Below are 57,671 nucleotides of genomic sequence, written 5' to 3'. Positions count from 1 at the left end.
AGGTCCTCGACCACTGCAAGCGTGGCTAGACCAGCTACACAGCTCAGTGGATTGCCATTCAGAGTGCCACTGATAAAGGCGGACCGACCATCGTCCGCGCGCCCAGCGATCGCGAGTTCCAGGATCTCGGCCCGCCCGGCCACGGCGGCAAGCGGCAAGCCACCACCCAAAATTTTGCCTAAAGCGCAGAGATCCGGCGTCACGCCGAAGTATTCCTGGGCGCCACCAAGCGCGAGCCGAAATCCGGTCACCACCTCATCGAACACGAGTAGGGCACCTATGCTATCGGCCAGCATACGCAAGCCCTCGAGAAACCCTGGTGCTGACATGAACGCCCGCTGCACCGGTTCGACAAGGATAGCGGCAATCTCGTCGGCCACGGGTTGAGCGATCTGTCGCGTCCGCTCGATGTCATTGTAAGGCGCGATGAGGACTGAATCACTAAGTTCGAGCGGAATGCCGGCGGACTCCGGGACAGCGCGCTGATCGTTTTGACTTGGGTCGGCGCACAGGGACTGTAGCGCGTAGTCGCTCTGTCCGTGAAAGGCGCCGTCGAATTTCAATATCTTGGTTCGTCGTGTAAAGGCCCTTGCGAGGCGAAGTGCATAAAAGTTCGCCTCGGTCCCATCGCTGCAAAATCTCACTGACTCTGCGCAGGGCACCAGCCGACAAATTGTGGCCGCAAGCTCCCGGGCAGGTTCGTTGACGAGATAGTAGTGTGTGCCCTTGGCCGCCTGCTCGGCGATGGCTGAAACGACCCTTGGATGGGCATGTCCCAATACCATCGGTCCCGCTCCCATCAGGTAATCGGCAAAGCGCCGTCCATCTGTCGACCAGAACCACGGGCCCTCGCCGCGCGCAACCGTAAGTGCGACTTCGTCTGGCAGACTGTATCTACCGAGGGCGTTTCCAGCGAGATAGCTGCCGTTCATCGCCGTGTGCATCTCGTTTTCCTCCCCGCTCACCACGTTATGACTTTTGCAGCACGTGCGCGTAGCAGACTGCACCTGTACCGACCATATGAGCCAAGCCCGTCTTGGCACCCTTATGCTGACGGGCGCCAGCCTCGCCGCGCAGCTGCGCTGTGATCTCGGCGATTTGGCCGATCCCAGTGGGCCCGAGCGGATGTCCCATGGCAATCAGTCCGCCGGAGGGACTGACAGCCATCTGTCCGCCAATGTCGAAGGCACCTGCCTTGAGCAAATGGATGGCTTGTCCCGGTTCGCAGGCTCCCATCGCCTCGATGTACTGCAGCTCTTCGACCGTGAAGGCATCATGAACCTCGAGCACATCCACGTGTTGCGGTTTCAGACCGGCTTGTTGCAGCGCATCGGCGATGGTGTGCTGCGTAATCGCTGCGTCCGCGGCTGAATGGAGCCCGGCGCGCTCGCTTGAGGCCGCCGATGCCGTGACACGGACCGCGCGAGCCGCGTTGATGCCCAAACGCTTGATGGCATCCTCGGAAGCGACGATCACGGCCGCGGCGCCTTCGCCGACGGGGCAGCATTGCAGGCTGGTCAGGGTACCCGATACTGGCTTGCCAGCCAGAATTTCGCCGAGCGTACGGACCTGCTGACGATGGGCGTTGGGATTGAGCGAGCCGTTACGATGGTTTTTGACCGCGACCAGGGCAATATCTTCCGGCTTCACGCCATGCGTATGGGCGTATTCGTCAGTCAGCAACGCAAAATGAGTGAAGGGAACGATCGCGCCTTCGGCCAAATTATCGAGGCCTGTTTTGGTATAGGCACGCTGCACGACGGCTGGCTTGTCAACGCCGACCGCGAGGCACACGTCGGCAATGCCAGCGGCCACCTCGATGCAAGCATGCCGGAACGCGGCCGAGCCTGAAGCGGAAGCGTTTTCAATGTGCACGAGCGGCCGACCGTTGGCACCGAGATGCTTCAGCATCACCCGGCCCGCCGCCATGCCGAGTCGACCGGTGCCGATATAGGACGACTCGACGTCTGGCCACGCGATCGCAGCATCCGCCAGAGACTGCCGGATTGCCTGTAGCCCCAACGCCACGTAGGCTGTTTCGCTTAATGGCTGGTATCGGTGCCAACCAATTCCCACGACATAAATGGTACGCAAGTCCTTCAGGAATTTGGCCATGTCGTTCGGTTCCGCTGATAATCATGAGGCCGGCGTGAAACGAAGGTCGAGAGTTATCCGCACCCCGCTTCCGACGGACACCAGCTTACTCACCATTCTTTGCCCGGGCGCCAGGATCCTCTCATCCTGGTTTAGCAGGAGTGTGCGGATCGTCGGTCCATCGTCGAGCTTGATCGAACCGATTGTGAAAGGTGCTTCGTGGGCTTTAGCGTCGGGATTGAGTGCCGGCGCCGGCGGGGCGTGAATGTGGACCTTCGCCGATGCAATCAAGGTCCCGCAACCGCTGAGAGCCATCGGCTGCAAGGCAGCGCCGCTTTCTCCGCAGACCTCACATCCATAAGTCTGCAGCGGGAAAAAGACGTAGCCGCAGTGGAGACACTTGCCACCTTTGAGCGACGGATAATTTGGTGCAGCGCTCGTGCCTTCGATGGCGTACAGAGTCGGTTTGAGGATTCTAGACATGCTTTTCGACTTACTCAGGACCGGTGACACACACATGCTTTGGCGAATCGTTCGGTGCGCGAATTCGCGAAGGAATCCGGCGGCGCGCTCGCGGCCAATTGGTGAGCGCAGCGCGCTTGCGATTGCGCGGCGTTGTAGTTGCGAGTTCCGAACACTGGTTGTCATCATCTGACGTTGGGCTTTCGCACACTCCACTGCGCGCACGACTCAGCATCGGACGGGCCGTCATTTCAGCTTTAGCCGTTCACCTGCCGCGCGGCCCCCTTCCAGTAGGGCTCGCGAAGTGCTTTCTTGTCGACCTTTCCCAAGTTGGTTAGCGGTAGAACCTTCACCAGATCAACCGTCTTCGGGGCCTTCATTGAGCCCTTGAGCTCTTTGGTGAAGGCGATGAGTTCTTCGGAAGAAGCATTCTTGTCCGGACGGAGGACGACAAATGCTTTGACCGCTTCGCCCCACTTTTCATCCGGAACACCGATAACAGCTGCTGATGCGACCGCCGGATGGAGCGTCAGGGCGTTCTCGATTTCCTTTGGATAAACGTTGAATCCTCCCGAGATAATCATGTCCTTCTTGCGATCGACGATGAAGAAGTATCCTCGCTCATCCTGGTAGGCCAAGTCGCCCGTGTGAAGCCATCCCCCGCGCAATGCCTCCTCTGTCAAATCGGGCTTCTTCCAGTACCCCGACATAACCAGCGGCCCCCGCACGCAAATTTCGCCGATTTGCCCACGAGGGACCACTTTGCAGTCATCGTCCAGCAGCCTGACAGAGATGCCCGGATACGGCGTACCGGCCGACTCCAGTCGATTATCTTCCCCCGATAGATGGTCTTCGCGGCTAAGGATGAGCACGGTCGCTGGGGCCTCAGTCTGACCGTAGGACTGAATAAATACCGGGCCGAAGATCCGAAGCGCCTCACGCAACCTGGTTGGCGAGGTCGGAGCCGCACCGTAAAGGATTCGACGCATGCTCGTCAGATTGGCACCCGATATGCTCGGGTGGTCCAACAAGGCATACAACATAGTGGGCACCACCATCATGCTTGTGACGCCCTCGTGCTCGATGGCGCGAATAACGTCACCTGCATCGAATTTCTTCTGCAAAATGGTGCAGCCGCCCTTCAGGAAGACAGGCAACATAATTGTGCCGCCCCCGTGGGACATGGGCGAAGCACAGAGGTACTTGATTTGCTCCTCCCATGGCTGCGTCGCCATGTAGTGCATGGCAGCGCAGGCAAGCGAACGGCTGGATGTCATCACGCCCTTTGGCAGACCGGTTGTACCGCCTGTGTAGGCCAGGCGGATCACATCTTCTGGATTTACATCCGTCATCAGCGGGACCCTGGGTTCGATAGCACCAGCCCAGAAGGAGCCGATTTCGCCATTCCCGGCCTGGTGGGACTTCACCTCGAGCTTGCTGCCGATGGCCTTATTGATCTCGATGCCAATGCTGAGGTGTTCGTCATCCACAATAAGAATGGCGGCTTCCGAATCCTCAACGGCATAGATTTGGTCATTGATGCTCGATGAGCCCTGCAGCGTGACCGACCGGTAGCCCTGGATGTAGCAGGCGGCCCAAATTGCAAATAGCTCCGTGGCATTGCTTGCAATCTGCGCAACTGCATCGCCCTTCCGGACACCGAGCACTTCCAGCCTCGCCACGGCGCTCCCGATCATCACTTCCAGTTCGCCAAACGTAACGGCCCGGCCTGCGTCCTTGAAAGCAACACGGTGCCTGAACTGCCCGAGCGCGACGATGATCAGTTCACCGATTGTGGACCCCTGATAAAGCAGCGTGTCAACCATACTACGCCCATTCCCTCGAAATTTCGCATCAGCCCATCTTCCGACGAGCAAAGACTGCTGGAATAGATCCACGTCCTGCGTTTCTTTTGCAAATTTGGGGACGTCGTCAGCAGAGCTCCGGTATTTTATATCTTATCAAATCCGGTTTAGCAATGTTCTGTCGCTCCCCGCTCATGGCAAAGGCTGCGAGCCTACGAAATCCACGAGTGGCAGCGTGATGCTACGCCCCGGAATAGGTCAGAAGCTTGCGTCGAGGTGAGGTCCTTGGCTGCAACGACAATTCAGACAGCCCGTCTGCGCGACTGATGCAACTCGGATTCGGCCTCTTCGACGACATCCTGCCAAGACTTCAAGGTTTCGTCGCGATGCGCCATCGCCGCCTTCTGAAGTCTGGACGCCGACCGTGCTCTTACGGCATCAAGCATCGTTTCATGCTCTTTTGTCGCAAGCGGCTTGCGCTCGGGCCGCAATTCGAAAATAGTTTTCGGCCAGCGCTTGAAGAAGCGGGCCACAATGTCGCTGACCTCGCTCTTCAGGAACTCGTTCTTGCACGGCGCGTAGAGAAGTCGGTGGAATTCACGATTTAGTTCGCTGTACTTGGTGCCGACCTTGGTTTTCTTCATCTGGTCGATGAGGTCGCGGAGCTGAGAGATGGTGCTCTCAGTATGATACGGAACCGCCTCGGTCATAGCGAGGATTTCCAGATAGGTCCCGGTTGCAATGATGTCGAAAAGCTCTTTGATTGAGACCTCTGCGACGGTGGCGCCGCAATGGCTCTTGAAGACCACGAGCCCATCGCGCCGGAGCATGAACAGCGCTTCACGAATTGGCATTTCGCTGATCTTATAGAAGGAGGCTAGTTCCACCAGACGCAGCCGCCGACCCGGAGCGAGCTTCCCTTCCAGGATGTCTTTCTTGATAAGCTCGTAGGCATAATCCGCCTTGGTAGACGGCATCTTCACGTTCATCGTAAGTATCCTGCAATTTGGCGACTCTTGATCTGATATAATATTGCATCGGTTTCATCGGTCAACGATTGGCACTTGGCCAATCTGCCCCTTGATGATCTCTTGATTGTTCGCCCCAATGCTCGACGTCACTTTACTAGGCGCTAGACGCGATAAAGCGGCCCACCAGCCGGCGGCACCTACGCCAATTCAGAACCTAAGTCACACTCAAAGTATCCAACCGCAGCCCTCGAACAATTCGGCTTCTCGAACGGCGGGGCTGTTCGGGCGGAGGGCGACGCGCCTTATGCAAGCAGGTTGACAACAGGCCGGTAAGTCATCAAACATAATTTGATAAAATATAAAATTCCCGGAATGAGCGAATGACCGACCAACCGATCCTTTTGGTTGCTCCTTGGCGCATTGGCGTTGACGTGGGCGGCACTTTCACCGACATGGTCTTGTGTGACTCAGCCGGTGCTCTGCATATTTTCAAGACACCCTCGATAACTGCAGATCCAAGCGAAGGTGTACTAAATGTGCTGCGGCTGGCAGCAGGCGAACTCCGCCTGGCGCTCCCCGCCTTGCTGCGGGATTGCGCGCTTTTCGTGCATGGCTCAACCGTCGCCACCAATACAATCCTGGAAAAGAAGGGGGCCCGGGTCGGGATGCTGACCAGCCAGGGCTTCCGAGACTCCTTGGAGATCCGCCGCGGCATCCGCGAGAACCAATGGGATCACCGCTCCCCCTTCCCGCAAGTCTTGGTGCCGCGCTACCTGCGGCAGCCCGTCCGGGGACGCATCGACGCCGACGGTACGGAGCTCGCCCCTCTCGCGGTCGAGGACGTGGCCAGCGCCGCCGCACTTTTCGTCAAAGAAGGTGTCGATTCGGTCGCGGTGTGTCTGTTCAACAGCTTTCTGAATAGCAAACACGAGTATGACGCTCAAGCGGCGCTTGCAAAGTACTGGCCTGGGGATTGGATCTCGCTATCCAGCGAGATCATGCCGACGATGGGCGAGTACGAGCGCGGCTCGACGGCCGTGATGAACGCATATGTCGCGCCCAAGGTCACACGCTACCTCAATGCGCTCGACAAGCAACTGCGAGAACTTGGTTTACCCGGCTCGTTGCTCATGCTGCAGAGCAACGGCGGAGCCGTATCAGTCGCTGAAGTTTCCAATCGTCCCGTGATGCTGGTTTTGTCCGGACCTGCGGCAGCCGTTGGGGCTCTCAGGGGATGTGCTACCCCGGAAAGCTCGGCCAATTTCATCTCGATGGAGATCGGGGGCACGAGCTGTGATGTCATGGTGATGGCGAACGGCGATGTGCCAGTGAGCGACCAGCTGGTCATCGATGGCTATCATCTTACGACTCCCTCGGTCGAGATTCATACTGTCGGGGCGGGCGGCGGTACGATCGCATGGGTGGATCCTGCAGGGCTGTTGAATGTCGGCCCCCAGGGGGCAGGAGCGCAGCCTGGACCAGCATCATATGGACTGGGTGGCGAGCATCCTACGGTCACGGATGCGCAGTTGGTCCTCGGAAGATTGCGAGCAGGTCCGCTCGCCGGCGGCGCAGTAAGGCTCGACCTCGACTTGGCCGGACGCGCGATCGAGACCAAACTTGCTCGTCCGCTCGGCCTTTCGATAGATGCCGCGGCTGCCGGGATCATTCGTCTTCTGGAGCAAAACCTGCTGCATGCGGTCGAACGTCTTAGCATCGAGCGCGGACACAACCCGGCAAATTTCACGCTGGTAGCAGCCGGAGGGGCCGGCCCTATGCATGGCAGTGCCGTCGCGCGCGCCCTGGGATGCAAGCGGGCGCTATTGCCACGCGCTGCTGGCGCCTTCTGCGCGATGGGCACATTGAAGTCAGATGTGCGCCAGGATTACCTACAAGTCTTTGTCGCGGACCTCGACAAGACCGATCGCGGGGCACTCGAGGCGGGATTTACCCACCTCGAAACCAAAGCGTTCAACGGACTGGCCCGCCAAGGCTTTGCCAAGAATGGCATAGTCCAGCGCGAGATCGATCTACGCTATGAGGGGCAGCAGTGGCCTGTTCGTGTCGCATTGAAAGCTAACGTTTTCGATGCATTTACTGCGCGACAAGCCTTTGAAGCGGAGCATCAACGCCTGTTTGGTCACATTCAACCTGGCGGCCGTCTCGAGATCACGGCACTGCGCGTCGTCGGGCGCGGTGGCTTCGAAGTGTCACCAACACCGGTCCGGATGCCACACCAAGAGCCTCCTATTCCCCGACAACGACGTCCAGTCTGGATCGACTCGACTCACGGCTGGCAGGATATTCCTGTCTACGACGGAGTGGATCTGCAACCGGGTTCGAGGCTGAGCGGGCCCCTCTTGATCGAAGAGCGAACAACTACGGCGTTTATCGGTCCCGGCGACGTGGTCGAGGTAGACACAGCCGACGACTTCCTGGTGCATATCGGAGGTGTCGCATGACCCCTGCTTTGGATCCGATTACGCTCGCCCTGGTGCAGAACCGGCTTGACCATATCTCGCACCAGATGGGATGGGTGATGACGCGCACCGCCCGCTCACCGATCTTCAGCCAGAGCCACGACTTCTCCTGCTTCTTAGCCGACGCGCGTGGCACGTTGATCAGCCAGGCGGACGGCATTCCCATCCATACGGGCGGCGGCGGTTTTGCCGTTCGCGCGGTTCTGCGTGACTTCAAGGACGCGATCGCGCCGGAAGACGTGTTCCTGTTGAATGATCCGTACACCGCGGGCGGCAACCATCTGCCCGACTGGGTCATTGCCCGGCCAGTCTTCGTGAAGGGCAAGCTCGTAGCTTTTACGTGCAATCGCGCTCATCAGGTGGACATCGGCGGCGGTGCGGCCGGTTCTTACAACTCGGCTGCCACCGAGATTTTCCATGAGGGCATCCGGCTGCCGGTACTGAAGCTGATCGAAGCCGGCCAGACACGCGATGACCTTTGGCGTCTTCTGTTGCTAAATACACGCCTGCCCGAGGCGGTCGATGGCGATCTGCGCGCCATGATCGGTTCGACCCGCATCGGCGCGGAGCGGCTTGCACTGCTAGTCGAGGAGGTGGGACCTGATCATGCGGACGAATTCTTCGAAGGCGTGTTGGCGCACGCGGACCGGCGCTTCCGGGCCAGTTGTTCCCGCCTTGCCAAGGGCGTCTGGCGGGCGGACGAATCCGTTGACAACGATTGCTTTCAGTCAATCGACGGCCGAATCACTGTGACGCTGACGGTCAGTGAATCAGGCCTGATCGTCGATTTTGAAGGAACGTCCCCTCAGGTGCGAGGGTTCAAGAATAGTTCGGTCGCCAATAGCACGTCGGCAGTATTCATGGCGCTGGCTTCGTTCTTCGAACCGGATCTGCCCAAGAACGAGGGCGCTTTTCGCAGCGTCGAAATCAGGTTGCCCGAAGGCACGCTTGTGAACGCGCGGCCACCCGCGCCCATGACGATGAACACGAATTTCGTGGGGCATGAGATCGTGCAAGTGGTCTGGAAAGCGTTGGGACAGGCATTGCCCGAGCGCGCTTCGGCCGGTTGGTCAAAGGGATTGCGTTCCATCACAGCGGGTCTGCGCCCAGACGGCGACCGCTACGTCATGTATCAGTGGCCAGCCGCGCCCGCGGCCGGCGCCATTGAGGGGCGCGATGGTTTCCACCTCATCGGCGGCCTCATCACATTGGGGGGGCTCGCATTGCCTAACCTCGAGACGTATGAGCATCTCTATCCGGTACGCTTCCGTCGCCACGAATTGCGCTGCGACAGTGCAGGCCCAGGCCGCTTCCGCGGCGGAGCGGGATGCGACTACGAGGTCGAGATCCTGACGCCGGCTGACTATGCCTTCTGCAGCGAAGGTGTAGGCGCGCCGTCTGGCTTCGGTGCTACGGGAGGTAAAGCTGGCGCGGGTGGGGAAATTGAGATTTCGCTCGCCGACGGCACAACCATCCGCCCACCCCGATACGGCGTCGAACGACATGGCCCCGCGCGCTATCACGCCGTCTCGCCGGGTGGCGGCGGATTCGGCGATCCGAAAACCCGCGACCCATGGAGCGTCTTGCACGACGTGCGGGACGGGATTGTGAGCGCAGCGGCGGCCGAAATGGAGTACGGAGTTGTCATTGCGCAGGATGGTCGCACCATCGACGAAGCACGCACGCGGAAACTCCGTCGAGCGTTCCCCTAATTATCACTCTGCTCCGCAGCACAGTTGTGCTGGCTCCCACTTCGTGGAAGCAATTTCACCAATTCAATTATTGGTTCGTCTCGTACGAAACTGACGCGCTACTGACACGATTGAAATTCAGCGGTCATTTGACATACCTAATCGCGTCCTCTTAAATGCGGCGTTCAGGCAAGCATTTGTCTCCAGCCAGCGTAACAAGTTGGGTTTCGGCTTCTACTTCGGCTAGATCGAAGCGATCTTCCATAGCCGGCGCCGAGCAGATCGGCCCGCCCGTGCAAACCACCGCAGTCTGCCAGTCATCACGATCATTCTACTCTTCCAGTTTCCGACTCTCGGCAACGTCTCGCCTTATCGCACGCACGTCGATCGCCGGTCGCGTGCGGTGATAACGTAACCGGGGCTCGCAAGACGGGACGGCTCGCAGCTGGATTCCTGACATTGCGCGAGCAGCTTCCAACGCGCTTGGAGCCATTCCCGCTCCATGGCTTCGCGGCATTTGATCAGGGGGGACGCTCATCTGCCATTTCGAGAAACTAGATTATTCAGTGCTGATCCGTCTGTACCGTTAGCTATGAAACGGAACGCAAGGCCTGAGTTAGCGGACGGGCAAATGACGCTCTGTTCAGAAACATTGGTGAGACCGAGCCAGCGCTTTCCGAGCGACCCCGGCGAACGAAGTATCACAAATTAAAAACTGGATCTGAATCTTAAAAGGCCCCCGGCGGGCATGCCGGAGGCCTTCTTGGAGGTTAGAGCCGTTCTATTTTCTCCTTCGCTAGTTGGACCAGGAAACTCACCAGCTTCGCTGAGCGCGGAGCAGCAGCGTGAGGCTGTTCTGGTCCTTTAGCTCATACGTGGCACCTGGCTTAGCGATACCCGACTGCACCGGTAGGGTCACCGTGCTTCCGCCCGCATACTTCTGATCGAGCATTTGATACGCGAGGTCGGCCGAGAACGTCAGGTTCCGTACCGGGCTCCAGCGCGTTATCGCACCGACAACCCCATAGTTGAAATCAGGGTTACAGCCTGCAACACCGCTTGACAGGGCGAGCGTCGCGACGAACGCACCGCAGATGTAGCCCTTGGCCGTGTTGTTGTACCGCACAGAACCCAAGCCACCGTAGATTGCGGTGTTCCAACGCGGATCCCAGTTGTGGGTGTAGGCGCCGTTGAAGCCGTAGCTCGTGGTCAACTGCTGGCCAGAGCCGGCCACGAACACGGAGTCAGATAGACCAGCAAGGCCGACACTCTGGTAAGCAGCCGGCGACGCCGACCCACCGTACATCGCATAAGTGTATGACGTGTACTGCTGGAAGTTGTAGCCAGTTGCGCCAGTTGTGTAGACGCCCTGGAGGTTGATCGTGTCGCCCGGACCAGTAGGGACGTTCTTGATCGACAAAGCCAGCTGACCAGCCCAGCCCCACTTGTCGCCCGGATGGCCGGTCGTTTCATCGACGCCGTAGTAGGAAGCGTGGTTATCATGCGCGGCTACCGATGCCTGGAAGAGCCCCCAAGCTTGGTCAACACGAAGCATCGCTATGAGATCTGGGCTTCGTGAACCGCCGATATCGTTCGCACCGTACGTGCCGGTTACGAGACCTGCGGCGGTCGCTCCGCTCACATTCCAGATGTTAGTTGTGTTACGGATGACTTGATCTTCGGCCGAGAAGGTAGCGGTGATGCCTTGACCGAAGTCAGCGGTATATGCGAACTGGTTCACAGCTTCCCACCCGCCGCCACCTGGCAGACCATCGAAGTTATTTCCCGGATAGTTCGTCCAGGGAGAGGAGAACTGCGACTGGGCTCGACCAAGCGTAAAGCCAGCGAATTGGATGAAAGCGTAGTAGACAGTGAGAGCGCCGCCGGCGATCTGAGAGCCGGGCGATGTTGTATAGGCTGTCGCGCCATTCACAGTACTCGTGCCGGCACCGGTATATCCGCCCGCCGTCCAGGTGAAGGCCAAGTCAGCGAACGTACGAACCACACCGTACTCGGTAGCCGTGCGCGTATCGATAGTGAAGTCGGCGCGAGATCTGCTGGTATAGTAGTTGCTGAGCCGATTGTGTGCGGCGCCCACGCCGCTGACCGTGCCGCTGTAGATCGAGTTGCTGCCCAACACCGTTTCCGCACGGATGTAGCCACCCAGCTTGATGCAGGTATCGGTGCCAGGGATGTAGTAGAAGCCCGCTCCGTACAGCGAGCAGATTTTGACGTATTCTATCGCCTTGGCCTTCACGGGCAGATCGGCTGCCTGCGCTCCGCTTGCCGCGATCAGCCCCGCCGCCGAACCGAGCAAAATGCTCTTCACCATCTTCATAAAAAGTCCTCCGAATTGTTTCACCTCAAAAGCGGCTGCTCCATTAATGAGACCTGCCACCTTCCGCCCCCAATCATTCTCGACCTGCAGGGCCTTCTTCGAACGCCACCTGATAGATCGAACCAGTGAACGTCGCGGTGCGGATCATTCCGCCGCTCGCGTGATGATGGTGACAGATTGCGTTCGCGACAGGCACGCAAACTTTGTACGGAATGAACCGATGCGCGCGCAACGCTCCGCAAGCGTGCTCTAATCGTGTCATAACGGTTCGATTGGTACTATTCTTGATGCAGGGAGTACGCTTCGTACGGAAGCCTCAGCGATTCTATGCACACGCCAATGAAGCCAGCATCGCTCAAGTCAAAGAGCGCACGGATGCATGCGGCCGCGTCGACGCAACGCAAGCATGTGAAATCACACGCGACCAACGCGATGGACTAGAACCTGAGAATTAAGTCGAGGCGCGCAGCCCGATTTCGCTAGATTGCCGGCTCTTTTGCAGCAACTGTGGATTCAGGTGACCGTATGCGCCCGAAACGAGCTTGTAGTAGCTGCATGTCATTTGCACGAGGCAGTTGCGCTCGTCGATCTGCATGACGCCGCGCGTCTTGCGAATCACATCCTGCTCTTCGAACCGGATCAGCGGTCTCGGCTACGCCAGCACGCGGCAATCCCAAAACAGACGAGAGATAATCGTACGTAACCGGAAGCACCAGAGCGTCGATGGCATCACTCGCCAAGCAGAGCCGGGACGCGAGTCGTTTTTCACGACCATGACAAACGCAGCACAAGCTTGACTGAGAGCAGTGCAATGTGAGCTCCTGAACATACCTCGAAAGATGTTCTCGGACATCGGGGCGCTTGTTGACGATTCGACGCAAAGTCCTCGACCCGGATCCTGTGCGCGCTGCCCGGAATGAGCAAAACAGACTGGTAGGTCGGCAGATGAGCTTTGAATGACAGCGAAGCGCCGACCGCGCCCCGATATCCGATAACGGCGGTCTGCAAAATGCTCCCGCCCGCGACGATCCTTAAGGTGTGGCTCATTGAAGTAGACGTGATCAAGAAACCTTTTCGATTCATGAAGAGCCATGCGCTCTTTCAGACCGACCGGTTCTGGCAACTCGCCTATGGCTGCAAGGTCTTGGAGAGAAAGACCCGCCAGTACTCCGTTTTTGACAAAGAACCGCGTATTAGGACGCACGATATTGGGCCGATTGTTCATCGGCGGCCTCCCGTGCTTGCACCTGGTTGGCGCCTGGGGTACGCGTCGCGAAATCTTATTTCAGGGCACCTCCAGATGGGCCTGCGTTGTCTCCGTCTGAGCCTCGAATAGCGACGCGATATTAGCCGATTGCACGAAATACTTGGCTGACGGCACACCGCCCATATTCACTCCCTGGCTGACTCGATTAGATATCTGCACGCGTACTTGGCAGCTAGTCAGTATTGGACGCGAGCTTGGCTCGCTCGAGCTTGCAAGTGTCCCTTGAATCGCTGCGCCAGACATTCGCTTGACACCCTCGAAGAACTGTTCGAGCGTCGCATGCCGCGGCTCACGGCAAACCGAGCACGTGAACCCCGCGGCCGTCGTAACAACACTCCGAGATCGAAGAATGGAGCTCGACTACAGGATAGTCTCCACGATATGTCGAACGGGCTTAGCCGACGCCGGTGCCATCAACTCTGCTTGTGCCCTCGCAAACGGAACGAGCTCGATTTATACTTGCGCGCGGTACTCTTCACCATTGGCCATAATGGCCCAAGCGATCCATGCAGTTTGTGAGCAAGGGCTACCGTCACGACATTGAAGGGACGCCTGCCGAGCAGCTCTCTTATCCAAGTATTGAGGACCTGATGGACACGGACGCGATGAACGGCGCCTCGGGCGCCATGTATACCTACGGATGCAGCCATCGCCGCGCTTGCTGATGCCACCCAAACGCTCTTTTCGCCCGGTCGAATGCTGCTTTGGTACTAGTCCAAGCCAGGCAGCGAAATGCCTTCGACGCGAACTGGTGTGGATGGTCGACAGACGCCGCTAGTGGTTCATCACAGTGATTTTGACTCTTTGGCGGCGACCGGATAGGGGGACCGAGTTTGGCTCGTGCTTTTTCGGTTGTGAACATTCATTTGATGCGGTCTCGCGTTTTATTTCGCTGCCGTTGCCATGCTGCGATCTGTTTTCTGAGCCTTTTAAGGTCGTCGACGCGGCGGCCGAGACACTGGCGCTGCAGCACGCTGATCTCGCACTCGACCATGTTGAGCCAGCTGGCGTGTTTGGGGTGTAATGGGGTTCGAGGCGGCGCAAGATGCGGCGAGCCTCGGCGGGCGCAAATACTTGATACAGCGCGCCGGCGGTGTGGATCGACAGATTGTCCTGCGCGACTCGGATACAGGCGGCGTCGGGATAATGGACTTCGACGAGTTCGCGCATGCAGTGGGCATAGTCCGCGGCGGCGCGGCGCTCAGTGACCTTGATGTTGCGCCAGCCGCGATGCGGGTCGAAGGTGACGAAGAGATTGAGGGTGCCGTTGCGGCGGTACTCGCAATCATAGCGCTCGCGCTGTCCCGGTTGCGCCGGGACAGGCTGACGTACCTCGCCGATGAGCTGGACGGGAATCTCGTCGAAGCAGACCAGGGGCCGATCGGGATCCGGCGCCTCGGCATTGAGATCGATCACGTCCTCCATGCGGGCGACGTATTCGCCGTCGACATGGGGAATGCACCACATGTCGCTGCGCCACGGCTTGAGGTCGTTCTCGGCCAGCCGGCGACGCACGGTTTCGCCCGGCAGGCGGTCGTGATCGGTGAGCTTGACCATCGTGTCAGCCAAAAGCGTCAGCGTCCAGCGTTTGCAGCCGACGGGCGGCTTGGCACATGCCGAAAGTCCTGGCTATTCTCCGGATCGGATCGCGCTGGACGGCGCGCTGCTTCGATGTACAGCCTCATCGTCACGGCAAAAATGAACGGCATCGATCCGCAGGCGTGGCTTACGGATATCCTCGCCCGGATTGCCGCCCATCCGGCTCATCGGCTGGACGAACGTCTGCCCTGGAATTGGACGCCGGCATCAGCGATCTCTGCTCAAGCCGCATGACCACCCACGTCAACAAGGTCGATCACGTCACCACCATCCCCCAAGTCGCGAAGGACCTTGGCGAAGACGAAGATTGGCCACGCGACATCTCGATCGAAATGGATCGAGGACGGCGTCATCTGGGTCTATGGTGTTGGAGGAGACGGCGTCAAGGCGTTCACCGATTTCGGATCGAGAACCTGATTGAGCTGATCAGGTTCTACAAAGAGAACCCTGGACTGCTCAAGCGGTAGCCCTGCGGCCTACGCCGAATGGATACCGACATCGCTTCGCCGTTGACGTTGAACCTGACAGAATTGGTGCCGAGCTGATCGTGGTCATAGATAATATGCACGGCGCAGCGTCACGAACCTACTTCGAGAGAACCACCACAAGTTTTAGAGGGATCTGTCAGATTGGAATTGACTTGAATGTGCTGCTCTGTTGAGGCGATGGCTTGCTGACTCGTACCGCACTCCCGCTCTGCCAACTGTGGCATGCAGTTCTCGCGGAGGGACACGTACTGCTTGTAGCTTCTGCGCTGGGCCCAGATTGCTAAGTAGCCAGGATCGAAAGCCCATTTCGCGCACGCTGCAGTCGGCCTTCTCCACACACCTCAGAACGGTTTGATATCTTCACGAATAGCCGATTCTTTGCGGTGTGAACCGCACACCCTGTCTCCCGCTGGAGCTGGGGCCTGGTCGAGAAACAATGTCGACGGCAGCTCACGACTCTGGTCCCGCACATCCCGTGCCCCCGAACTGCTATCACCCTCGATCGAAAGTCAGAGCGGGACTCTAAAAGGCCTCCGGCGGGCATGCCGGAGGCCTTCTTGGAGGTTAACTTAGATCCATGAAGTCGCTCTTTGTCTCCTTCCGCTGGTTTGACAGTGATTCACCAGTTGCGCTGGGCGCGGAGCAGCAGCGTCAGGCTGCCCTGGTCCTTCAGCTCATACGCAGTGCCTGGCTTGGCAATCGTCGACTGCAGCGGCAGCGTGACCGTGCTTCCGCTTGCGTACTTCTGGTCAAGCATCGTGTAGGCTAGGTCGGCCGAGAAGGTCAGGTTCTTGACGGGCGTCCAGCGTGTGATCACACCGACAACCGAATAGTTGAAGTCGGGGCTGCAGCCGGCAACACCGCTCGAAAGGGCGAGGCCGGTAACGAACGCACCGCAGAGGTAGCCCTTCGCCGTGTTGTTATACCGCACAGCAGCCCATGCACCGTAGATCGCCGTGTTCCAGTAAGGATCCCAGTTGTGGGTGTAAGCACCACGGAACCCATAGGTCGTGGTCAACTCCTGACCGGCGCCAGTCACGAACACAGAGTCGGACAGACCACCGAGGCCAACGCTTTGGTAAGCACCTGCCAGACCGGTACCGCCGTAGATCGCGTAAGTGCTCGCCATCAGGTCCTGAAAATTGTAACGGCTTGCACCGTTCGTGTACACACCTGACACGTTGATCGTGTCACCCGCGCCAGTGGGGATGTTCTTGATCGACAAGGCCAACTGAGCAGCCCAGCCCCACTTGTCGCCCGGGTGGCCCGTGGTCTCGTCCGCACCGTAGTAACCAGCGTGGTTGTCGTGCGCGGCAACGGACGCCTGGACGAGACCCCAGGCCTGATCGACGCGAACCATGGCCACGAGGTCCGGAGAACGTGAACCGCCGATGTCGCTGGCACCATAAGCTCCGGTCGCGAGTCCAGCGACCGTCGCGCCGCTCACATTCGAAATGTTGCTGGTGTAGTAGGCCACCTGATCCTGCGCCGAGAAGGCCGCGGTGATGCCCTGACCGAAGTCAGCAGTATAGGTGAACTGGTTCACACCGGTGACCGTGCCACCGCCGCCGGGCAGACCATCGAAGTTGTTACCTGGATAGTTGGTCCAGGGAGCAGAGAACTGCGAGATAGCTTTACCCAGCGTAAAACCAGCGAACTGGATGAAGGCGTAATAGACACCGAGCGACCCACCGGCGATCGCGCCAGAACCGCTCGCCCCGGTATAGGTCGTCGAACCGTTGACGGCAGTTGTGCCGGCTCCCGTATAGCCACCCGAGGTCCAGGTGAAGGTTGCATCGAAGAATGTGCGGACCACGCCATACTCGGTCGCAGTGCGGGTATCGATAGTCAGATCCTCACGGGAACGAGCCGTGTAGTAGTTGCTCAGCCGATTTTTCGCGCCTGCCACACTGCCGTTCGCAGCGTCATAGACGCTATTCGTACCCAGCGCGACCTCTGCACGGAGGTAACCACCAAGCTTGATGCAAGTGTCAGTACCGGGAATGTAGTAGAAGCCGGCGCCATACAGCGAGCAGATCTTCACGTACTCCACCGCCTTGGCCTTGACAGGCAAATCCGCGGCCCGCGCTCCGCCTACAGCGATCAGACCTGCCGCCGAACCGAGCAGTAGGCTCTTCACTGTCGTCATAAGAGTTCTCCGAATTGCTTTTAGCTCAAAGGCAGGCTCTCCACGGAAGAGACCAACCACCTTTGCCCCCATTCATTGTCGACCTGCAGGGCTCTCCTCGAACGCCAACTGATAGAGTGAACCAGCGGACGTCGCGATGCGGATCATTCCGCCGCTCGCACATTGATGTAGACCGATTGCGTTCACAATCGGCGCGCAAAGTCTGTACGCATCGAACCAACACGCGCGAGCCCTTAGCAAGCGTGTTCTATTCGTTTCACAAGAGTACGCTTCGTACTATCCGTTCCCAGAGGAGTACGTTTCGTACGTTGATCGAGCTAATTGACCGAGGCCAACTGCCTGAGAATGTTCACGCGCACACAGCGAACTGCGCAGGTCACTCTGGACTACGAATCCGCCGTTGAACCTTTTGAGAATGACTTCTGCGACGAACCAGACGACCAGGCAGCTTTGCTAGCTCGCCGGTGCCACCGACTCGGGCGCGGCGTAAGTGCCTGAAATGAGTCGGTAACAGCTACATGCCTTTTGCGCGAGGAAGTTGCGCGCCTCGATCTGCAAAACGCCGCGCGTCTTGCGAATCAATTGCTGTTCTTCGAACTGGTTCAGCGTCTCCGTTACCCCCGCACGGCGCAACCCCAGAACTGATGAAAGGTAATCATGAGTAACGGGAAGGACATTGGCGCCAACAGCATCACTGGCCAAACAGAGCCAGGATGCGAGGCGCTTTTCACGAGCGTGCCGAACGCCGCATAGGCCTGACTGAGCACAATGCACGCTCAGAGCTTGAACGTATCGAAACAGACGTTCCCTGATATCGGGGCTCTCGTTCATGATCCGACGCAGATCCTCGACACGGATCCTGTGCGCGTTTCCAGGAATGAGCACAACGGACTGATGAGTCGGCAGATGTCCTCCTAACAGGAACGACGCACCGACTGCGCCCTGATATCCTATGACTGCCGTTTCTAGGATGCTTCCCGCCGCAACTATTCTCAGCGAGACAAGACCCGATTCTACAAAATAGACGTGATCAAGATGCCTCTTTGGCTCCTGCAGAACCATACGCTCTTTCAGGACGATGGGTTCTAGGAACTCCCCTATTGCCGCGAGGTCTTGAAGAGAAAGACGCCCCAATATCGTATTCTTGACAAAGAACCGCGTATTAGCACGCGCGGTATAGGGCCTATAATACACTGGCTGCCCCCCGTACGCCCACTCGGTTAAGGGACTCCCAAGCTTCGACGAGCGGCTCAGTAATCTTCGGCGAGACTTCCAATTTGTCCCTGATCGTATCCGATCTCTCCACCTGATGAGGATCGAAGGCGGAAAGTCTTTTGAATGGTCGTACGAAGAATCCGGCGGAAGTTCTGACGCTCACGTTTATCTCCTGAGTGCCTCGATCAAGGTATCGAAGCGCACCTGGCAGCATTCACTTTGCAGCGTATCAGTCTTTCGGCTTTGGCCACACGTCTTGTCGATCGTTGCACCCGAGTCCTTGAGATTGCTCGAAGAAACGAATCAGGGTGGATGATGGTGCTTACGCGACTCACAGCGATGGCGAGACACGCGCTCAGAGTCCGCTAGCCAGCGCAACCTTCGAGCCTCTCGCTCGGTTACACGATCTCCAATTGAAGGCTTGTGATCGGTCCTGGTAATTGTGGGTGAACTGGGAAGCCAATACCAATTTCGGACGCATCGACACCAGATCGGAAACGATGCACGCCGGCCCTGTTAACGTCAGAGCCAACGGGAATGAAGCATTACCAACTCCTGGCGGAGTGACTCGGCCCCAATCGGGGCTTCAATCAGGCAAGCCGATCGCAGCCACTGTCGAGCGAAAGGCTACAAACCATACTCAGTCTGAACTTGAGACACCAGCATGTACCGACGCGGCTTCCGGCAAGACCAGGGCGTGCCGCGGACGAACACTCGCGATTAGTTCAAGCCAATTGCGAGCAGATCGGGGGGCGACCGGGAGAGAAAAAAGCCGCCCCTGACGGGGCGGCCAGTGATGTCCGTCGCGGGAGGAAAAATACGACGAACAACGCCAAACGGCTATAAGAAGCGACCTGAATCCAAGCAGCTCTTTACGAGCTGACACGTCTCGATGAGAGATACATAAAGCGACAGTTCAAACGCTCAATCGTCCGCCCACCCGCTGGAGAGGTAAGGGTAGCGATAGTCTTTCGGCGGGACGAACGCTTCCTTGATAGTTCGTGGCGACGCCCACCGGATCAGATTCCAGATCGACCCAGCTTTGTCGTTGGTGCCTGACATTCTTGCTCCGCCGAATGGCTGTTGGCCAACGATCGCACCGGTTGGCTTGTCATTGATATAGAAGTTTCCGGCGGAAGAGCGCAGACCATTCAATGCGCGACCGATGATGCGACGATCGGTCGAAAATATCGCGCCTGTGAGTCCGTAAGCACTCGATTGATCTATCTTCTCCAAAACAGATTCAAACTCGCTGTCGCGATAGACGTAGGCCGCGACGATTGGTCCGAAAAACTCCTCACGAAGCAGTCGCGATTCCAGATCGTCCGTTTCGATCAGCGTCGGTGCAACAAAGTAGCCGGTCTTGTCGTCACCACGTCCTCCGGTGAGGATTGTCGCGTTGGAGGATTTTACTTCCTCGAAAATCCGCATGTGCTTGCGCCATGCCTTTTCATCGATAACGGCGCCCATAAAGTTGCCGAAGTCGGCAACATCGCCCACTTTGATGGTCGCAATTTCATCGCACAAAACCGTCTTCAGTGACGGCCACAGGGAGGCGGGTACGAAGATCCGAGATGCCGCGGAACACTTCTGCCCCTGATATTCATATCCGCCGCGGATGATTGCTGTAGCCAATGCGGCAACGTCAGCGCTCCCGTGAGCCAGAATGAAGTTCTTTCCCCCGGTCTCCCCCACCAGCCTTGGGTAATTATGATACCGGTCGACATTCGATCCAACCGTGCGGACAATCGAATTGAAGACCTGCGTTGATCCGGTGAAATGAACACCGGCGAGGCGACGATCGGCGAGTGCGATCTCGGCGACTTCCGCGCCGTCTCCATAAACGAGATTGATGACGCCATCTGGAAGCCCCGCCTCCTGGAGGAGCTGCATGATGAGTTGCGCAGAATATTTTGCAGTTGCTGCCGGCTTCCAAACAACCGTATTGCCCATCAATGCCGGCGCGGTCGGCAAGTTACCGGCAATCGCGGTGAAGTTGAAAGGCGTGATCGCAAGCACAAAACCCTCTAGCGGCCTGTAATCACTGCGGTTCCAGACGCCGGGAGCCGAAATGGGCTGGTCCTCGTAAAGGCGTCTCGTGAACTCGACGTTGAACCGCCAGAAATCAATTAATTCTGCCGCAGAATCGATCTCGGCCTGGTGAACCGTCTTGGACTGACCGAGCATGGTCGCAGCATTCAGACGGTCGCGCCATGGGCCCGAGAGCATCTCGGCAGCTTTCAAGAAGATTGACGCGCGGTCTGTCCAAGGCCATTTCGACCAGTCGTGCCATGCCCGGGCGGCAGCATCTATGGCAGCGTTCACCTCGCTCTGGGAGGCCAGATGTGCATCACCGAGAACATGACCGTGCCTATGAGGCATCACAGCCGTCTCACAACGGCCCGTCCGTTGGTCAGCACCGTTGATAATAAGCGGCAGGTCGACACGCTCTCTGCTCATTTGCGCCAACGCAGCTTTTAGTGCCGATCGCTCCGGGCTGTTTGGAGCATAGTCGCGCACAGGCTCGTTGCGTGGAAGTGGTGAACGCACGTTAGCGGCTTCAGCTACCGAATTCATGGGGGGACCGTGTTAAACGAGAAAGGTGGGTGGGGTGACCTTCGCAGCCGGTCTTGCGAGCCAAGTCCCGCGACGGCTTGGATTTCACCATGCATTGAGTGCTTCATCCGTTGTCCCGCAGGCGCCCCCGGTGAGGCCAATACCAATTTCAAAGCGATCTATACCAACCTGGAATTATTTGTATGCCGCTGGCCAAGCAAAAGAATCCGTTGCACTGTTGCGCGATAAATCGGAGGCGACGAACAGGAATCAAACGTGGCTTAGCTGTGGAGCCTCAAGAGGTTGTCCTCGGTCAGACCGAGGCGGCTGATCGGCGTTTGTGATTTTACCATCATGCCGCCGGCGCCAGTTGTATCGGTGCAGCCAGATCGGCAGCTCTTGGGCGCGGCAATCGGAGGTTGTATAACTTTGGCATAAGCCCTTTCCCGTCCGGGGGGTGCCAAAATCGCATTGCAATATCGGCGCAACTCAGGAAGAGATCGACTTGCAACTTCAGGGGAAGACTATGTTGAAGAATATTGGACTGCTTTCGTTTGTTCTCCTTTGCTCAATATCCATTGCCCATGCCAGAGGCGGACACGGAGGCGGCGGGCGCGTCTCCTATGGTGGTGGTCATCATACATCTAGCCATGGGGGCCACTATTCGGGTGGCCTGGGATCCTCTCACAAGGGCGGCAGCTATCGAAACGTGACCACAGGCAATCGTTACGGAACGCACCAGTAAGAACATCGTGTCAAGGAAGACGTGACAACGCGCGGACCGATAGGTCCGCGCGTTGATTTTGGTTGGAGACGTTCTTCATGGAGATGAACTGCCCCCTGTTTCGACCGGACACCGGCCTTAGCCGGAGGAGCTAGGCCTAGCCCTAGGCATACGCCTATGTCCGACACGTTTTCGAAGGTGGAAGTCATCACCGGCGTTGCCCGGCGGCGGCGGCGGTTTACGACGGAGCAGAAGCTCTTGGTCGTCAACGAGACGCTGCAACCGGGCATGTCGATCAGCTATGTTGCTCGTCGCCATGGGCTCTCCCCGAGCCTGGTCTTCCGATGGAGACGGCTGATGAGTGAAGGGGGCAAGGAAGCGGTGCGGGCCGACGAGAATGTGGTCGCCGCGTCCGAGGTCCGGCGGCTGGAGGAACGGGTTCGAGACCTCGAACGCCTGCTGGGCCGCAAGACCATGGAGGTCGAGATCCTGAAGGAGGCTCTTGATCTTGCACGGTAAAAAAACCGACCTTGCTGTCGCGATCGCAGGCACCGGAGGATATACGGGCCTTTTATGTCATGTTGGCGCTTCTACGAAAGATCTATCGGGAAGAGATCCTCAGACCGGTTTGACATCAGTTCATCGCGACAGGTCAAAATTGGCCTGCTTTCCTGATATCACTATACTCCCTCCAGAACTGCGAGGGGGAGACCCTGAAGGCGTGAAGGCGTAAAGTTCTGGCGAGAACAAGGTCCCCGCACGAACGCCCCTCGGGTGCGCGCTGCTATGCGGCTGGTGAAGATTGCAACTAGGAGGGAAGTCTTACGGGGCGATTGGTGCTGGAAGATCCTCTGCTCCGAGACCTTCCTAACGTGAAGATGCAAGCCGGTACGACTTATCGGCTTACGCCGGATCAGGCTGCTCGACCATTTCGCGTCGATCACGAATTCCTTGGTCGCAAATTCCACCAGCATTTCGGTCGCCCATTTGCGAACGAGTGCGGCTTGAGCAAACGACACCCGGCATCCGGCCGATGTCACCGGGACGCGAATACCCTCGTCGGTTCCATAAATGAGCAGGCGCTCGCCTGTGGCGGCATCTTCGACCAAGCTGGCGGATTCTGCGGGAGTCGGGTCATCGGCTGCGATTGTACCATGCAAGGGCTCCGGACACCTCCGCGCGAATATTCCGTCAGCGACCTATCCACCCATGCCTTTAATTTACTTCAAGTCCTCAACGGCACCAATACCCGTCTCAGTCGGCCCGTCGGCGCAGAACGGCGCCAGTCCGCTATCATGCGCCCGGGCTTCTCCAGCCTGTCGCCGCGATAGGCTGTCTCGACCGCGTCGTACACGGTGTGCGCCAGAGCCATCTCGGACATCTCATTGGGGTGGCCGGTCTGCTCAGTGCCCCAACATCGATCGAGGTCCTGAACACCATCCACCGCCGCCGGCCGAGCCCCGGGCGTCGTTCATGCCATCAATCACCGCGGCCAGAGCAGGCCGCGCGGAAGGGCTCACCGATCCGCCGTGTCCCCTGGTCCGTGCAAGCTCACGGCCAGCGGACAGAAGCGCAAATGAGCCAGTTTCGGGATGGATCGGGCTTCGCGTTCATACAACGCGCCATGTCTCGTTCCTGACTTCAAATACTGGACACGCGCGCAGCTAATTTTGCCCTCACGACCGGTGTAACCACCGGTCGCGTTGGCACCGGTTGCAAAGGTCTGCACGGCGGCGCCTCACGATCGCGCTGCCCCACGAGGTCATCAGGGCAAAAGGCCGGCGACATTCTCGTTAACCTGCCCTCGATCAATCCCGGGACACCCACGCGATTCAAATGGCCTCTCCGGATCCGCGACTCCAATCCTGCCCCGCTCCGCTCCGAATATAACTTCGGCCGTTAAACGGACCAGGAGAGACGTTCAATGGACCCCCGAGGGACTGGCAGCTCCAGCCTCGTTCTCTTTTTCGGTCGAAGTCATTAGAGCCTCGTCTTTCGAAGACGTCAGGGGTTGTCGCGATCGCTTTTGATTTGCATTCCTTGCGATACTTGCAGGCACTGCGGAGGCAAGCCCCTTCGGAAAGAACAGGAGCACGACGATCATGGCCAGAGCAACCAGCATGAAGCGGCCTTCGGCGAAGTTGTTGATGCTGGCGAGCCCTTCCGAGATGAAGGTCAGGAAGAGCGCAGCAAATAGCGGTCCGTAGATACTGGAGGTGCCCCCGAGAAGCACCATGCTCAAGATGAGCGACACGGTCGAGAAGTCGAAGACCTCCGGCGAGGCAACGCGCAGATAGATGACGTAGAATCCACCTGCCAGCCCGGTGAAGAATGCACTTGCCACGAGGGCTTTCAGGCGCTGCCACGCAATCGGAATACCGCGGGAGACGGCGTAGTCGTCGTTGTCGCGCAGGGCCCTGATCGAGAGGCCGAAATCGGAGCGGACCAGCCAGCGCAGACAAATGGTCGTGGTGACCAGCAGAGCAAAGGCGACATAGTAGTAACCGAGCTTGTGGTCGCGCAGGAAATTATAGCCCGGCAGCGATATTGTCGGCACGCGCACCATGCCTTGCGTTCCTCCGGTCAGATTTGACTGGTTGATCACAAGTTGCATTACAAGCTGGCTGAAAGCGAACGTGACCAGCACCACATAGACGCCCTGCAGTCGTACGACGGGGAGAGCCACGATGGCAGCAGCAGCGGACGCGGCAAACCCACCGAAGAGCATCGCAACCCACGGGTCAATCCCGAGAAGCTTTGCGGTCAGCCCTGTCGCGTAAACACCGACGCCGAAAAACGCGACATGGGCAAAATTGAAGATGCCGGCATAGCCAAGGCTGAGATCCCAGCTCGCTGCGACAATCCCGTAGACGAAGGAGATGATGAAAAGATGCCGCAGATAGCTGTCCTGGACGAGGATCGGCACAAGGAGCCCTGCGACCAGCAGCACGCCAATCAGCCACGTCTTGCTGTTGCGGATCCACGTCTTGCTGTTGCTGGCGTTGTGGAGGCTTATCATCAGCGCACCACCTTTCCGAGGAGCCCTTGCGGCCGGACGAGGAGCACCAGGATGAGCAGGAGAAAAATCATTGAGGGTGCCCAGTAGATGCCTACGAAAAACACAAGGGCCGCCTCGAGGATACCCATCAGATAGGCAGCGAGAATCGTCCCGCCCAACGAGCCAAGCCCGCCAAAGATCACGATGATCAATGCCTTGACGAGCGGCTCGGCGCCGAACTCCGGCGTGAGCAGCCGGATCGAGCCGAGAAGCACGCCTGTTAGCCCGGCAAGGACTGCCGAGAGGGCAAACGTAATGATAAAAAGACGAGAGACGTCAATGCCGATCAGCCTGGCGGCGTCCGGGTTCTGGCCCACTGCCCGTATTCCGCGTCCTGTCCGCGAACGATCGAGGAAAAGCCAAAGCGCACCAAGCAACAATGGCGCCACGACAACGATGAGCGCCTCCTGCGCGGAAATCGTCGTTTGCCAGATTTGAACGTTGCCGGTTGCGAGCGGAGGCAGCTGCTTGAGCCTTGCTCCCCAGATCAGCTGGATTCCCTTCTGCATGAATATCATTGCGGCAAGGGTCGTCATGACAGTGATGAGCAAGATATCGCGATGGTCGTAGAACGGCCGAACAATGATCCGCTCAATCAGAATGCCGACTGCGATCATGACCGCTGCGGAAATGGCGATTGCCGCACCCAATCCGAAATTGAGCCCGGCCGCGTCCGATACGGTCCAGGCGATGTAGGCGCCGAGTGTCATCAGCACACCGTGAGCGAAATTGAAGATGCCAAGCGTGGTCCATACCAGGGAAAGTCCGCTCGCCATCAAGGCATAGCCCGAGCCGAGCACGATACCGCTGACGAGAATTGCGCTGAGGATGTCGCTCGTGATCATGCGCCCTCCGATCCGAAATACATGTCCATGATTTCCTGATGGTCGACCTCTCCGCTCCTGTTGATCTCCCGGCTGATTTCGCCGTGGTCGACGAGGTACATGCGGTCGACCAGGGACAGGATGAATGCGATATCCTGTTCGACGAGAAGAAGCGGAATGCCCCGCGACGATATTTCCGAGATTGCCCCGGCAAGCTCGTCCTTGAGCTTCGGAGACAACCCGAGTGTCGGCTCGTCCAGCATCAACATGCGAGGCGCGCACATGAGCCCTGCGCCGATCGATAGCATCTGGCGCTCGCCACCTGACAACGTCTTGCATTGTTGCCGGCGGCGCTCGGCAAGCCGGGGAAACAGGTTGAGCACATAATCGAGGTTTGTCTTCAGCTCCTCCCGCGCGCGCGGAGTGAAGGCCGCAAGCTGGAGCGTCTCCATGATCTGCATGTCGGGAAAGAGGCGATTGGCCTGGGGCACGTGAATCAAGCCGCGGGCAACGATCTTCTGGGGCTCGAGCTGGTCGATTGGCTCGCCCATGAAGCGGACCTCTCCCGCCCGCGGACGGATCACCCGAGAAATCGTGTTGAGAAGCGTTGTCTTGCCGTGCCCGTTGGGTCCAAAGAGCCCGACGCGCTCCTGCGACCCGACGTGCAGACTCATGCCGAGCAGCACATCGCAGTCATCGTAACCGGCGCGCAAGCCGGCAATTTCGAGCGCGTTTGTAGTATTGCTCAAAGTCTTGCCTCCCGTTTGCCGAGATAGGCTTCGACGACCTGCGGGCTGCGTACCACCTCAGCCGGACTTCCCGAGGCGATGATGGCGCCGTGATTGAGGATCATCAGGCGTTCGGACACGTTCAGGAGAAGCGGCAGGACGTGTTCAATGAGCACGACCGTGATGCCGCGTCGGTGCACGGTAAATATCAGGTCGGAGAGGCCAGATATTTCGGGCCTGGTGAGACCGGCGGCAGGCTCATCGAGGAGAAGCACCTTAGGTCGCCCCGCGATTGCAGACGCAATCATCAATTGCTTGCGCTCGAAGACCGAGAGGTCGGAGGCGGCTTTCGACCGTCGGTCAACCGCTAGCGATACGTCATCCAGCGCCTGTTCGGCGGCCTCGCTCGCTTCCACCGAGGTCATTCGGGCGCAATAAGCGGCACTTGCATAAACGTTCTCTCGCGCGCTCAGCGTTGCAAACTCTGCATCTTTTTGAAAGGTGCGAAGGATGCCGGCGCGGCTGATCTGATGCGGGCTCAGCCGATGGATCGGCTTGCCGGAAAGGAGCACCTCGCCTTCGCTTGGGGGAAATGGAATCCCGGTGATGACGTTGAAGAGAGTGCTCTTGCCGCTGCCGTTCGGGCCGGCAATGCCGAAGATCTCATCCTTGCGAATTGAGAACGAGACATTGTCGATAGCGACCAAGGCACCGAAGCGTCTGCTCACCTGACGTATCTCAAGCAGCGGCTTGTCATCACTGAGGTCTGGCATCGTGTGCTCTTCGCTCGTCGCGGATGGATCAATCGACCACGCGGCGATGCCGCGCGGCCGCAAAGGTGCCGGTCGTGCTATCGTTGCATCCACGGAGGCATACGGAACTCTCCGTCCGCATACTGCCTCGGGTAAAACAGAACCCGTTTGCCGTCCCAGATCTGGAAGAACTGAATTGGAATTGAATTGTCGCCCTGGTCCGCAAGATGCGTCTTCGGATCAAAGGAGAGCTTGCCACTTACGATCTGTTTGCGGGTATCGCCAATGGCCTTGCCGATAGCGAGCCGTTTGGCCGGATCTCCCACCTTGGCGAGGGCGTCGGCATAGACCATGACCTCCTCGTAGAGCGCCGGCCCATAGGTACCTGGTTCGTGGCCATATTTGTCCTGATATTTCTTGATCACTTCGGCAGCCCGCGGGTTCGCAGGCGTATTCAGCGTGCCGCCCAGCAAATTATAGACGACGCCCGTGGCCTGCTTGCCCGTCAACTTTAAAAATTCGGGGACCGAAGGTGCATACTGGATGAAGACGAGGCTGTCCGTCGGCTGCTCCAGGAACTGGGTCAAGAACTTCCCGGCATTGCCCGGCTGATAGTCCGTGCTGATGATAACAGCTGGATTATCCTGACGAACTTTAGCAAGAAACGTTCGCCAGTTGTCGATCTCACCGAACGGCAGAAGGTCTGCCGAGGTCACGGTCCAGCCGGCGTCTTCGAAACTCTTCTTCAGCCCGTTCATGATGGTCTTCGAATAGGGATTGTCCGAAGAGATCAGGGCGACCTTCGTATTCCGCAGCTTGAGCTTGCCATCTGCGAGAAGGCCCTTAACCACCGGCACCATGGCCGTATTGTATTCATCCAGGGAGGGCGCCATTGACCAGACAGTCGGGAACTTTTCCGGATGGGGCGCGATGATGTCCCGCGTTTGAGCCGAATTCGCCCAGATCAGGTAGGGCATCTCCTGCTCGGCCATGGTCTCGATTTCGAAATTGCTGCCGCTGGCATAGCCGGTGAGGATGGCGTTCAGGTCACGGTCACCCGCCAAGCGTTCGATCGCACTGGTCACGGCATCGGCGGACTGGTTCTGGGTGTCGCCTACGACCACCTGCAGCCTGTAGCCAGCTACCCCACCAGCTGCATTGAGTTCGTCAACGGCGAGCCTGGCGCCGTCGATCATTTCGTTTCCATCCGCAGCTGAGTTACCCGTCAGCGGCGCGAGGACGCCGATCTTGGCGATTTTATCAGCTGAATGGGCAGGCGCTGCCGCGGCGAGCGCAGCGAGGATCAGACTGGTCCAAAGACTAGCAACTTTCATGGTAGCACTCCTCTTTCACTGCACTGGTTCACTGCATTTGCGATCAATCACTTGATTCCACACCAATCGATGATTCCGGCGGCCAGCGTTTTCGTTGTCTCCTCCAGCGATGCAATGTCCACGTACTCGTCGGCGCCGTGGAAGCCATCGCCCGTTGCTCCGCAGATGACAGCATCAACTCCCGCACCGGCGTAGTGCGCGGCGTCGACGACGGCAATCATTCCTGAGATCTTCGGCTTGCCGCCAAGTTGGGTTCGACGCTGCAAGAGCGATTGCACGAGCGGGTGATCTGGCGCGGTATCCATAGGCGGGAAATGCAGGCCACCGAGCTCCCACTGGACCTTGATCGGATTCTTCTGTAACCAGAGATCCTGCTGACAGAAGTGATGCACGAAGGCTTCGAACTCGGACCGGATCTCTTCCTTCGTCTGGTTGGGCAGGAATTTGTAGTCGAGGTCGATGACCGCCACATCCGGAATGATGGCAGGATTCGTCATGATGAGCGGCAATCCGTCCGGCCCAAGCCCGGCGCCAGCACGCATTGCTCCGACATTGATTGTATTCATGCCGGGCGGCAGCAATGGATGCTGACGCGCGCGGCACCTCGAATATTCGAAATTCCTGAGCGCTTCCAGAAAACGCCCTGCGATATCGATCGCATTCACAGCTGGCCGCAGCCGCTCAGGTGCGTCGCGCTGCGGCCAGATCTCGTTATAGCGCCACGCCGAATGGCCTTGTCGGCCGGTGATGGTGATGCGGATCCATTCCAGACCGCCTTCGCAGATCTGGATATCGCCCATCGTCAGTTCGGTGATGATCGCCGCCTTGGCAAGATAGCCGCGCTTGACAGCGTCTATCGCACCAAAGCCGCCAGCTTCTTCATCGACCACCGAATGGAGAGCAACACGTCCCTCAAGTTCGATACCTGCCGCCCTAATGCCGCGGATGGCAGCAATGGCAGCTGCGACGCCGCTCTTCATGTCGATGGCACCACGCCCGTAAAGCCTACCATGCTTGATCTCCCCCCCGAAGGGATCAACCGTCCAGGTGCAGGCCTCGCCGACCGGCACCACATCGATATGGCCGCACAAAAGCAGGCTACGCTCTTCCGAGCCAGCGAGCTGACCAATGACGTTTGGCCGGTCCGGAAAGACGTCCCACCGGTCAATCGACATACCAAGTGACGTCAATTCCGATTCAACGAGGTCCTGGACGGCGCTCTCGCGGTTCTGGTCTGGATCATTGATGAACTTCGGGTTGACTGAAGGAATCCGGACAAGCCTTTGAGTGAGCTCAGTCGTATAACTCCGCTCGCGGTCGATCGCGCTCCAGGCGGCCTTCACTGCAGTGTCTAGTTTGCCCATTTGGAATTCTCCCTAATTCTTGCATAAATTATCACTTAGCAATGGCAGCCGGCGCGCGGGCCTGCATGTCTGGTGGGCCACGCGGAAATGCCGCCTGGCCGCAACGCTATTGGTTCATCCAGGGCGGCACGCGGAATTCGCCGTGAGCATGCTGCTGCGGAGAAAACAGGACCCGCTTGCCGTCGCAGCCTGCTAGAACCGAATGTGCGGGAGTTATTGGTCGGCCGCTCGATAAACCGGGTCATAGACTTCGCCGCGTTGCCGGCCTTTGGGTCGGTTTTTATGACGACTGCCTGGTTGTCCAGGCGGACCTTGACGAGGAACGTTCGCCACTCGCTGATTTGGCCGGTTGGCAGAAGGTCGGCAGATGTGACTGTCCAGCCGTCTTCCTCGAAGCTCTTTTTCAATCCATTCATGATCGACTTCGAGTAAGGATTGTCGGTGGAGATCAGAGCGACCTTCTTGTTTTGCAGCTTCAACTTGCCGCTCTTGTCCAGACTGTGCAGCACTGGGATCATTGCCGCCTTGTAGGCGTCATAGGAAGCGTTGGACGACCAGATGGTCGGGTCCGGATGGGGCGCAATGATCGCGCGCGTCGAATCGGTGCTGCTGTAGAGCAGGCAGGGCATAGCCTGCTCGGCCATCAACTCGATCTGGAAATTGCTATAGTCCGCATAGCCGGTGCTGAGGGCATTGAGGTCAGGATCGTTCGTCAGACGCTGGACGGCGCTGGTTACCGACTCCAGTGACATGTTCTGCGTGTCGCCCATGACGTGCTGAAACTTGTATCCGGCAACGCCCCCGCCACTATTGCTTTCGTCGACGGCGAGCCTGGGGCCATCCACCAATCCGAGGCCATCGCCGGCGCTGGCGCCAGCGAGCAGCGCAATCACGCCGGTCTTCTCGGCAGGATGGGCAGGGTTGGCCGCAATCAGAGCGGCAGACCCCAGACCCACCCAAAGACCAGAAAATTGAATGACCACAGTCGTATTTCCCTCTCCTTGATGGTATCTGCTGAACCTCTTTGAGCGGGAGCAACCGATGATCGCGGCCGCCGCGGTTTGGTTCAGGCGGCCGCACCTGAGCCGCAAAGACGGGCGTTCACTCGCTCCTATTCACTTATCCCGAGCACCTTCCGATCTCGTCGAGCAGCGCGTCTGTACCGACTTGGCGGCAATACCCCTTGAGCGCTCGCAGAGTGTTGTCGTGACGGTCCTGGCTATATGTGGCGCAGGCATCCGGCACGAGCGTCACGAGGTAGCCGAGATCGCAGGCGTCACGCACCGCAGATTCCACGCATTGGTCCGTGACAAGTCCAGCCAACACCAGCTGCTTGACGCCGAGATTGCGCAGCAGGTAATCGATGTGGGTGGACACAAAGACGCTCGAGGACGATTTCGGCAGCACGATTTCATCGTTGCCGGGCGCAATCTCGTCGATAACCTTCCCGTCCCACGAGCCCTTTGGGACATTGAAGCCGCTGATCTTGTAATCGAGACTGCGATCGCGACCATTCTTGGTAAGACTCTCGATCGTGGTGTAAAGAACTTCTATGCCTGCGCCACGAAACGCCCCCTGCAGCCGCTGCATGTTGGGAATCGCAAGGTTCTTCAAGCGATCGAAATAGTAGCCGTAGTTGTCGGCAAACTCGGCGTCTGTCAGATCCTTGAACTCGCCGCCATCGCGTCGCGCGCAAAAATTCTGCACGTCGATGAACAACAGCGCCGACACGTTGGGATTGAGCGGCAGCTCGCGTGTCGTGGGGAAATCAGTCGTTGACATGATCTTTCTCTCGCGCATCGATCAGCCCCTGGGCGATCAAGCTCGCCCATCGGTACTGTCCCTCGGGATCGCCAATCAAATCGTTGCGAATTTCAAGCAGGAGGTGCAGCAGGCCGCGCCCCTCCCCATGCACCGGGATCGTGTAGTCGCCCTGATCGTCGACGGCATATGGCTCGTTGTGCGCACAGATCGTCTCCGGGTTGCGCTCCTGAAAAGAGCCGAGGAAACGCCCGGCAAAGCGACGGTCACGGTTGGAGAGCACACCGAGTTGCCAGGGACGTCCGGGCCCTCCTGACAGTCGTGGCGTGAAGCTGTGCACCGCGACCAGGACCGTCCGCGAGCCGGCCCTCGCGCGACCATCTAGAAAAAGCGCCACTTCCCGATGGAATGGCTCGTGAATCTCCGCATAACGCTGCCGGCGCAGATGTTCCGCGAGGTTCAGGTTGCCCGGGACAACTGTCCCATCGCTCACCTCCGGAATGCAGTCGGGCGCATTAAAGGGACGATTGCAGTCGACTACCAGCCGACTATAGCGCTGCAGGAAAAGCGGAGCATCGAGTAGATCCGCAAGTCGACGTGCCACACCTTCGGCGCCGATATCGTAGGCAATATGCCCAAGTGTGTCCGCCGCGCGCAGACCAAGATTGCCGAGCCGCCCTGGAACAGCGATCCCGGCGTGCTCGCAAACCAGCACAAAGTCGGCACGTCCGCTGGCATTTACCAGTTCGACCGGGCGCGGGTCCAACGGCGAGAGCACATTTGGCAAGGTTTCTGGGTCCTGCAACACGTCACCCGAAGCTGGCATTGCACACATCGAAATAGCGAGTTCCACAACAGAACGAAATTCATAGATCAAAGTCAATTATTTTCTTCTGTTTGACATATTTTTTTCATAGGCCTATTGCCGGAGCTCGGCTTTTCCGAGCCGGATTGCTCAGGTTGGGTTGCGTGACACGGCAAGGGACAACATGGCGCGCTGCGTCAGCAACCCCGGCAATGGGGGGCGGAGCCGGTCGAACCGTCGTTCGGCAGCGTCTGAACTTTCAATCAAGATGGAGAAGATGGTGAGCAGCGCCTCGGCACAGGCTGGCTGGTTCGAGGGCACTGTCAGGAAGACTTCGGAAAGAAGGAGGCTCGCTCGCGACTGCTCATCTTGCTCACGGACTGTGCGAGAGCATCTGCCCCGGCCCGCCCACAGGGAGCACGCGCGAGGCGCCAGCAATCGGCATTTGCGCTTGTCTTTTGCGCCCATCGCCGACACTGCCTGCTTCCGGGAATTGGCCAGCGCACTCGCTTCAAGACATGACCGGACGGGCGAAAGGCGCACCGGAACGCCTCAACGCACCGGCTGGTCCAGGGGTAGGACTGAAGGACATGACCGATGGACCGTGGAGCCGTCGTTGGAAACACGACGAGGAGCACAGCAGAAGGACGCGTATCGCCCGGAGCTCAGGTCAGCAGGCTTTCTCAGATCGGACGGAGGACAAGTATGCTGAAAAAGGCAAAAACTTTCGATGAGGTTCGAAATGGGTATAGGTGGAATATCCCCGATTACTACAATATCGGTGCCGACATATGCGACAGGTGGGCCGATAAAGAGCCTGGTCGATTGGCGATCATCGACGTAGAGCCTGGAAAATCCACTCGCGAATACAGCTTCGCCGACTTGAAGGCAATGTCCAACCGGCTGGCCAACGCCTTGAGCGCGCGCGGCATTGGCCGGCGTGCCGGAGAGATGGGCGACCGGATTGGTGTTATGCTGCCTCAGCGCTTCGAGACAGCCGTGGCGCATGTTGCGCTAGCAAAACTCGCATGCATCTCGATCCCGCTATTTACACTGTTTGGACCCGATGCCCTTCTACATCGCCTGGCAGACTCTGGCGCAAGAGCAATCGTAACGGACGCCTCGGGCGTCGAGCGAATAAAGCCTCTTCTTCAACAGCTCCCCGCATTGGAGCTGATCATCTGCGTCGACGGCGCGATTGGACCAGCCAGAAGTTTCGCTGCACTTTGTGCGGCAGAATCACCTGCCTTCGGACCTGCATCGACGCTCGCGGATGATCCAGCAATTCTAATCTACACGTCAGGCACCACGGGAAACCCTAAAGGCGCCCTTCACGCCCACAGGGTTCTGTTGGGACATCTGCCAGGGGTCGAATTGAGCCACGAATTTCTCCCTCAGGCCGGAGATCGTTTCTGGACTCCTGCAGACTGGGCATGGATTGGCGGTCTACTCGATGTCCTGATGCCGGCGCTTCATCACGGCATCCCGGTTGTCGCCTGCCGGTTTGCTAAATTCACAGCAGAGGCGGCTTTCGACCTGATCAAAACCTGCCGAATACGCAATGCCTTTCTGCCTCCCACGGCTTTGAAAATGATGAAGCTCTTGCCCGAGACCGAAACGCCTGAGGTGTGCCTTCGCTCGGTGGTAAGCGGCGGCGAACCGCTAGGTGTAGAATTGATCGAATGGGGACGCACGACGCTAGGCGTTACGATCAATGAATTTTATGGCCAGACCGAGTGCAACATGGTGGTTTCTTCCTGTGCAGCGCTGGAGCCCCCCTTGCCGGGGAGAATGGGCCGGCCCGTGCCCGGCCACGTTGTTGATGTAATCGATGCCGCAACCGGCATTCGTCAACCTGAGGAGACGGAAGGCGCCCTTGCGGTATTATGCCCCGATCCCGTGATGTTCCTCGGCTATTGGCAAAATTTTGAAGCGACGCGCGAAAAGTTCGTAGAAGGGCCGGATGGGAATTGGCTTGTCACGGGTGACCTGGGGGTACGCGATGCTGAGGGACGGCTTCGCTTTGTGGGACGCAATGATGATGTCATTGGCTCCGCCGGCTACAGGATTGGCCCTGCAGAAGTGGAGGATTGCCTGCTTGCGCACCAAGCTGTCCGTATTGCCGGGGTTGTCGCCAAGCCGGATCCGCTTCGGGGTGCGATCGTTGCCGCATACGTGGTGCTTAAGGATGGATATATTGGATCAGATGCATTGGCCGACGACATCGCAAATTTCGTCAAGTCACGCCTGGCAGCGCACGAATATCCGCGTGTGGTACGATTTATTGATGCGATGCCCTTAACAACCACGGGCAAAATTATTCGTGGCGCTCTGCGCAAGATGGCCCAGGATGAGGCTGCAGCAGAACGTGTCGCAGCCACTCCATGAGAGCCGCAGAGCGATTCCTTTGCTCAAAATGGCCCCAACTGCGAGAACTACTTTCGGGGGTGAGCCTTGGAATAAGCGGGGGACGTAATCCGGGCGAACTAAGGCAGGCCGTGAGCTCGGACGTGATGTCCGTTCCCCCAGAGATGACCTAGTTCTTTCTTGGAACGCTTCGCAATAGCACAGAATGACAAATCCACCGCATCATCGGCGCGTCCACATTCTTCCTTTCCGTCGAAAACGGGCATGGATCTGACGCAGGGGCTGTGCAAAACCTGATGAAGGAAACGTTCCGCGCCCAACCGGCGTGATGGTGACCTACGCCCTAGCGAGGGTAAAGCGGTATCGGATCGGACAAAAATTTCCTCGCTGCTCAGTGATGCAAGGTCGATGAGGACGAAATGATGGCCAGGGGAGTCCAATCCTTTGCGATAGCCCGAATAGCGCGAGCGCCGCAATCCCTAACGGCTTGTTCAGGTCGGCTCAGGAGAAGACGCCGACCGGGCTGGTCGTTAAAAAACTAAATTGCCATCGCGTGACGCACCTAGCCCCAATGGCGAAACGCTGACGGGGCTCAGTGATGAAGCTATCAAACGCGGAGCCATCAGAATCGGCTCGTCCGCGCGAACTGAGGCCTAAATTGACGATCGCTGCGACAATCCTCCCCCGTAGCTGATGGTGCAAGCCTTCCCAGGACGATGCGGTCGACAATGGGCCGCTTCGCTCGACGGCAAGACACAGCGACGCCGACAGGGGTCATGGGCCCGGCTGGACTCAGGCGAGGTGATCAATGTCACGAGGCATTTGCCTGCCCCTCTGCGGCAGCGGGATACGACGAACACGGCATCGAAAGATGCTCGGCCACTGGCACGTGCTGTGCAGTGCGTTTGTTGCCTGGGACTTTCAGTGTTCCAGTTCGGGAATAAAGCGTGGACGTGTTTTCCTGTTGTCTTTGCTCGGGACAACGGGCGCGATTTCGCAACAGGTCAAGGTAGGAGGAACTATTGAGCGACGAAGTAGCTCCGCAACAATCCAGGTTCTTCGTTCGAATGGGGACCACCGGCTGGATGGTTTACGATCGACAACGCAAGGGATGGCACTGTTAAAGGATCACAGCTTGGCCGAGAAGCTGTCCAAGGAACGGGCCGAACAAATAAAGCAGACACTGGTTGATGGTTAACTGATGAACATGATCCTTGAGATGAGCCTTCGATTCGGGAAATGAAAGTTCACCCTAAGGATCGTCTTCAGATCGGACGCCGCAACGGCTGCGGCTAAAGAGACCGGGCGGTTGTTACCTGCCTTGAAGCGCGCGTGCATGCGGATGCCAAATTGACGACTTCATCTTTAGCGTCCTGGGTTGAAATCATCGGGCCAGAACGAGGTCTTGAACGCAGCTTGCAGAGTGTCTGCCGACAAAGGCGTGATCCAGGGCAGTCGCCCTAACCAACGCACCCGTCCAATCTCGCAAATTGCTCTCACAGCATCTGAATTCTTTTCTCCAACGAAAGCGACTCCAAGAATGTCGATGTGGCGCCTTCGCAGCGCCTCTATGGACAGCAGTGAACAATTGACCGCGCCCAGAGTTGAGCTCGCACAGAGCACGACAGGAAGTCGCCATCTCTCCAAGAGGTCAATGTAAAGAGAGCCGCAATTCAGCGGCTCCATTAGTCCGCCGGTACCCTCGATCACGAGCGGCTGCCCTCCGGTGTCCGGCACGTCCAGCGAATCCGTTTTGATGCGAACCTCGCCAATTTCCGCGGAGTGGCGCCAAGCTGCCGTTTGAAGTCGGTAACGCTCAGGTACGATGCGATGCGACGGAAGATTGCCAAGCCGAGCGACGCGCTCTGTGTCGGTTTCTCCTTCGACGCCGGCTTGTATCGGCTTCCAAAATTTCGCACCGAGGAGATTGACGAGTCCTGCGCAGAACACCGTCTTTCCGATGCCGGCGCCTGTACCGGTCACCACAATCCGCTGCTGGCTCATTGAGTGTGGCCTCTTGTCTCCCACCGCAGTGTACGCACCTCATCCTCCACGATTTCAGTGTCAGCTCACAAACTGCGCCAGTCGTAAGGCCCGCCTCGCGTTTGGGAAGATCGGCAGTCTACGTTGGGCGTACGACCGAACCCTTGAGCGAGACCAGCAAAAGGCTGCTCAGCGCGCTTTCGACCATTTTCTTCTTTCTCAACGCCAAGCAGCCGCCGCACAATCATGCAAGACGCCGATGGCGGTCGTTGCCGACGCCACTGGCCTGAAAGGCCTGCTCCGCATGGCCAACTGATAGGCTGAACCATAGACGTTTCGCACTCGGACCATCGCGCTTCCCGGAAGTTGCGTGTCATGCGTTCTGACAGGTCAAGATTGTTTTTCGGCGCACAAATATTGTCCGGATCGGACGAAAGCGTTCACATCCGGCACGATGTATCCCAATCGATGCAGAATTGTACGATTCGTACCGCAACGATCAGTGACTGAATTCCATTGGTATGGCGCCGTTGAGACAGTGCGGAATCACCTTGTCCGGAAAACATTGATCGACGCATATCACCCTGCAACGGAGTATTGCGCGTTCCCGCGCGCGGACATCCATCGAGCACGGAGCCAGAATAAGGCACATTCAGATGGTTTTGGCACCCAGCAGGTCATGTCCCACCTGTTGGTGTAGCTCGGTAGAGCAAAGCCGCCTGCACCCGAACGCCACAACGCCGTAGCGAGCGGCCAACGAACTGTGAAGGCTGGATGCTCTGAGGTGCTCACGCGCGTTGATTCAGGTCTGAAGGGCTAGCGAAATCAGAGGCGCGGCACCGAAACATTCCGAGCAGCGCGGCGCTCGACGTAGCAGCGATGTCAGCTTTCATCCTGATTTCCGCGCGGCGGAGCGAGACCCGTATGGGTTCACCGGAAAGCATCCGGCTCATGGTCCGTCTGAATGCGCTGGCGCACGAGCCGCCTGCGGGATTCCAACTCGCCGGTCAGCTCGCCGCCGATCTAACGTCGGCCAACTGACCCATTTCGGACCGCTGCGCGCCCACTTTGTGGCCGCTCCTGCCTGCCCCTTGTCGCGGCTCACGGTCAAGCTTGCTCGGCCCGCGATCCACGTCCCCTCATCGGCAGCATATCGTCCAGCGCCTGATCGATATCATTGCAGATGCTCGTTTTGCCGCCATCGCGCGCGATCGACGATTGCGCGATGCGCCGCATGAACTCCTTGATGAAGGCGGCGCTGACGCCCTCGCTCTGTCGCACGGCTTCATTGACGACAGCCTCAGTGAGTGGCAGGCGTTTGCCATAGAGCCGCACCAGCTTGTCGCGGCCATGAGCATCAGGTAAAGGCACCTCGATGATCTGGTCTATCCGGCCAGGCCGCGCCGCGAGCGCGCCCTCGAGCTCTTCCAGTCGGTTGGTGGTAAGTAAGAACAGGATGTCGGCGTCCTCCTTCAGCCCATCCATCTCATTGAGCAGCTTGTTGAGCAGCACTTCTTCGCGCGCGTCTCGCATCTCATTGCGGTCGCGCGCGATCAATCGACGTCCTCGATCACCACTAATACCGGCTGCAACAGCCGGGCGAGGTTCATATATTCACCAAGCGCACCGACCTCCTGGGCTGCCATTATCAGAGTGGTCTGATCAGCCAGGTTAGTTGCGAGGTATCGGATCGTGTGGGTCTTGCCGGTGCCGGGCGGGCCATAAAGCAAGATGCCCTTGCGTGTCGACTGGCCGAGCCGGCGCAGCGCATCGCGCATTCCGACAAAGCTCAATACATTTCCATCGAGCAGTTTGAGCACCTTTTCGGGCAGGATGACCTTGCCCCCAAGTTTTATCCAGTCCTGAGTTCGCCCCGGCTGTTGGATTTACCCGAATGGGCGGTGGTAGCGACGGGAGCTGGTGCGGAGCCATCGTCATAGCGCAGCGCCAGATCCCGTCGCGGGTTGCAGGTGAAGGCAAACTCCGATGGTGTTTTCCATCCGAGTTGCGAGTGAGGTCGCGTATCGTTGTAGTCGGCCCGCCAATGTCCGAGTTCGACGCGGGCCTGGGCCAGCGACGTGAACAGCGTCTCTTTCAACAATTCGTCTCGGAGACGGCCATTGAAGCTTTCGATGAACGCATTCTGCGTCGGCTTGCCGGGCGCGATGTAATGCCAGGCGACGCGGCTCTGATCGGCCCATGTCAGGATGGCGTTGCTGGTCAATTCGGTGCCGTTGTCGCTGACCACCATTTTGGGCTTGCCGCGCTCGATGATCAGCCGGTCCAGCTCCCGCGCCACCCGGGAGCCCGACAGCGAGGTGTCGGCCACCAACGCCAGGCATTCGCGCGTGCACTCGTCGACCACGGTCAGGATGCGGAAGCGGCGGCCATCGGTGAGCTGGTCCGAGACGAAGTCGAGCGACCAGCGGTCATTCGGCGCTATCGGCACCACCATCGGCGCCCTGGTCCCGAGCGCCCGCTTGCGGCCACCACGGCGACGGACCGCGAGCCTCTCTTCCCGGTAGAGCCGGAACAGTTTCTTGTGGTTGACCAGATAGCCCTCCCGCCTGAGCAGAACATGCAGGCGCCGATAGCCGAAGCGACGGCGCACCTCGGCAATCGCTCTCATGCGTTGGCGTAGGGCCGCGTCATCCGCCCGGGTCGTCCGATATCTGATGGTCATGCGGCAACAGCCGATGGCTTTACACGCCCGCCGTTCGCTCATCTCGTGGGCCTCCATGAGATGGGCGACAGCTTTCCGCTTCCCCGCGGGCGTCACCACTTCTTTCCCAGGAGGTCCTTTAACGCAGCATTGTCCAGCATGGCGTCGGCCAAAAGCCGCTTCAGCCGCGTGTTCTCATCCTCCAGCGTCCTCAGCCGCTTGGCCTCCGAGACCTCCATCCCGCCAAACTTGGCTTTCCATTTGTAGATGCTGGCATCGCTGACGCCGTGCTTCCGGCACAGATCGGCAACCGACACGCCAGCTTCGTGCTCCTTCAAAATCCCGATGATCTGCTCTTCCGTAAAGCGGCTGCGCTTCATGCTCTGGTCCTCATATGGGCCAGAGCGAAGTTCAATCTGGATTAAGTCCAGGGGGCAAGGTCAAGGATCACGTCCGCGCGGTCTATCCGGGGCCACCGATGCACCGTAACGCCGCGCGAACGGCCGCTGTAATTCGGACCGCTCTCGAGGGACAGGATCTTGCCACGGTACGATCCGGCGGATTGTACCGCTCTCTCCAGTTCAACGAAGCAGTGCTGCGCGAAAGACTCGCCGGCCCCGCCGGCGGGCACCGCCACCTCAATGTGCATCATCTCCTCTGGGCCTGTCCCGCATTGTTGCGCCAACTCGCGGTAATAGAACAGCACGACTGCGTAACGGAACTCGTTCGCCTCGGATACGGAATTGCGCCGTCGAATTCGATGCAGGACACCTATTGCTTTCCTCGGCACGATGGTGCGACCTGCTCAACGGCTTTGCGAAGATTTTCCTTATCTCCCAAGGCAAGCTGCCTGTCGGTGAAGGTCGATGCGACGGAATTGCCAGCGCAGTTACAATAGCCGTCTAGTTGCGCGTCCGTGAACCCAGCGTTGATCACCGCATTTCGTTGCGAGCGGAGGCAACCTGCTTTGAAGGCCTTGGTGAATTCGGCACGTGCGTCGCCTTCAATGATTTCGTCGCGAGCGAAGTAGACTGAACCAAAAAATCCTAAGAGAAATTCCAACTACGATCAGGATACCAAAGAAGACCGCAGCCCCCTGGACTGCGCTGGCACTTGATGGACGCAAATTGGGCCGTCTCACGGTGTTGCGTATCACGGCAACCAAAAGAAAAGGAGCGGCAGGAGGAGGAGTTGGCCGATCAGTTCGCCGATCAATCCAACAGTTGGTGCGTATCCGATGTTTGCCAGGAACCAACTTTGTGTCGTGAAGGCGCTGATCGCTAGCACGAACGATGCGATGGCTAAGCCTATTGTTGCAGCCCTCCACAGGCTCCATTTGCTATCGACATGCGCCAACGGAATATCCGCTTGGAGCGGAGGTGGTGAAACAATTGTCTCTGGTTTGGGATCTGGTGGGTTAGGAGGGGCCCAGAACTCCCGCACTTCACGAAGCAGTACCCAATTCTCCAAGCCGGGTCGCCGCTAATGGTACCATCGCGCAAGCCCATCAGCAGTTGTGATCGTCGGAGCGGCCCGCGCTGTGCCCCGTTGATCAGTACTTGCCAGATTGCATCTTCCTCTGACGACATTGAATTCCCCCACCCATCTTGACCGGGGACACTACAGCACGCGCGTGTGAGTTGTGAAGTAGCGCACGGGTATCGGTCACTGTTATCGTTCTCCGGGCCACCACAACGAATGCGGGCTGTCGGCAGAACTCTTGATCGCCCGCAGCGCCACCAGACGCGATGACTGCGCCAGTCCCTGAAAGGCGAGCATGCGCTTCGACCATTCGGCAAAAAGATTGGGCAGACTACCTCTGGAGTTTCTGCTCTGCGAGCTGAGCATCTTGCAGAACATGGCGATGGTGTCGTCAGAGCTGAAGGTGTCGTTGGCCATGGCGATGCCCTTCTCGGCGCCGAACTGATATAACGCGGCGTAATCATGCTTTGCGGTCTCGGCGCGGACGGTCGACCCAGGATGCAGCTCCTCGAAGCTCGGCATCGGGGCGCCCTTTTTGACACGCACAGGAAGCGAGACCGGGCGTATCCCTCGTAGGCTACGCCGATTGTCGTGGCGGTTTTCTCCGGGGTCTGGGACCAGGTGCAATTGCAACAAGGCCGGCGATGGCGGCGAGGACGGCGTTCTTCACGGGGGGATCTCCAGCGGCAAGCGGCGGGGTAATTTGCCCTCCCGGCGCGAAGCGCTCGCTGCCAATGCCCTTTTGCCGTCGGGGGAGCTGGGGCTCCAAAAAAGAGTGGGGGTCTTTTTGCAGGCCCCCTCCACATCGCAAGTCGAACTGGCGACGTGGTCCACACGTAAATCAAAAACCCAAATATCCTGACGGCGTCCCCCGCTTTTCCTCTGCGCCTCAAAGGACCCGCAACCCACGGGCTCATGTCTTCGCCGCCCGTCGCTTTCTCTCCGACCAATCGATGTTTAGTTTATGCAGGTCTGAGTATGCGTACTTGTTTATCCCTCTTGGTGAGGAAATCGAGTACAGGCTGGCCTCACCGTAATTGTTGGTGAGGGTATCAGCCCAGTACGAATAGCAGACCTCCGGGTCCAAGACTTCCTCCCGGATGCCAACGGCGACAAGTTCATGCACGTTTAGGTATTTTCCGGATTGAGAGATATTGCTTGCGCGTCTCCTCGCTAGAGCAGAAATGCTCTGCACTAGAAGCCTCCCTCATCGCCGCGACGCCGTCGTGGAAGTGGTCATACGCCGTAATCATCTTTTCGTCTGTTTCCGTTTTGAGGAAAAGATCGAAAGCCGCGCGGCGTCGCGCAATGCTTCGCTGGGATTGAATTGAACGAAACGCCAAATATCCCGCGGTTGCCGCGATGAGTGCGGTGATCCACTGCGGAACGCTTCCATAGTCCAGAGCCATTATCTCCCCACTGTGAATTGATAGCTACCTTGGAATGAGCCTATGACCGGCGGGTTAATGCTTCGGGTGATGACGCGGCCGCTGCTATCGCGGGTCGTGACCGTCCCTCGACTGTCGGTCGAGGAGCGAGCGACGGTCCGACCGCTCGCATCGTAGTAGGTTTTCTGCTGGACCGAGGCCGTGCCGGAAAGCGTCGCGAGCGTTGGCATGGCTGTGCGGAGCTGGATCATTCGGGGAACCTAACAGGCCACAGCGCGCCCCCGCCATGCGTTCGTTCGAGCTAGGAGCTACCAGCGACCGGGCACCGGGCACCGGGCCGACGCATCAGCGGGCATGGAGAGGAAAGAGACAAGGACGTGATGTCGCCCAACACTCAGTGGTGATTTGCCGCGAGCCCCATCTATCGCCCAGTCATTTCAGCTCGCAACCAAAAAGCGCCATAGCAATATCTTGGTCTGTTACGTGGTCGTTTGGGAGGACCTGTGCCCTCATAGTCCGGTAAACATGGAGGTCGGCCTTGGTGGCAGTACATTCTTCGTGGTGAGTTTCCCTCACAAATGCTGCGAGTGCGCTGACTACCGCGGAGGGGCTAAAAACTACAATACGAAAGGCGGCGTCACGGATCTTGAGGTTGGCATCTTCTATCGCCGTATTCTTGTTGGGGTTGTCGTCTGGTATTGCCAGTGCTCGTTGCCAGCCTGCTTGCCCTTTAGCCAAATCGGCATACGCCGATAGCTGAGTTTGCAGCCGCTGCTTGTTGGTTTCGAGTTTGTCGCCGAACTGGTATGTAAGCGACCCGCCAAGGACGACGCCAACCACCGTAAACAAGCCGGCTACAATCACTGGGCTAAGACTTGACTTGTCCATAGGAGCCTCGGAAGGCGTCTTCGCAAGTCGTTACAGGGGGCAGCAGCATTAGTGTTACCGAGCTGGCCCGTGTCAACCAGAGAATGTGCGGTTGGCCCAGCGCCCTCACTGGTCCGTTTCCTGGGCCTCCTCGCTACCCAAACCACCGGGGCGACCGCAGCGCACGACCGGGCTTCCACGGTGGACACAAGCCCCTTTAGCTTTGATTTTATTGATGTTTTCCGGAAAAGAATTCCCTGCGCAGAGGTTCTACAGCATGTCAGCTCAAATACGCCCTGAGAGGAATGAGTATTACTGCATCCTAGAGAGAACCCAGAAGGGGAATCTTGACATCACCGACCGGCTAACGTGGTTCCTCGACTAGATCGCGCCTTCGATGGCGCGGACATTATTCTCGACGGCATTCTGCGCAAGGCGGACTTCTGGGCCGTTCACGAGCGTCAGCGGCTAGTGCTCAATCGCCTCTTCAATGGATTTGAAGGAAAACTTACGTCGTCGAAATGGGCGAAACTTACGCAAGTCTCCCAGGCTACGGCCGCGAGGGACATCGACGAACTCATCGGCCACGGCATCCTCAGGAAGGACGCTGCTGGCGGCCGGAGTACAAGCTACTCGCTTATAGATTTGAAAACCTGATATGGAAGTGACACTCGGGAATAGTTGCCGCGCCGTATCCTGTTAATTGAGCCAGAACGTTTTTGTCTCCCGGCCGGTCCTGCCCTCGCGGCAACCCAACCTGGAGAATGCAATGCCTGCAAAACTTAAAGCCAAGAAGCCGAGCCATGAGGCCTTCGTCATCACAGGAGAGTGCGTTCTGGACCAAAAATCGGCGCGGTCTGCATGACGGCAAGGGCTTCAACGTCGATCTGATCGCCGTACCCGTCGGCGGACGGCTCGTCATCCGACGTGCGCAAGGAAGCCACCGGCTGATCATGTATGGCCGGCAAAGGTCTGAACCTTTTTTGGTTTAGGTCGTCCACAGACCCCGCGAAGATCGGAAGGCGCGCCAATTGAAGAGCAATCCGGCATCTCGCCGCGTTTCTCGAGCAAAGTCTGGCGACCGGGCGGGCCCGTTTGGCTCACCGAATTCTCTGACTGCGTCAGCTTGTCGACAGCTGGTCCTAATAGAGCGAGAACGAGAGAGCGACACACTCGAACGGAGGGGGACATGGACCCATTTAACAGCATCAACCCTTTCGACTCAAAGTTCTCTGCTTACAACGCCGCGGTGCCGCAAGCGCAACCGCAGCAAGCGGAGTTTGAGCCGTACTTGGATGAAGTGCCGCAGCTTGGTACCTCTGCCATAGCAGAGGATCCGGTTTCTGCTGATCCCTACTATCCTCATCTGTCCGAAGAAGGTCTCAGGCTCGCCGAGGCCTTGGGACTTGAGCACCAGAGGGCCGACGGTTCTCATTCCGAACGCGCAGTCACCGGAGGCGAAGCCGCCGCTGCCCTGATCGGTGAGGACTACACTGGCCAGTTGAGGCCCGCGAAGAGGCAGAGGACACTAGGTCAGACGGAAGGCGATGCCATTGAGCGCCAGCCAAGCGACCCTAGCAATTCAGCCGCTCGCGAGCTGATTGAAGGCGCCGGCGCACCCTTTCGGGCCAGCCGTCCATTGATCCTTCCTGCGGAAGACTACGCTCAGGATCTGCTGTGGACGATGCTGGAAAACGCCGGCTCATCGTCTCTCGAACCAACCGAGCGTCATGACCACGCCGTGGATTCAGGAGCGGCGGTTCGTTCCTTCAACTCGCGGCAGGACGACCAGCGCACGTCAGGCGCGCATGAGGGTAGCAGCGTCCCGCCGAGCCAGGACAGCCCACCCGCTCCTTTCATAGTTCATAATGACCGCTTCACGGCGCTGTTCGTGCCCGCGGCAGCGATGAGGGGCGGCTCTCCACTCAATCTATCAGGCGCACCCATTCATTTCGGATCTCGACCGGAAAACGTTTCGCAGCCGAGCGCACAGCCGGCGAATCGGCCCTCACCAGCACTGTTTGCACAGACGATGGAGCAAGCCGCTCCGGCGTCCACCAGAGCTGAGACGACGCCGCCCGCGGCCCGCGAGATTTACGCCGCATCATTCGCCGTTCCTGAGGGCTTTTCGCACGGCACCCAACCCGCCCCAATTTCGATGATCTCAAAGCTCGGCCGCTGGGGCCTCTTGCCGGACGCAGAGGAGCCGATGAAGCAATACGACATTCGCGGCGAGCGTTACACGGCCCTCTTGGGGCCGGGAGGCTCCAATGACGTGCGGCTCATCCATCATCCATAGATGTAGACACCAGGGACGGTCACTACGTGAGGGGCCGCTCCAGATAACTCGGGTAGCGGCTTGTTGATGGACGATAGCTTGCTTCAGCGACTCTTGCGAGCTTAGTGGGGTTCAGGGCGGTGCCGATAAGCACTGCCGGTCCCAACCAAACTTGCGGGCGCCATCGCTTAGCGGCTCCTTGTTGAGCCGAACAGCCATGGCGCCTTTTGTGTTTGTGAAGAGCGTGATCACGTCGGCGGGCTGGGTACGGCGAGGTGAAGTGCAGAAAAATCGAAGGCGACTGCCGCCCCCCCTCACGGGCCCACTCGTCGCTACAATGTCTGCCCATGTTTCCACTTTCATTCTGTTAAGGTACAGGAACGAATGGGCATTGACGCATTCTTCCCCTGCTTTTGAAGGCCTTGTCGGCGGCTTGCAGGGTCGCGACAAAGTCCAGCGCGCCGCCCTCTGAGAGTCCACAGGTCCGGTCGCGCGACGCGATCTCGCCTCCTTGATCGGCGCGGATCCTTCCCCAGAATCCCACCGACTTGCAGCCCCTTTCCAGCATCACCACAATAGTGGTGCCGCGGAAGGCGATCCCGCGCATCGCAGCCGAAACGAATGCCGAGGAACTCCAGATTGTGATGAAGACGCGCAGACGAAGCTACCAGTTCATGCAGGAGATTTCGCAACTGCCGTCAGTTAGCTTGATGGGTGTTAGTGACTTTGGGAGATTTCTTCGATGTTGATTATTGAAACTATTTTGAAGCCAGACCAGTTTGGCGGGATTGGACTTTTCTCCGCGACCCGTTTGCCTAAAGGCGCGTTAGTTTGGGTTCACAACCCGATCGTTGACATTGCGGTGACGCGCGAACAATACGAAACTCTAGCTCCAACATTTCAGGCTCTACTTGATAAGCATGCCTATCCGAGAGACTACAAGGTTGATGATGGTGTCGTAGAGTATAATGCTGACAACGCTCGCTTCATGAACCACAGCAGTCATCCAAACACATATCATGACGAACATTGCAGAATTTTCACAGCCCGCGACGTACGCCCTGGTGAAGAACTGACTTGCAATTACTTGTCTTTCGATCCGGGGTGTGACTTATCGTGGAATAGGGAGCTATTGCCGAGCGTTGGTGCCGCAGCGGCCTAGGCGGTGATAGATTGGAGACGCAGTCTGGCGCACTTCGATTTCCTCGGCGAATTATCACCCTGGAGAGTTTCGGCAACTAAGTGGCCATCGACAGACGCCAGCTTTTTCGGGTTGTCTGGTCGAGGTTGAGGTGGCGCAAACGCAGCCTTGTTCGGCAGACTTCGCTTGGGCGCAGCGAGCAGTGGCACGTTGTGAACGTGCTTCCGATGACAGAGCGGACTCGCGACTTTCAGCGCCTTAGACGCTGTAACTGCATCAAAAGCAGTTCATGACGCCGGAATTCTGCATGTAAAACTTAGTTTTTGAGTAATTTCACCGGGGCGAGTGTGTGAAGGTGCTTTACAACAGGCAGCTTCGCCACCGAGTGACCGGTAAAAACGGTTGGTACGGAAGGCAGTTTGGTGTGGATTATTTATTGACCCGAGATTCGACGCTTCGAGGTAAGCGCATATGTAGTCCCCGCCCACTGACCTCTGCTCGCCCGGAATAGTTTAAGGATGGGGCTCCCTGAAATCTGATGCCGTCCAAGCTGCCAGGATCGAAAAGACGGCTCGGGAAGAGCCTTGCCGTGAGTCAGGATGTGCTCAGGCGATTCACGTGGGAGATCAGAGCCATTAATGTGTGTTTGGACGACCTTCGCTATTTCCAAGCGCATGCGCTGGGCATTGCTGCACCACAAATGATGATCTTGATGGCATTGATCGACTTGGAACAGGGCGACGGTGTTCCGGTCAACGCGGTTGCAAAGTTGATGAAGGTTGAGTCGGCCTTCATTACGAAGCATTCGAAACAACTTGAGGATAGGCGATTTGTGCGACGCGAGCGCTGCGCGAACGATGCACGAATCGTCCACCTGTCGCTAACAGATTGCGCTCGCAGTGCACTTGCGAGCATCGCGGCTCAGCATGAAGAACTGGATGAGTTTGTTTCTGGTTATCTCGATATTGCGGACTTTGCAAAGCTGGCTAGTTGCCTTAGCGGAGTCAGGCAACGACTGGAAAAGGCGCGCCTGCACGCCGCGTTGAAGATGCAAGAACCTTCAAGAGAGCAGCAGCTGCGGAACGCCTAACAGGTCAACAACTTGAGACCACGAACCTACTCGCCGCGACGCTCACAGCGTCCCACCCAATTCATGGATCGGCAGCTTGGATTTACTCTGCTGCTCTGTAACAGCTCGAGCCGGAGCCGTAACAAGCGCGCCGGATTGGGCGCATCGTGCTCTTGCGTTTTCATAGCAATTTCAAATGACCCCTATTGAAGCAATCAAACGTTGGTACGTGTCCCTGGACGACGAACTTCAAACAGACATCGCGTATATGTTCGTATCTCTGACGCTCGGGGACTGGCAGTTTTCGCCTGCTGCAGCCGTTCGAAGACTGCTGCAATGGTTCGAACTGCGCAGCGCGGGCTCGGAACATGAGGACGCGTTAGCGGCGGTCGTGTTTCGCGCCTCGTTCGAATACATGTTTGCCGACCGCTTCACGGGCGCCGGCTGGGCCTTTCCCGAACAATTGTTCAAAGACGTGATCCGCGAGGCTGCTGAAGGGAAAGAGGCAAGCAAGATCGCAACGACGGCATTTCAATTGCTGCGGAACATTCCCGACCGAAAAACGAAATGGAGAGAGGCGGGTGAGAATTGGAATGCCTTGGTCAACTCGGTACTCAACAACGATGCGCTGAAGCAATGGACCCACGAGCAAATCCTGGCGAGCGACTTCGGGCCGACGCAAGACTGAAAATGCCCGCAAATATTGGAAGAGTGCCAATCCAGAAAGAAATTTCGTGAGACCAGCCAGCGCGACGATTAGAAGGGCAACTTCCAAAGAAAGTAGAAAAGCTGCCGAGGGCGTCCCAAAAGAGCACCGCCGCGACAGCGAAATACAGCGATCTAACCAACGGCCGATCTCCCTGAGAGATATTTGGCGATGTAGCATCACAACAAGCAGGACAGCGGCGGTTGCAAAGGCTCAGGCGCCGTATTTTTGCTCGGAATTGGCGCCTGGCGGCCGAGTGCATCCATACTCGCGCAGCCAATCAGACCGCGGGGCCGCCCTGGCTCAGCCACAGGGCGATCCGTGGCCAATCCACGCCCCGGAAAGAGGCTTCAATGTGACTAGTGCCTGCGGAGCGCGACCGAAGTGGCGCGAGACCGTGGGTACACAGTCGTCCGTGAAGAGTGGCTAAGCGATTGAGCTAGAATCGCATTTGTCGTTGTGGACTGTTTTGCATTTGCAGGGGTTTGATGCTTCGGGCGTCGGAACCTTGCAATTTCATTTTCAGGATTCCGTCGAATCGCCAACCATGATTCCGTCATCGCATCGGAGGTGGCGATGCGACCGAAGAAGCACAGGACGACGGGATCGGGCGATCTGTTCCGGGCCAGGCTGGACCAAATCATCAATATGAAGCACGAGCTGGTTCAGCTCGCCGGCAAGGTCGATTGGGACTGGATCGGCGGCGAGATCGCCCCGCTCTATAGCGAGAATGGTCGGCCCGGGATCGCGACCCGCTTCATGATCGGGCTGTTGCTGCTCAAGCACATTTACGGGCTGTCCGATGAGGGGGTGTGCGAGCGCTGGGTCCACGACCCATATTTCCAGTACTTCACCGGCGAAGAGTTCTTCCAGCACGCATTCCCGCACGAGCGCTCGGACCTGAGCCACTGGCGCAAGCGGCTCGGCGACAAGCTGGAGCTGTTGCTGGCCGAGAGCTTGCGGGTGGCACACGAGGCCGGCGCGTTACGCAGCCAGGACATCAAGCGGGTCACAGTCGATACCACCGTGCAGCCGAAGGCGATCACCTTCCCGACCGATGCCAAGCTCTTGCACGCGGCGATCAAGGGGCTCAACCGTCTGGCGAGGAAGCACGGGGTCAAGCTGCGGCAGTCCTATCTGCGCATTGCCAAAACCGCGACAATGATGGCGGGACGCTACGGCCATGCCAAGCAATTCAAGCGGCATCAGCGGCAGTTGCGCATCCTGCGCAGCCGACTGGGCCGGATCATCCGCGATATCCGCCGCAAGATCGAAGGTCAGGCTGTGCTTGAGAACACGTTCGCCCTCCCGCTCAGCCGGGCCTCGCAGATCCGCTCGCAGCAGCAGCGCCAGCGCGGCTTCAAGCTTTATTCCTTCCACGCCCCGGAGGTGGAGTGCATCGGCAAGGGCAAAGCAGCCGCGCCTTACGAGTTCGGCGTCAAAGCCTCCATCGTCACCAACAACGCCGTTCCCCCGGGGGCCTGTTTGTGCTGCACGCCAGGGCGCTACCCGATAACCCGTACGACGGTCACACCTTGCGGGACGTCATCGACCGCACCGAGACACTCACCGGCTGCGCGATCGAGCGGGCCTATGTCGACAAGGGATACCGCGGCCACGACGCACAAAATCCCCGACGGATCTTCATCTCCGGCCAGAAGCGCGGCGTCTTCGGTGTCATCAAGCGCGAGCTGCGCCGCCGCTCCGCCATCGAACCCATCATCGGACACCTGAAGGCCGATGGTCACCTCGGCCGCTGCTACCTCAAAGGCCGCGCCGGCGATGCGGCTAACGTCATCCTCTCAGCCGTGGGCCACAACTTCCGCCGCATCCTCGCCTGGCTCAGAGAACTCTTGTGCCTCATCCTGCTCCAGCTATGGCGCACGTTCGGCCGTCCCGCCCCGTTCAATTCGCCTTCTTAACGGACGACTACACAAAAGCGCAAGCAATAAGACGGCCTCCAACGGTCCGGCCCCGCGGTCAGAGGTTTCTCGAACGTCGGTCAAACCTTGCCGCAGCTTTCCTGCTATTTTCCCTGGCAGAACCTTATGGGCGCGGTTCGCCATGTTTGTGCGGGCTCGCGTAGCAGGCAAAATGTACGGCCGTTACATTCGCTTAGCGTGACGAACACCGTGCCCGCCAACATCATTGACGCCCTGGGAGACCTGCGTGATGCCGAGGCGCGCCGCTATCGAGGCATTGGAAAGCGCGCTTCGCGGCCGACTTCTTTCAGCCGATCGCACCTCGTCTCACCTGCGCTGGCGGACTCCAGAATTCTCAAAGCGACACCAACGCGAGCGCTCGTCTCGTACTGGGAAAGGCTCACGCAGACCTCATTGAGGACCGACCGTAATACCGTAGCTGCGTTCCACATTTGGAGAACCGTCCGGGTGACGCTGAAGTTGTGACGGCTGACAGACTGAGAGCATGTCCGAGTGGTCGCAGGAGTTTCCGTGGCAGATTGAGTGGGTATCGATAGCCCACGTATCATTGATCGACTGCAAGGCGGGTCAGCTTGCGGTAAGCTATCACAGATACAGAGCCCTTTGGAGTTAACGGGATGTGGCAGGGACAGCGCTATTGCTCCAGATCGATCAGCGCCGAGTCATCTTTCCGCTAGTCTCCACGGCAGTGCGGATGTGGTAGGGACTAGTTGGCTTGGTTTCAGCCCCCGGGTCGGTTAGCACCGAGCCGCGCCCGCACTGTTTTACATCTCGCCTCCGACCGATGGCGGTGGGTATCTCGACTAACGCACCGGTTTGCCTGAGGGCTGTTCACACGAAATGCCTCGTGGGTATTAACGAGAAATCTGCCTTGAGTGACCTACCCGAACTGATAGGCAGACTGAGGGCCTAGCTGATCGGTCGAATTCAGGGAGATACCGTAGTCTGCGGAGAATGAGCAAACACGGGCTTGCTGACGCCGATGCCGATAACGTAGTCCGCCGAGCGTCATCACCATCGAAGTAGATCTTAGTCCTCGACATCACTCATCGACAAGCCGCCGGGATGCATAGGTATATTCTAAAGCGATCCGGCGTGCCTGTTCAATGAGGTTGGCGGCGGCGCTATGTCCCCCGTCGGTATTCTCATAGTAGAGGTACGGTTGGCCCAGTGCAGCGAGCCTGGCCGCTGCCTTTCGGCCATGCGCTGGATGCACGCGGTCGTCCTTGGTTGACGTGAGAATGAAGGGAGCCGGGTAGGTCTTACCTGGCACCAACCTCTGATAGGGCGAGTAGGCCTCGAGCCACTTGCGCTGTTCGGGAATGGTGGGGTCGCCATACTCGCCGATCCAGGAGGCTCCGGCGCCCAGCTTGGTGAACCGCATCATGTCGAGCAGCGGAACCTGTAAGATGGCCGCATTGAAGAGCTCGGGTCGTTGGGTGATTGCGGTCCCTACCAGAAGGCCTCCTTGGCTACCGCCGACTACGCCCAGCCGGCGGGGAGAAGTGATTTTGCGCCGGATCAAGTCCTCCGCGACAGCAATAAAATCATCCCATGTGCGCTGCTTCGTTGCTCCCTGGGCAGTCTGGTGCCATTGGGGCCCGAACTCACCCCCGCCGCGCAGGTTCGCGACAACGTACGCGTTGCCCTGCTCGAGCCAGAGTCGTCCGGTGAGGCCCACGTAAGAGGGGATGAGCGGTGTCTGAAACCCACCATAGCCATGGAGAAGCGTTGGAGTTGATCCGTCAAACCTTGCGCTCTTGGGTCGCAGTAGAAAGTAAGGAATGCGCGTGCCATCGCGCGAGATTGCCTCGAACTGTTCGACAACAAGTCTCGAGGCGTTGAACCTAGGAGGTGTCGCCTTCAGTGTCTCAAGGCGTTCGGTTGCAGCATCGAAGTACCAGAGCGTCGTCGGGCTAAGAAAGCTGGAGACGGTGAACATCGCCTCGTCCGTTTCATGCGATGCTGCAGCCAGACCGACACTCGCATTCTCTGGCAGCGGGATCGGGGTGGCCTGCCAGGCGCCCTGATGGTACTTGTAGACGAACGCCTTACTCTGAACATTGTCGAGAATCGTTAGCACTAACAAGTTTCTTGTGGCAGTGAATCCGCTGAGCGCTTGTCGAGGCCCAGGCTTGAAAACGAGCGAGGGTCTGGCGCGCAGCGGATCCTGCTTCCATTCGACCAGGTCATACGAGATGATCGAGCCGGCTGAGAAGGGGGTGTCTCCAGACGGCGGCATCCAGTCTTCGTTGAGCGTCACCAGCAGGCGACCACTCGCGATGCTGCCGATGGTCGCCTTCTTTGGCAGATTGAGCTTAGTCGGCTTGGCCCCAATGAGAACATACTCACGCTCGAACGAACTAATGCCGCGCACGGCGCCCGTCGCATGGATCGTGCCTTCACTGTCGCGCAGCACGAATGGTGTGGCCCCGACATCGGTCGGCTCGCCACGGAAGACCTCGCGCGCTTCCGCGAGCGACTGACCGCGCTTGAGTTCCTTCACAACGAAAGGGTAACCGGCTTGGGTCATGGTCCCTTCGCCCCAATCTCGTGTAATCAGGACCGTGTCCCTATCTACCCATGTAACCTGCTGTTTTCCCTCGGGAAGTGCGAAGCCGTTCGTGAAGATTTTGGCGACTGCGTCGAACTCCCGGACGAACCCAGCGTCCTTCCCCCCATCGGACAGGTTTAGCAAGCATAGGCGCTCTTCAGGCGGAAGGCAGCTCACCCCTTTAAGGACCCAGTTCTTCTTGTCCGCGTCAGCTAGAGCATCCACGTCGAGGATGGTCTCCCATCGAGGGCTCTGGGTGCGATAGCTTTCAAGCGTCGTGCGCCGCAAGACGCCGCGCACCTGGTTCTCGTCCTGCCAGAAGTTATCGAGACCGCGCCGTCCCAATGAGACGTACGGAATCCGGTCCTTGGCCTGAAGAACGTAGAGGGCTTCCCCGTAGAAGCGCTGGTAACGTGGATCGGATTGGAGCGCACTGAGTGTCCTGTCGTTCTCGGTGTGAGCCCAAGCCAATGCGCGCGGCCCTTCGATCTCCTCAAGCCAAAGAAAAGGATCCTCGGCGCCTGTCGCAGGCGCTAGCGTCTGGGACAGTCCGGCGGCCATGAAACAGCTCATGGATAGCGACGCGGCGAGAAAATGCGAATTTTTCATGGGAGTGGTCCTGAAGTTAGCCAGCCGGACTTGAGCGTCTTCCTAGGTGAGTGGAAGCATTCGGAAGATGCATACTCGGCTTCAAAGCGCGGGCATGCGGGAATTGCGTCCGCTGGCTTTCGATGGAGCAGGCAGCGTGCCGCTTGAAGATTGGAGGTTCTCCAGGCGTTACCGGCCCATGTAAGTGTCGAATTTTGGACGTCCGGCTCAAACCTGACAATCTCAAACCTGACAATCGGTTTTTAGCAAGGACGGCATGTTGCGCATCGGCCGCCTTTGCTCATCGTCGCAGTACGTCAATCCTCGACGATCGCTTGCGCCTCCGTTCGGCCGCTCGCAACTCTGCTACGGGCAGCATCATGCGTCGATGAGTTTCAAGTTGTGGTGTGAAGTGCGAGCACAGGTTCGCACTTCGCGGCCTGCTGGCGCGTTTTCCGGCACCATCAGCGCCCCTGCGCGGCCACCGGTACTCGACGTGATTTGCCGCCTTGTTGGCTGCGAGGACTTGAGGCGATTAGCGTTGAGCACCGCTTTTGTCCGCCAGCCAAACGCGCAACCTGCGGAGGTTCGGTGGCCGATCCTGTATGGAAGGCGCTCGACGCTGCGATTCCTAAATTCCGCAGCGGGATCCCTTCTGAGCAACAGTGACCGCGGCGAGCCCCAACATCACGTCGCGGGTGAACCCGAAATGGAGACGATAGAGCCACCAGATTGCGCAGCACCGGTCGAGATCGTACATGGCGCGCGCGCGCCTTCTTGCTACAGCCATCGGCGCCCTCGGCTTCATTCCTCGTATAATATGGCAACCTCGACGTCTCCGTGCCGGCGCTCTCCAATTAAAGGCTTTTTTGTCGGTGATGTCTCGCTGTTCGCCGCGTGCACCTGCAATAGATGGTGAGGTGAGATTGATGTTAGTCATAGCGCTCTTTTCTGCGGTTCGAAGCTGTTTGCGCACGCCTATGTGCATGCGATGTTTCTGCGATCCTACGGAGAAGGCAGTGCTTGCAAAACGCCCAGAACTGGTAGTGCCAATTGACAGGATTTCGATCCGATAAGCCCGCCCATTCCCACTGCTACGCAAAGCGACTGCGCCACTCGCGATGATCGTTGCAGATACGTGACCTTTGCCTCCACCTCCTTGAAAATACCTCCGCGCCCACCAAGACTATGTAGGCTCGCACCGGCACCGCCTGCCGCCGCTCCCGCGTATGCCTTGCACGGTCACCCGTTTCGCCGCCCAATTTTGCGCGAAACAAGCCAGCATCGAGCGCTGGTCGGCGGCCGAGTAGCCCTGCCTGAGCGTGCTGGCAAGTCTCCGCCTCGCTGAGCAACACCGGACAGCTCGGCCCGCCGCAAGCACACCATCGTGCAGCGCTTGTTGAGATCGCTCAGACGCAAAGCAGGCGAGACGATCATTCCGCGCATGGCTAAAGGTGCGGCGCTGGCCGCAGTATTGGGCCCCTGTCCTCCGCTTCTGCGTGCCGTGGTGCAACCTCAGACTGGTCGACAGCCGTAGCTACATCACTCAAGCGAAAGTAACATCCTCAGGTAAGGCAATACGGGATGACGGGGCCGCCCGCACGAGAACAGACGAGAGCGCGCCTACGTGAGAGTCCGGGCAACCGCGGAGCGAACTGTTCACCTAAATAGATGAAGAACGAAATCGCTCAGACGCAAAGCAGCCGAGACGATCATTCAGGTGCGGCGGTGCCGGTGGTCCCCTGCGGATGGCACTGCGTGTAATGGGACTTCGCGACGTCCCCAGTGCCTGTGATCCTGCGCGCCATGATGGAACCTCGGATCGATAGCCGGGTCGAGCGGAATGCTACATTCTCAGGTGAGCCAATACGAACCGCCCAGTTCGTTCTGGCTTCTATTTACGCTCTGCGTCATGCAGATGGCGCTCGTGACAGGGCGCGCTTACAGGCAGCAGACATTTCAGCGCGACTTCGACACCGCGCGCACGAATTACGACGATTTTCCTTATTCAGGACACGAGTGAATTCTGTTTCCAACGGTCCGTGGGCAAAGAAACGTAGGCCGCATTCGTGCTCGCCCGTCCGGGCACACGAACGGTAGCCCCTACGTGTGGCGTCACTGATTTGCGTTAACAGCTCCCCAAGTGATCGATCAAAATGTACGGCCCTGAAACTGGCAGGCGCTCACCGAACGATTTGAGATCGGCACCGTCGGCCTCGAGGCCGAATACGCCGCGCCTTGTCCCGCCCCCGGGGGCGCCTCGCGCCGGAGATAGCCGAGATGCACGGCGAGCGGCGCCGAACGCACGAATGACGGACGGTCCGGGACTTGATTGTCGCTAGATGCGAGGGAGACGAGGACGCCCGTTCGCTGGCGACCCGGCCGCGGCCTTAGGTGGAGCACCTATAAAGTGGTGATCTTGCACGCGCGCGAGAAACCGCCGCAGGCGCCCTCAGTGGCGGCAAGCGCCTGGCGCTGAAGGGCGTGGCCCACCGCTCCCTAAGGTGTGGACGCAACCAGGCGACCTGAAATGGCTGGAGTCGTGGTCAATCGTCTTCGCTGCCCGCCAATTTGTTGCAAACTCGCCAAAGCCGCGCAACGTCTGCAGCGCCCAACAACTGCAGCAGGTTCGCATATTTGTCCTTGCCGGCCAGGCCAACCATCAGATCAAGGGCTAAATGGTGGCACAGAGACAGGCATTTTTATTGCAGACGTTACGGTGAGCTTCGTCGTGACACGCTTCAGCCTACATGGTGACTGGTGCAATCGCCGTGAGGGACGAGTTCGGCAAGTGGAATGCAACAGTGCGACCTACCTGGCCAAACTCTTTGGGGTCAGGGATCGCGCTTCAGATAGGTCGAGGATGTCGAGGCAATCTACTCGAGGGAGGCTGGAATCGGTCCTCGATCCCGCAGACGAACGCTTGACGAGCCGCGCCGTGTTGGGCGCAACCATCGGCAATATTCTCGAATTCTACGACTTCGGGACCTACAGCTTTTTCGCGATACAGATCGGCCAAGCGTTCTTCCCGGCGACCGACTCGTTCGCTAGCCTCATGCTGTCACTCGCAACCTTCGGCGCAGGTTTTGTGACCAGACCGATCGGGGCCATCGTACTCGGCTCGTATTCGGATCGGGCCGGCCGGCGGCCCGCGATGACCGCCAGCTTTATCATGATGAGTACCGCGGTCCTATTGTTAGCTATCACGCCATCGTATGAGACAATAGGGCTTGCCGCTCCGTCACTGGTCGTCTTCGCACGCTTGCTGCAAGGCTTTGCTCTCGGAGGTGAAGTGGGGCCGACGACGGCCTACTTGATGGAAGCAGCCCCCGCTGACGCGCGCGGTCTTGCTGTCTCCTTTCAGCCCGCGAGCCAGCAGATAGCTGCGACGGCCGGAGCGTCGGTTGGAGAAATACTCTCGCTTACCATGACAAGCGAAGCGCTCAATGCGTACGGATGGCGGATCGCGCTGTTGCTCGGCGCCGCTACATTGCCGTTTGGACTTTGGTTGCGGAGCGTCTTACCCGAAACGTTACACCAGCCCGAGGCGCACGTCCTGGTCACCCAGCCTGGAGGCCGATCGCGTGCCGATCGCCGCATCATGAGCTTGGGATTTGTCATCTTGGCCAGCTGCACGATCACTACTTATGTTATGGGATATATGACCACCTATGCGATGAACACCCTCCGCGTTTCCGCGCCGCTCGCCTTTGGTACCACGCTCATCACCAATGTGGTCGGAATTGCTGCAGCACTGCTGGGCGGTCTGCTCGCCGACCGTGCAGGTCGTCGTCGCATCATGATATGGCCGCAGCTCACTGCATTGCTGATGACCTATCCGGTATTCTTGTGGATTGCAGAGAGCCGCAGTGCCTTCGCACTTCTAGGAGGTCTCGGCGCCCTCAGCCTGATCGGAACGATTCCGTATAGCGCCTTCTACGTGAGCATGGCCGAAGGTTTGCCTAGGAACATTCGTGGTGGCGCCTTCGCGGCGATATACGCTTTTGCGATAGCGATATTCGGAGGCACAGCTCAGCCGATCGTCACCTGGCTGATCCATCTTACCGGGAGCGCACTCGTGCCCGCCTGGTACATGCTTTGTACGCCTCCGTTGACGGCCGCCTTGTTTGACGGAGGCGAGCGCTGCAGGTCCTAGGGGTAATCCTAGGAGAAGCGCT

The 57,671-nt window shown here is 58.5% G+C and carries 40 protein-coding genes and 7 pseudogenes (1 of these 47 running past the window's edge); 13 read left to right on the top strand and 34 right to left on the bottom strand.

Annotation, left to right across the window (positions count from 1 at the left end):
* The 5 genes from XI06_RS17115 to XI06_RS17095 all read right to left on the bottom strand — a co-directional run.
* On the bottom strand, positions 1 to 944 hold the 5' portion of the coding sequence (locus tag XI06_RS17115; RefSeq protein WP_271605964.1) for an aspartate aminotransferase family protein. 337 nt of this gene lie to the left of the window's left edge; 944 of the gene's 1,281 nt are visible here — the first part of the coding sequence; it begins with the start codon at positions 942 to 944; its stop codon lies beyond the left edge, outside the window.
* Positions 945 to 969: 25 nt separating this feature from the next.
* Positions 970 to 2,115: a thiolase family protein gene (locus XI06_RS17110; RefSeq protein WP_271605963.1), complete on the bottom strand. Its 1,146-nt coding sequence runs from the start codon at positions 2,113 to 2,115 to the stop codon at positions 970 to 972.
* Positions 2,116 to 2,136: 21 nt separating this feature from the next.
* Positions 2,137 to 2,577 (bottom strand): Zn-ribbon domain-containing OB-fold protein, encoded by a 441-nt coding sequence (locus tag XI06_RS17105; protein ID WP_271605962.1) that lies wholly within the window; start codon positions 2,575 to 2,577, stop codon positions 2,137 to 2,139.
* A 236-nt stretch (positions 2,578 to 2,813) separates the two neighbouring features.
* On the bottom strand, positions 2,814 to 4,382 hold the full coding sequence (locus XI06_RS17100) for an AMP-binding protein (RefSeq protein ID WP_271605961.1): 1,569 nt from the start codon (positions 4,380 to 4,382) through the stop codon (positions 2,814 to 2,816).
* Positions 4,383 to 4,663: 281 nt separating this feature from the next.
* On the bottom strand, positions 4,664 to 5,350 hold the full coding sequence (locus tag XI06_RS17095; RefSeq protein WP_271605960.1) for a GntR family transcriptional regulator: 687 nt from the start codon (positions 5,348 to 5,350) through the stop codon (positions 4,664 to 4,666).
* Between the two features lie 362 nt (positions 5,351 to 5,712).
* Here XI06_RS17095 and XI06_RS17090 point away from each other — a divergent pair, with 362 nt between their 5' ends.
* Together XI06_RS17090 and XI06_RS17085 are read left to right on the top strand one after the other, a co-directional pair.
* Positions 5,713 to 7,794, top strand: coding sequence for a hydantoinase/oxoprolinase family protein (locus tag XI06_RS17090; protein WP_271605959.1), 2,082 nt, complete (start codon positions 5,713 to 5,715; stop codon positions 7,792 to 7,794).
* Positions 7,791 to 9,524 carry a hydantoinase B/oxoprolinase family protein gene (locus XI06_RS17085; RefSeq protein ID WP_271605958.1) on the top strand — a complete coding sequence of 578 codons (1,734 nt, stop codon included), beginning with the start codon at positions 7,791 to 7,793 and terminating at the stop codon, positions 9,522 to 9,524. The genes XI06_RS17090 and XI06_RS17085 overlap by 4 nt, the downstream gene beginning before the upstream one ends.
* A 793-nt stretch (positions 9,525 to 10,317) precedes the next feature.
* On the opposite strand, the gene XI06_RS17080 is transcribed toward XI06_RS17085, so the two are convergent.
* The 5 genes and pseudogenes from XI06_RS17080 to XI06_RS17065 all read right to left on the bottom strand — a co-directional run.
* Positions 10,318 to 11,841 (bottom strand): porin, encoded by a 1,524-nt coding sequence (locus XI06_RS17080; RefSeq protein WP_271605957.1) that lies wholly within the window; start codon positions 11,839 to 11,841, stop codon positions 10,318 to 10,320.
* A gap of 451 nt (positions 11,842 to 12,292) precedes the next feature.
* Positions 12,293 to 12,460 carry a hypothetical protein gene (locus tag XI06_RS17075; protein ID WP_271605956.1) on the bottom strand — a complete coding sequence of 56 codons (168 nt, stop codon included), beginning with the start codon at positions 12,458 to 12,460 and terminating at the stop codon, positions 12,293 to 12,295.
* Between the two features lie 33 nt (positions 12,461 to 12,493).
* Positions 12,494 to 13,066 (bottom strand): hypothetical protein, encoded by a 573-nt coding sequence (locus tag XI06_RS17070; protein ID WP_271605955.1) that lies wholly within the window; start codon positions 13,064 to 13,066, stop codon positions 12,494 to 12,496.
* 655 nt (positions 13,067 to 13,721) lie between these two features.
* A pseudogene (locus XI06_RS43870) lies at positions 13,722 to 13,846 on the bottom strand (transposase); the annotation flags it as partial.
* Between the two features lie 64 nt (positions 13,847 to 13,910).
* Positions 13,911 to 14,728: pseudogene (locus XI06_RS17065) on the bottom strand (IS630 family transposase); the annotation flags it as partial.
* Between XI06_RS17065 and XI06_RS17060 the strand changes: the two are divergent.
* Positions 14,726 to 14,941 (top strand): annotated as a pseudogene (locus XI06_RS17060) (transposase domain-containing protein); the annotation flags it as partial. The pseudogenes XI06_RS17065 and XI06_RS17060 sit on opposite strands and share 3 nt — an antisense overlap.
* Positions 14,938 to 15,174, top strand: a pseudogene (locus XI06_RS17055) (hypothetical protein). The pseudogenes XI06_RS17060 and XI06_RS17055, both read left to right, overlap by 4 nt.
* A gap of 640 nt (positions 15,175 to 15,814) precedes the next feature.
* Here XI06_RS17055 and XI06_RS17050 read toward each other — a convergent pair.
* The 4 genes and pseudogenes from XI06_RS17050 to XI06_RS17035 all read right to left on the bottom strand — a co-directional run.
* On the bottom strand, positions 15,815 to 17,344 hold the full coding sequence (locus tag XI06_RS17050) for a porin (RefSeq protein WP_271605954.1): 1,530 nt from the start codon (positions 17,342 to 17,344) through the stop codon (positions 15,815 to 15,817).
* A gap of 453 nt (positions 17,345 to 17,797) precedes the next feature.
* Positions 17,798 to 18,175 carry a Crp/Fnr family transcriptional regulator gene (locus XI06_RS17045; RefSeq protein WP_271605953.1) on the bottom strand — a complete coding sequence of 126 codons (378 nt, stop codon included), beginning with the start codon at positions 18,173 to 18,175 and terminating at the stop codon, positions 17,798 to 17,800.
* A gap of 1,308 nt (positions 18,176 to 19,483) precedes the next feature.
* A complete protein-coding gene (pruA, locus tag XI06_RS17040) occupies positions 19,484 to 21,136 on the bottom strand; it encodes an L-glutamate gamma-semialdehyde dehydrogenase (RefSeq protein ID WP_271605952.1) in 1,653 nt (550 codons plus the stop codon).
* 260 nt (positions 21,137 to 21,396) lie between these two features.
* Positions 21,397 to 21,547 (bottom strand): annotated as a pseudogene (locus tag XI06_RS17035) (IS481 family transposase); the annotation flags it as partial.
* Positions 21,548 to 22,016: 469 nt separating this feature from the next.
* Between XI06_RS17035 and XI06_RS17030 the strand changes: the two are divergent.
* A pseudogene (locus XI06_RS17030) lies at positions 22,017 to 22,398 on the top strand (transposase); the annotation flags it as partial.
* A gap of 1,362 nt (positions 22,399 to 23,760) precedes the next feature.
* On the opposite strand, the gene XI06_RS17025 reads toward XI06_RS17030, so the two are convergent.
* The 9 genes from XI06_RS17025 to XI06_RS16985 form a co-directional block, all read right to left on the bottom strand.
* A complete protein-coding gene (locus XI06_RS17025) occupies positions 23,761 to 24,858 on the bottom strand; it encodes a branched-chain amino acid ABC transporter permease (protein ID WP_271605951.1) in 1,098 nt (365 codons plus the stop codon).
* Positions 24,858 to 25,742 (bottom strand): branched-chain amino acid ABC transporter permease, encoded by an 885-nt coding sequence (locus tag XI06_RS17020; protein ID WP_271605950.1) that lies wholly within the window; start codon positions 25,740 to 25,742, stop codon positions 24,858 to 24,860. Before XI06_RS17020 ends, XI06_RS17025 begins: the two co-directional genes overlap by 1 nt.
* The gene (locus XI06_RS17015; RefSeq protein WP_271605949.1) at positions 25,739 to 26,470 is read right to left on the bottom strand and encodes an ABC transporter ATP-binding protein; all 732 of its coding nucleotides are present in this window, start codon (positions 26,468 to 26,470) and stop codon (positions 25,739 to 25,741) included. Before XI06_RS17015 ends, XI06_RS17020 begins: the two co-directional genes overlap by 4 nt.
* Entirely contained in the window at positions 26,467 to 27,222 is a 756-nt protein-coding gene (locus tag XI06_RS17010) for an ABC transporter ATP-binding protein (RefSeq protein WP_271605948.1), read from the bottom strand. The genes XI06_RS17015 and XI06_RS17010 overlap by 4 nt, the downstream gene beginning before the upstream one ends.
* Positions 27,223 to 27,299: 77 nt before the next feature.
* On the bottom strand, positions 27,300 to 28,535 hold the full coding sequence (locus tag XI06_RS17005) for an ABC transporter substrate-binding protein (RefSeq protein ID WP_271605947.1): 1,236 nt from the start codon (positions 28,533 to 28,535) through the stop codon (positions 27,300 to 27,302).
* 47 nt (positions 28,536 to 28,582) lie between these two features.
* Entirely contained in the window at positions 28,583 to 29,899 is a 1,317-nt protein-coding gene (locus tag XI06_RS17000) for a M20 family metallopeptidase (RefSeq protein ID WP_271605946.1), read from the bottom strand.
* 35 nt (positions 29,900 to 29,934) lie between these two features.
* Positions 29,935 to 30,882: an ABC transporter substrate-binding protein gene (locus XI06_RS16995; RefSeq protein WP_271605945.1), complete on the bottom strand. Its 948-nt coding sequence runs from the start codon at positions 30,880 to 30,882 to the stop codon at positions 29,935 to 29,937.
* 136 nt (positions 30,883 to 31,018) lie between these two features.
* Positions 31,019 to 31,681 carry an isochorismatase family cysteine hydrolase gene (locus tag XI06_RS16990; protein ID WP_271605944.1) on the bottom strand — a complete coding sequence of 221 codons (663 nt, stop codon included), beginning with the start codon at positions 31,679 to 31,681 and terminating at the stop codon, positions 31,019 to 31,021.
* Entirely contained in the window at positions 31,668 to 32,543 is an 876-nt protein-coding gene (locus XI06_RS16985; protein ID WP_271605943.1) for an N-formylglutamate amidohydrolase, read from the bottom strand. Before XI06_RS16985 ends, XI06_RS16990 begins: the two co-directional genes overlap by 14 nt.
* 627 nt (positions 32,544 to 33,170) lie before the next feature.
* Here XI06_RS16985 and XI06_RS16980 point away from each other — a divergent pair.
* Positions 33,171 to 34,853 carry an AMP-binding protein gene (locus XI06_RS16980; RefSeq protein WP_271605942.1) on the top strand — a complete coding sequence of 561 codons (1,683 nt, stop codon included), beginning with the start codon at positions 33,171 to 33,173 and terminating at the stop codon, positions 34,851 to 34,853.
* Positions 34,854 to 36,197: 1,344 nt separating this feature from the next.
* Here the strand turns inward: XI06_RS16980 and XI06_RS16975 are convergent.
* The 10 genes from XI06_RS16975 to XI06_RS16935 all read right to left on the bottom strand — a co-directional run bounded on the left by XI06_RS16975 (position 36,198) and on the right by XI06_RS16935 (position 43,235).
* Positions 36,198 to 36,836, bottom strand: coding sequence for a dethiobiotin synthase (locus tag XI06_RS16975; RefSeq protein ID WP_271605941.1), 639 nt, complete (start codon positions 36,834 to 36,836; stop codon positions 36,198 to 36,200).
* A 1,086-nt stretch (positions 36,837 to 37,922) separates the two neighbouring features.
* Positions 37,923 to 38,372 (bottom strand): AAA family ATPase, encoded by a 450-nt coding sequence (locus tag XI06_RS43865; RefSeq protein WP_271605940.1) that lies wholly within the window; start codon positions 38,370 to 38,372, stop codon positions 37,923 to 37,925.
* Entirely contained in the window at positions 38,369 to 38,593 is a 225-nt protein-coding gene (locus XI06_RS43860) for an AAA family ATPase (protein WP_271605939.1), read from the bottom strand. Before XI06_RS43860 ends, XI06_RS43865 begins: the two co-directional genes overlap by 4 nt.
* Positions 38,594 to 38,667: 74 nt before the next feature.
* A protein-coding gene (locus XI06_RS16960) for an IS3 family transposase (RefSeq protein WP_271605938.1) occupies positions 38,668 to 39,857 on the bottom strand; the annotation gives its coding sequence in 2 pieces (ribosomal slippage) (positions 38,668 to 39,608 and positions 39,608 to 39,857; 1,191 coding nt in all).
* Positions 39,858 to 40,248: 391 nt separating this feature from the next.
* A complete protein-coding gene (locus tag XI06_RS16955; RefSeq protein WP_271605937.1) occupies positions 40,249 to 40,539 on the bottom strand; it encodes a hypothetical protein in 291 nt (96 codons plus the stop codon).
* A 90-nt stretch (positions 40,540 to 40,629) separates the two neighbouring features.
* The gene (locus XI06_RS16950; protein WP_271605936.1) at positions 40,630 to 40,833 is read right to left on the bottom strand and encodes a hypothetical protein; all 204 of its coding nucleotides are present in this window, start codon (positions 40,831 to 40,833) and stop codon (positions 40,630 to 40,632) included.
* 315 nt (positions 40,834 to 41,148) lie between these two features.
* On the bottom strand, positions 41,149 to 41,481 hold the full coding sequence (locus tag XI06_RS16945; protein WP_271605935.1) for a hypothetical protein: 333 nt from the start codon (positions 41,479 to 41,481) through the stop codon (positions 41,149 to 41,151).
* Between the two features lie 391 nt (positions 41,482 to 41,872).
* Positions 41,873 to 42,085 (bottom strand): hypothetical protein, encoded by a 213-nt coding sequence (locus tag XI06_RS43855; RefSeq protein ID WP_442869456.1) that lies wholly within the window; start codon positions 42,083 to 42,085, stop codon positions 41,873 to 41,875.
* Positions 42,078 to 42,368: a DUF4760 domain-containing protein gene (locus XI06_RS16940; protein ID WP_271605934.1), complete on the bottom strand. Its 291-nt coding sequence runs from the start codon at positions 42,366 to 42,368 to the stop codon at positions 42,078 to 42,080. The genes XI06_RS43855 and XI06_RS16940 overlap by 8 nt, the downstream gene beginning before the upstream one ends.
* Before the next feature lie 411 nt (positions 42,369 to 42,779).
* Positions 42,780 to 43,235, bottom strand: coding sequence for a hypothetical protein (locus XI06_RS16935; protein ID WP_271605933.1), 456 nt, complete (start codon positions 43,233 to 43,235; stop codon positions 42,780 to 42,782).
* Between the two features lie 782 nt (positions 43,236 to 44,017).
* On the opposite strand from XI06_RS16935, the gene XI06_RS16930 reads away from it, so the two are divergent.
* The 6 genes and pseudogenes from XI06_RS16930 to XI06_RS16905 all read left to right on the top strand — a co-directional run bounded on the left by XI06_RS16930 (position 44,018) and on the right by XI06_RS16905 (position 50,330).
* On the top strand, positions 44,018 to 44,206 hold the full coding sequence (locus XI06_RS16930) for a hypothetical protein (RefSeq protein WP_271605932.1): 189 nt from the start codon (positions 44,018 to 44,020) through the stop codon (positions 44,204 to 44,206).
* Between the two features lie 197 nt (positions 44,207 to 44,403).
* Positions 44,404 to 45,513, top strand: a complete 1,110-nt coding sequence (locus XI06_RS16925; RefSeq protein ID WP_271605931.1) for a hypothetical protein — start codon at positions 44,404 to 44,406, stop codon at positions 45,511 to 45,513.
* 721 nt (positions 45,514 to 46,234) lie between these two features.
* A complete protein-coding gene (locus tag XI06_RS16920; protein WP_271605930.1) occupies positions 46,235 to 46,654 on the top strand; it encodes an SET domain-containing protein in 420 nt (139 codons plus the stop codon).
* Between the two features lie 517 nt (positions 46,655 to 47,171).
* A complete protein-coding gene (locus XI06_RS16915; RefSeq protein ID WP_271605929.1) occupies positions 47,172 to 47,723 on the top strand; it encodes a MarR family transcriptional regulator in 552 nt (183 codons plus the stop codon).
* Positions 47,724 to 47,898: 175 nt separating this feature from the next.
* A complete protein-coding gene (locus tag XI06_RS16910) occupies positions 47,899 to 48,390 on the top strand; it encodes a hypothetical protein (RefSeq protein ID WP_271605928.1) in 492 nt (163 codons plus the stop codon).
* Between the two features lie 594 nt (positions 48,391 to 48,984).
* Positions 48,985 to 50,330: pseudogene (locus tag XI06_RS16905) on the top strand (IS5 family transposase).
* A gap of 1,063 nt (positions 50,331 to 51,393) precedes the next feature.
* On the opposite strand, the gene XI06_RS16895 reads toward XI06_RS16905, so the two are convergent.
* Positions 51,394 to 53,514 carry a prolyl oligopeptidase family serine peptidase gene (locus tag XI06_RS16895; protein WP_271605926.1) on the bottom strand — a complete coding sequence of 707 codons (2,121 nt, stop codon included), beginning with the start codon at positions 53,512 to 53,514 and terminating at the stop codon, positions 51,394 to 51,396.
* Positions 53,515 to 56,356: 2,842 nt separating this feature from the next.
* Here XI06_RS16895 and XI06_RS16890 point away from each other — a divergent pair.
* A complete protein-coding gene (locus XI06_RS16890; protein WP_271605925.1) occupies positions 56,357 to 57,649 on the top strand; it encodes an MFS transporter in 1,293 nt (430 codons plus the stop codon).
* Positions 57,650 to 57,671 lie beyond the last annotated feature (22 nt).

Source organism: Bradyrhizobium sp. CCBAU 11434 (genome assembly GCF_028128895.1).
Classification (GTDB): domain Bacteria; phylum Pseudomonadota; class Alphaproteobacteria; order Rhizobiales; family Xanthobacteraceae; genus Bradyrhizobium; species Bradyrhizobium zhengyangense.
Note: the sequence above shows the minus strand (reverse complement) of the source record. Positions and strands in the feature narration are given on the sequence as shown.

Bases quoted from the DNA above. Each gene is read 5' to 3' on its own strand.
- XI06_RS16945 (WP_271605935.1), bottom strand. From the start codon at position 41,481: ATGCCGAGCTTCGAGGAGCTGCATCCTGGGTCGACCGTCCGCGCCGAG.
- XI06_RS16930 (WP_271605932.1), top strand. From the start codon at position 44,018: ATGAGGCCTTCGTCATCACAGGAGAGTGCGTTCTGGACCAAAAATCGG.
- pruA (WP_271605952.1), bottom strand. From the start codon at position 21,136: ATGAATTCGGTAGCTGAAGCCGCTAACGTGCGTTCACCACTTCCACGC.
- XI06_RS16940 (WP_271605934.1), bottom strand. From the start codon at position 42,368: ATGGCTCTGGACTATGGAAGCGTTCCGCAGTGGATCACCGCACTCATC.
- XI06_RS17100 (WP_271605961.1), bottom strand. From the start codon at position 4,382: ATGGTTGACACGCTGCTTTATCAGGGGTCCACAATCGGTGAACTGATC.
- XI06_RS43860 (WP_271605939.1), bottom strand. From the start codon at position 38,593: ATGCGCGATGCGCTGCGCCGGCTCGGCCAGTCGACACGCAAGGGCATC.
- XI06_RS17010 (WP_271605948.1), bottom strand. From the start codon at position 27,222: ATGCCAGACCTCAGTGATGACAAGCCGCTGCTTGAGATACGTCAGGTG.
- XI06_RS17110 (WP_271605963.1), bottom strand. From the start codon at position 2,115: ATGGCCAAATTCCTGAAGGACTTGCGTACCATTTATGTCGTGGGAATT.
- XI06_RS16890 (WP_271605925.1), top strand. From the start codon at position 56,357: ATGTCGAGGCAATCTACTCGAGGGAGGCTGGAATCGGTCCTCGATCCC.
- XI06_RS16980 (WP_271605942.1), top strand. From the start codon at position 33,171: ATGCTGAAAAAGGCAAAAACTTTCGATGAGGTTCGAAATGGGTATAGG.
- XI06_RS16915 (WP_271605929.1), top strand. From the start codon at position 47,172: ATGCCGTCCAAGCTGCCAGGATCGAAAAGACGGCTCGGGAAGAGCCTT.
- XI06_RS17050 (WP_271605954.1), bottom strand. From the start codon at position 17,344: ATGACGACAGTGAAGAGCCTACTGCTCGGTTCGGCGGCAGGTCTGATC.
- XI06_RS16895 (WP_271605926.1), bottom strand. From the start codon at position 53,514: ATGAAAAATTCGCATTTTCTCGCCGCGTCGCTATCCATGAGCTGTTTC.
- XI06_RS17070 (WP_271605955.1), bottom strand. From the start codon at position 13,066: ATGAACAATCGGCCCAATATCGTGCGTCCTAATACGCGGTTCTTTGTC.
- XI06_RS17095 (WP_271605960.1), bottom strand. From the start codon at position 5,350: ATGAACGTGAAGATGCCGTCTACCAAGGCGGATTATGCCTACGAGCTT.
- XI06_RS16920 (WP_271605930.1), top strand. From the start codon at position 46,235: ATGTTGATTATTGAAACTATTTTGAAGCCAGACCAGTTTGGCGGGATT.
- XI06_RS16935 (WP_271605933.1), bottom strand. From the start codon at position 43,235: ATGGACAAGTCAAGTCTTAGCCCAGTGATTGTAGCCGGCTTGTTTACG.
- XI06_RS17020 (WP_271605950.1), bottom strand. From the start codon at position 25,742: ATGATCACGAGCGACATCCTCAGCGCAATTCTCGTCAGCGGTATCGTG.
- XI06_RS17025 (WP_271605951.1), bottom strand. From the start codon at position 24,858: ATGATAAGCCTCCACAACGCCAGCAACAGCAAGACGTGGATCCGCAAC.
- XI06_RS16925 (WP_271605931.1), top strand. From the start codon at position 44,404: ATGGACCCATTTAACAGCATCAACCCTTTCGACTCAAAGTTCTCTGCT.
- XI06_RS17105 (WP_271605962.1), bottom strand. From the start codon at position 2,577: ATGTCTAGAATCCTCAAACCGACTCTGTACGCCATCGAAGGCACGAGC.
- XI06_RS17000 (WP_271605946.1), bottom strand. From the start codon at position 29,899: ATGGGCAAACTAGACACTGCAGTGAAGGCCGCCTGGAGCGCGATCGAC.
- XI06_RS17045 (WP_271605953.1), bottom strand. From the start codon at position 18,175: ATGAACGAGAGCCCCGATATCAGGGAACGTCTGTTTCGATACGTTCAA.
- XI06_RS17080 (WP_271605957.1), bottom strand. From the start codon at position 11,841: ATGAAGATGGTGAAGAGCATTTTGCTCGGTTCGGCGGCGGGGCTGATC.
- XI06_RS16975 (WP_271605941.1), bottom strand. From the start codon at position 36,836: ATGAGCCAGCAGCGGATTGTGGTGACCGGTACAGGCGCCGGCATCGGA.
- XI06_RS16990 (WP_271605944.1), bottom strand. From the start codon at position 31,681: ATGTCAACGACTGATTTCCCCACGACACGCGAGCTGCCGCTCAATCCC.
- XI06_RS17085 (WP_271605958.1), top strand. From the start codon at position 7,791: ATGACCCCTGCTTTGGATCCGATTACGCTCGCCCTGGTGCAGAACCGG.
- XI06_RS17090 (WP_271605959.1), top strand. From the start codon at position 5,713: ATGACCGACCAACCGATCCTTTTGGTTGCTCCTTGGCGCATTGGCGTT.
- XI06_RS16910 (WP_271605928.1), top strand. From the start codon at position 47,899: ATGACCCCTATTGAAGCAATCAAACGTTGGTACGTGTCCCTGGACGAC.
- XI06_RS17005 (WP_271605947.1), bottom strand. From the start codon at position 28,535: ATGAAAGTTGCTAGTCTTTGGACCAGTCTGATCCTCGCTGCGCTCGCC.